We start from the raw sequence: 56,586 nt of genomic DNA on the forward strand, positions 1-56,586 counted from the left end.
CGTCCGTCGCTCGACCGGGTCAACGCCTGCGGAAAATCTATGAAAAAGTTTGCAGGATTACGCCTGCTTCTCAAGTAATCCTCCTGGCGACTTGCGGAAAACTTTTGCAACGACTTTCCTGGTTCGCTGACACCGCACCCACGGAAGGCAAGGACATGTCCCAGGACTGGTGGCGACACGCCGTCATCTACCAGGTCTACGTGCGCAGCTTCGCCGACTCGAACGGCGACGGCGTCGGTGACCTGCCCGGCATCCGCTCACGCCTGCCCTACCTCCGCGACCTGGGCGTCGACGCGGTGTGGATCACGCCGTTCTACGCCTCGCCGATGGCCGACGGCGGTTACGACGTGGCCGACTACCGCGCGGTGGACCCGTCGTTCGGCGGGCTCGACGACGTGCGGTCGCTGGTCGAGGACGCCCACGGGCTCGGCATCCGCGTGATCGTCGACATCGTGCCGAACCACAGCTCCGACCGGCACGAGTGGTTCCAGGAGGCGCTGGCCGGCCGCAACCGGGAGCGGTACGTCTTCCGCGAGGGCGTCGGCGACCAGCCGCCCAACGACTGGGAGTCGGTGTTCGGCGGCCCGGCGTGGACGCGCGTGGCCGACGGGTCCTGGTACCTGCACCTGTTCGCGCCCGAGCAGCCGGACCTCAACTGGGACCTGCCGGAGGTGCGCGAGGAGTTCCTGTCGGTGCTGCGGTTCTGGCTGGACCTCGGCGTCGACGGGTTCCGGGTCGACGTGGCGCACGGCATGGTCAAGGCGGCCGGGCTGCCCGACATCGGGCACACCGACCAGCTGAAGCTGCTGGGCACCGAGCCGCTGCCGTTCTTCGACCAGGACGGTGTGCACGACATCCACCGCGAGTGGCGCAAGGTGGTGGACTCCTACCCCGGCGACCGCGTGCTCGTGGCCGAGGCGTGGACGCCGTCCGCCGAGCGCACGGCGATGTACCTGCGTCCCGACGAGATGCACCAGGCGTTCAACTTCCACTACCTCACGGCCGAGTGGAGCTCCAGCGCGTTGCGCTCGGTGATCGACTCGTCGCTGGCGGCGGTGGCACCGGTGGGCGCGCCCACCACGTGGGTGCTGTCCAATCACGACGTTCAGCGGCACGTGACGCGGTACGGCGGCGGTGAGACCGGTGTGCGCCGTGCGCGCGCTGCGCTGGCATTGATGCTGGCGCTGCCCGGTTCCGCGTACATCTACCAGGGCGAGGAGCTTGGTCTGCCCGAGGTGCTCGACCTGCCCGACGAGGTGCTGCAGGACCCGATGTGGGAGCGGTCGGGCCACACCGAACGCGGCCGCGACGGCTGCCGGGTGCCGCTGCCGTGGTCGGCGTCGGGCCCGTCGCTCGGGTTCGGCACCGGCGGCTCGTGGCTGCCGCAGCCCGCGGACTGGGCGAAGCTGAGCGTCGAGGTCCAGGCCGCCGACCAGGACTCGATGTTGTCGTTCTACCGCACCGCTTTGCGCGTGCGGCGCGACCACCCGGCGCTGGGCGCGGGCGACGGCGTGACGTGGGTGGACGGACCCGCGGACGTCCTGTGGTTCACGCGCACGCGCGAGGACCGGCGGGTGTCGTGCGTGGTGAACCTGTCCGGTGAGGTCGTCGCCCTGCCCGACCCCGGCGCCGTGCTGCTGGCCTCGTCGTACTACGGGGTGCGCGACGGCTCGCTGCTGCTCCCGCCGGACACCGCGATCTGGTTCTGACCAGCCGGATTTCCCGGTTCACCGAAAATTGTCAGACCCCCTGAGTACGGTCCAGGACATCAACTCCGGATTGGACTCAGGGGGTACGGCGTGCGCAGGTGGGAGCTCGTCTCCGGTGGCTCGGCGAAGTTCTGGGAGGTGGAGCTGACCGGGTCGGCGGTGACCGTCCGCTTCGGACGCCTCGGCGCCGCCGGGCAGACCCAGACCAAGGAGCTCGCCTCGGCGGAGGCAGCCGCGGCGCACGTCGCGAAGCTGGTGGCGGAGAAGGAGAAGAAGGGCTACCGCTCCACGTCGGCTGCCTCTCCCGACGCCGTGCAGCCCGGTGCCGCACCGTCGACGTCCAGCCGGCCCGCAGCCACTACAGCGCACACCACCGGCCATTTGACGGCCACTGCGCCTCTCGGCCAACCTGCCGCACAGCCCGCGGCTGCCACCCCCGCTCCGTCCCAGCCGAGCACCGCCCCCACCTCCACGCCTCCTTCCCCACCGCCCGTGGTGGACGAGGACACCTGGAGGATGCCGAAGGCGTGGCTGCGCGAGGCCATCCGCCAGCGCGGCTTCGACCCGGCGCCCGAGTTCACCCTCGACCCCGAGCTCGCCGCCACCGCCCGCGCCCGCGCCGCGGACCAGGTCGCCACCTCCGACCGCCTCCTCGCCGCCGAGGACTCCCACCCCGACCTGGTCGAGGCCACCCGCGAGCACCTCGCCGGCCGGCACAACCCCGTCGGTGCCGCCTGCGTGGCCGCCATGACGGCCAAGGACGTGGCGACGGTGCACCACTGGATCGCCGACCACGGGCTCGCGTTCGCGGTGGAGGCCGTGGTCGAGAGCCTCGGCATCCAGGCCGGCAGCAAGTGGCTGCCCCAGCGGAGCGCACCCAGCGAGCCGCACCTGTACCGCTACGGCGCCGCTGTCCACCCGCGGGTGGACAGCACGACGGGCCGGATGCTGACGACGACCCGGTACGCGCTCGCCGTGGCCGACGACGCGGAGCGCGCGGAGGCCGAAGCCGTCCTGGAGCGGTTGAGCACCCCCGACACGGAGTTGGTGCGGGCCTACCTGGTGACGTGGCGGGCCGACTGGTTCGACCGGGCGTGCCGGGCGCAGTCCGGGGCGAGCTGGTGGATGACGATCTGCAGCGCCAGCACGCTCGACGAGGTCGACCGGTCGCACGCGTCGCTGAACACGGGGACGACGGTCCTGTACACGGCGGTGTACGTGCTCGGACCGGCGGTCGCGCCGCTGCTCGCCGCCGACCTCGACAGCACCTACCAGCGGTCGGACCGGCGCAAGCAGGCGTTGAGGGTGTTGCAGCAGCTGCCGTGCGACGAGGCGTTCACGGCCCTGCTCGACCGGCTGGACACCAAGTACGTGCGGCCGGCGCTGCTGGCGGCGATGGCGGCGTTCCCGCGACGGGCGGCCCGGCTGCTGGGTGAGCGGGCGGGCAGCGACGCGGCCGTGCGGCAGCTGCTGACCGCGCACCTCATGTCGCACCCGTACGTCGAGGCTCCCGAGGGGTTCACCCCCGTCGAGACCGACCAGGTGCCGGAGGCGCCGGCCGAGGCGTTGCCCGCGGTGCTGGCCGCACCGCCGTGGCTGCACCGCAAGCCGCCGGTGAAGCCGGTCGTCGTGGCGGCCCTGCCGGTGCCAGGGCCGTCGGTGGTGTGGGCGCCGGGTGAACGCCCGGAGTGGCTCCGCGAGGGCTACTGGACCACCTACCAGACCTGGCAGGAACTCCTGGTGGAGTTCCACGAGCGCAAGATCGCCTACCGCGCGCGGAACCTGTTCGCGCTGGCGCCCGAGGAGGTGGTGCGCCCGCTGCTGGCCGACTGGAACCCGAACACGGGCTGGGGTGCCGAGCTCACCGGCAAGATGCTGGCCGCCCGGTTCGAGCTGGACGCGCTGCCGCCGCTGCTGCGGATGGCCGAGGCGAACTCGAACAACGCCGTGGTCCTGCTGCCGTTCGCCACGCCCGAGGTCGCGGCGCTGATGGCGGACTGGTTCGTGCGGCTCAAGCAGGTCCGCAAGGTCGCCCTGGAGTGGCTGGCCCGGCACCGCGAGACGGCCGTGCGCCTGCTCGTCCCCGCAGCGCTCGGCAAGCCCGGAGCCGACCGCCGCGCCGCCGAGGCGGCGCTCCGCCAGCTGCAGAACACGGGCGTGGACGTCGTGGCCGCCGCGCCCAAGGCGGCGGCGGAGGGTCTGCGCGCCCTGCTGTCCGTCGACCCGGTCGACGTGCTGCCCGCGAAGCTGCCGGCCATCGGCGAGTGGGCCGACACCCGGCTGCTGCCGCAGGTGCTGCTGCGCGACCGCAAGCAGGCCCTGTCCGCGCAGGCGGCGAGCCACCTGCTGATGACGGCCGCGCTGTCCAAGCCCGGCGACGTCTACGCGGGTCTGCTGTTCGCCCGCGAACAGCTAGACCGCGACTCGCTGGCGGAGTTCGCGTGGACGGTCTTCCAGCGCTGGCTGGAGATCGGTGCCCCGTCGAAGGAGGGCTGGGCGCTGACCGCGCTCGGCTGGTTCGGCGACGACAGCACGGTGCGCGCGCTCGCGCCGTTGATCCGCGCCTGGCCCGGCGAGAGCCAGCACACCAGGGCCGTGACGGGTCTGGACGTCCTCGCCGACATCGGCACCGAGGTGGCGCTGTCGCACCTGAACAGCATCGCGGAGAAGGTCAAGTTCAAGGCCCTCAAGACCCGCGCGCAGGAGAAGGTCTCGCAGATCGCCGCCGAGCTGGGCCTGTCCCGCGACCAGCTGGCCGACCGCCTGGTGCCGCGTCTGGGCCTGGACGACGAGGCGTCGCTGGTGATCGACTACGGCCCGCGCCAGTTCCGCGTCGGCTTCGACGAACAGCTCAAGCCCTACGTGCTGGACCCGGACGGCAAGCGCCGCAAGGAGCTTCCCAAGCCCGGCGCGAAGGACGACCAGGACCTCGCCCCGCTGGAGCACAAGCGCTACGCGGGGTTGAAGAAGGACGTCCGCACGATCGCGGCCGACCAGATCCACCGCCTCGAACGCGCCATGGTCGACCAGCGCACCTGGACCGCCGCGGAGTTCCACGCGGTCCTCGCCGCGCACCCGCTGCTGTGGCACATCGTCCGCCGGCTGGTGTGGATCACCGACGAGGGCCTGTCGTTCCGCCTCGCAGAGGACCGCACCCTGGCCGACTCCGGCGACGACGAGGTCACCCTCCCCGAGACCGCGACCGTCCGCGTGGCGCACCCGGTGCAGCTGCGCGACTCGGCGGACGCGTGGGGCGAGGTGTTCGCCGACTACGAGATCCTCCAGCCGTTTCCCCAGCTCGGCCGCCCGCTGCACGTCCTGCCCGAGGGCGAGGACCTCCTGCCGCACCTGAAGAAGTACAGCGACGTGCCGTACCCGGTGGGCAAGATCCTCGGCCTGACGAAGAGGGGCTGGGTCCGCGGCGAACCCCAGGACGCCGGCGTCGAGTGCTGGATCACCCGCCCCCTCCCCGCAGGCGGCGCCCTGGTGGCGTCGCTCGACCCCGGCATCGCGGTCGGCGCGGTCGACGTCTTCCCCGAGGTCAAGTTCGACGACCTCTGGTACTCCCCCGACGGCCGGGGCTACTGGTCCGCCCAGCAGAATGCCTCGACCGCGGTCGAGGTCGACGCGATCACGACCTCCGAGCTGCTGTCCGAACTGGAGTCCCTGCAGTCGTGAACACGAACCAGAGGAGCACCGCGGTGCGCAGGTGGGAGCTGGTCTCCGGCAGCTCGGCGAAGTTCTGGGAGGTCGACCAGAACGGCACGGAGGTGACTGTCCGCTTCGGACGGATCGGCACGGCCGGCCAGACCCAGGTCAAGGACCTCGCCGACGAGGCGAAGGCCACGGCCCACGTCGCTAAGCTGGTGGCGGAGAAGGAGAAGAAGGGCTACGCCGCCGTCGGCACGATGGCAGCCACGGCGCCCACGGGCGGCACGGCACCTGCACTCGGCACGGCACCGACAGTCGGCACGGCACCGGCTTCCAGCGGCTCGGCCCAGTCCAGCGCTGCGCAGCCCGCAGGCGCACAGCCTGGCGCTGCCCAGCCCAACAATGCTCAGCCCGCTGCAGCCCAGCCCACCGCGACCCAACCCGGCGCCGCCCAACCCAGCGCTGCCCAGCCGACCGCTGCCCAGCCAGGCGCTGCCCAGCCCGCAACCACCCCGTCCTCCACCACTTCCACCCTGTCGGCCTCGCCCACCCCACAACCGGCCGTCTCCACCTCCTCCCTCTCCGATGCTCCGACCGGCGCCCCAACCAACGCCCCGACCGACACCTCGACCGACACCCCACCTCCCGCCGTCGACGAGGACGCCTGGGAGATGCCCAAGGCCTGGGCCCGCACCGTGATCCGCCAGCGCGGCCTGGACCCGGCCCCGGAGTTCACCCTCGACCCCGCCCTCGCAGCCAAGGTCCGCCGGCAGTTCGCCGACAACGCCGAGCTGATCGACCGCGCACTGGCCGGTGCGGCCCCCGACCTCGTCGAGGCGACCCGCCGGCACCTCGCCGGTCAGCCCAGTCCCCTGGGCGCGGCGGCGGTCGCGACCATCACGTCGTCCGGTCAGCCGGTGGTGCACGCGTGGATCGCCGACCACGGCACGGCGTTCGCCGCCGAGGCGGTCGTCGAGTTCATGGGGCTGACGTTCGCCGACGAGTGGAACGTCAGGAAGGCGACCTGGGGCAAGGCCTGCCTGCACCGGGTGACCGACGGTTTCCACGCGGCGGCCGACACCGCCGAGGCCAAGATGCTCATCGCCGTCCGGTACGCGCTCGCGGTCGCGGACGACGCGGAACGGGCCGCCGCCGAGACCGCCCTGGAGGAGATGGGCGCGACGGGCCGGGTGAAGGAGCTGCGATCGTTCCTGGTGCCGGAGCGGTCCGACTGGTTCGCCGAGGTCTGCGCGCTGCCGCACACGTCGAGCAAGTGGTGGATGCTGCCGTGCACGGCGCGCAGCTACGAGGACTTCGTGCGTGCCGAGGCGTCGCTGACCAACTCGGCGTTCGTGCTGTACACGGCGGCCTACGTGCTGGGGCCGGCCATCGCACCGTTGCTGGCGCAGGAGCTCGACGAGGAGTACGGCTGGGCGGACGGCCGCAAGCAGGCGGTGAAGGTGCTCGCGGTGCTGCCGACCGATGAGGCGTTCACGGTCCTGCTCGACCGGTTGACCGCGAAGTACGTGCGTCCCGCTGTGCTGTCGGCGATGGCGGCGTTCCCGCGGCGGGCGGCCCGGCTGCTGGGGGAACGGGCCGGGCGCGACGACGAGATGCGCCGGCTGCTGACCGCTCACCTGATGTCGCACCCCGAGCTGGAGGTGCCGGCCGAGGTCCGGGCGGTGATCGCGGAGCACGAGGTGGACGTGTGGCCGGAGGCCGAACCCGGTCAGCTGCCGCCGCTGCTGGCGGCGCCGCCGTGGCTGGACCGCAGGCCAGCGCCGAAGCCCGTGGTGCTGACCGGCCTGCCGCTGCCGGCGCCGTCGGTGCGGTGGGAGGACGGTGAACGCGACCAGTGGCTGGAGTCCGGCCGCGAGTGGATCACCGCCCACCACAGCTGGCGCAAGCTGCTCAAGGACTTCAAGAGCGGCAACATCGGCTACTACGACAACGACCTGTTCCTGGCGGCACCCGAGAACGAGGTGCGGCCGCTGCTGGCGCAGTGGACGCCGAAATACACCTACAGCGTCGAGGAGTGGGGCAAGCGGATCGCCGCGCGGTTCGAGCTGGACGCGGTGCCGCCGTTGACGCTGCTCGCGCAGTCCACTCCGGGTGCCGGTGGCGTGGTGCTGGTGCCGTTCGCCACGGCCGAGGTGGCCGTGGTGATGGCCGGGTGGTTCGCGCGGACCAAGCAGCCCCGGCGCTGGGGGCTCGCGTGGCTCGCCCGGCACCGTGAGCAGGCCGCCCGGCTGCTCATCCCGGTGGCCGCGGGCAAGGCCGGTACCGCCCGCCGTGACGCCGAGGCGGCCCTGCGGCACCTGCACGGACTCGGGGTCGACGTGGCGGGACTCGCCGCGGAGTGCGGTGCGCAGGCGGCGGTCGACGCCGTGCTGTCGGTCGACCCGGTGGACGTGCTGCCCGCGAAGCTGCCGGTGATCGGCGAGTGGGCGGACACCCGGCTGCTGCCGCAGGTGCTGCTGCGCGACCGCAAGCACGCGCTGTCCCCGCAGGCGGCGAGCCACCTGCTGATGACGGCCGCGCTGTCCAAGCCCGGTGAGGTCTACGCCGGGCTGCCGGTCGCGCGTGAGGCGCTCGATCCCGCGTCGCTGGCCACGTTCGCGTGGGCGGTGTTCGAGCAGTGGCACCGGTCGGGTTCGTCCAAGGAGAGCTGGGCGCTGCACGCGCTGGGCTGGTTCGGCGACGACACGACGGTGCGCGCGCTGTCGCCGTTGATCCGCGCCTGGCCGGGTGCCAGCCAGCACGCCAGGGCGGTCGCCGGTCTCGACGTGCTCGCCGACATCGGCACCGAGGTGGCGCTGTCGCACCTGAACAGCATCGCCGAGAAGGTGCCGTTCAAGGGCCTCAAGACGCGGGCGCAGGAGAAGGTCTCGCAGATCGCCGCAGAGCTGGGGCTCTCGCGGGAACAGCTCGCGGACCGGCTGGTGCCGCGCCTGGGCCTGGACGACGCGGCGTCGCTGGTGATCGACTACGGCCCGCGCCAGTTCCGCGTCGGCTTCGACGAACAGCTCAAGCCCTACGTGCTGGACCCGGACGGCAAGCGCCGCAAGGACCTGCCCAAACCGGGTGCCAAGGACGACCAGGACCTCGCCCCGGTGGAGCACAAGCGGTTCTCGGCGTTGAAGAAGGACGTCCGCACCGTCGCCTCCGACCAGATCCAGCGGCTGGAGCGGGCGATGGTCGACCAGCGCGCGTGGACGGCCGAGGAGTTCCAGACGGTGCTCGCCGCGCACCCGCTGCTGTGGCACATCGTCCGGCGGCTGGTGTGGCTCACCGACTCGGGGCTGTCGTTCCGCCTCGCCGAGGACCGCACGCTCGCGGACTCGAACGACGACGAGGTGGCGCTGCCCGCGGACGCGACCGTGCGGGTCGCGCACCCGGTCGCGCTCGGCGACTCGCTGGCGGCGTGGGGCGAGGTGTTCGCCGACTACGAGATCCTGCAGCCGTTCCCGCAGCTCGGCCGGCCGCGGCACGTCCTGCCGGCCGGTGAGGACCTGTTGCCCCGCTTGAAGAAGTACTGCAACACGCCACACCCGATCGGCAAGGTCCTCGGGCTGACGAAGAAGGGCTGGGTCCGCGGCGAGCCGCAGGACGCCGGCGTCGAGTGCTGGATCACCCGGCCGTTCCCCGGCGGCGGAGCGCTCGTCGCGTCGCTCGACCCCGGCATCGCGGTCGGTGCCGTCGACGTCTTCCCCGAGGTCGGTTTCAGCGACATGTGGTTCTCCCCCAGCGGCCGCGGCACGTGGTCCGCGCCCAAGGACGCACCTCGCTCGTACGAGGTCGACCCGATCACGACCTCCGAGCTCCTCTCCGAACTGGAGTCCCTTCAGCCATGACCAGCACCCAGACGATGCAGCGCCCACCGGCCGAGGTCCGCTACGCCGACGAGCTCGCCCGCCTGCGCGACTCCGACACCGCGCCGAAGCCGCCGGGCTGGGCGCTGAGCCTCGAAGCCGCGCGGCGGTTCGTCGTCGGCGACGAGAAGCGCGGTGTCAGCAAGAAGTTCGTCGGCGACCCGTCGCTCGTGGACCGGGCGCTGGTCACGCTCGCGACCAGCCGCGGGCTGATGCTCGTCGGTGAGCCGGGCACGGCGAAGTCGCTGCTGTCCGAGCTGATCGCGGCGGCGGTGTGCGGCGAGTCGACGCTCACGATCCAGGGCGGCGCGGCGACCACCGAGGACCAGATCAAGTACTCGTGGAACTACGCGCTGCTGGTGGCGGAGGGACCGTCGCCGCGGTCGCTGGTGCCGGCGCCGATGCTGCGGGGCATGGCCGAGGGCAAGGTCGTGCGGTTCGAGGAGATCACCCGCTGCCCGCTCGAGGTGCAGGACTGCATGCTGTCGATGCTGTCGGACCGGGTGATGGCGATCGGGGAGCTGAACGGGCCGGACGGCATGGTGTTCGCGCAGGACGGGTTCAACGTGATCGCCACGGCGAACACGCGCGACCGCGGTGTCAACGAGATGAGCGCGGCGCTCAAGCGGCGGTTCAACTTCGAGACGGTGTTCCCCATCGCGGACTTCGACACCGAGCTGGCGCTGGTCGAGCAGGAGGCCGCGAAGCTGCTCGACCGGTCCGGTGTGCAGCTCGCGCCGAAGCGGGACGTGCTGGAGGTCCTGGTCAGGACGTTCCGGGACCTGCGGGAGGGCAGCGACCGGCTCACCACCGTCATGAGCACCGCGGAGGCGGTGTCGGTGGCGCACGCGGTCGGGCTGCGCGGGTGGTTCCTGCGCGGTGAGCAGGGGTCGGCGGCGGACGTGGTCGAGTGCCTGGCGGGCACGGCGGCCAAGGACAACGCCGAGGACCTGGCCCGGCTGCGGCGGTACCTGGAGCAGCACGCGCCGCGCCGCAAGGGCAAGCAGTGGCAGGAGCTGCACCGCGCCCGGCACCTGCTGCCCGGCTGATGGGGGCCGTGTTCGTCGGCGTCCGGCACCACAGTCCCGCCTGTGCCCGGCTGGTCGCTGCCACCATCTCCGCGCAGCAGCCGGCGTACGTGCTGATCGAGGGCCCCGCGGACTTCAACGAGCGCATCGACGAGCTGCTGCTGGGCCACGAGCTGCCGATCGCGTTGTTCAGCTACTCCGACGAGCACGCGTCGTGGGCACCGTTCTGCGACTACTCGCCGGAGTGGGTGGCGATCGCGGAGGCACGCCGCTGCGGGGCGGAGGTCAGGTTCATCGACCTGCCCGCGTGGCACAGGGCGTTCCGCGGCGTCAGCAACCGGTACGCCGACGCGGAGCTGCGCTACACCGAGGTGGTCGAGCGGCTGTGCCGGGAGTTCGCGGTCGACAACGTCGACGTGCTGTGGGACCACCTCTTCGAGTCCGTGCAGGACCCGCGGGGGCTCGTCGAGTACTTCGACCTGCTGCGCGGCACGGCCACGGCGGACGAGGGCGACTCGGCGCGCGAGGAGTACATGGCGCGCTGGGTTCGGGCCGCGGTGGGTGAGGCCGGGGACCGGCCGGTCGTCGTGGTCACCGGTGGTTTCCACACGCCCGCGCTCAGGGCGATGCTCGCCGCCTCCCCCGGGGACGACACCGCCGAGTGGCCGGAGGTGCCCGAACGCGAACGGGGCGCCAGCTACCTCGTGCCGTACTCGCACGCGCGGCTGGACGCGTTCACCGGCTACCAGTCGGGCATGCCGTCGCCCGGCTACTACCAGCAGGTCTGGGAGCAGGGTGCGCAGCGGGCGGCGGACTGGCTCGTCGAGTCGGTGGCGACGCGGCTGCGGCGCAGGCAGCAGCCGGTGTCGACGGCCGACCTGATCGCCGCGCGCACGCAGGCCGGGGCGCTGGCGCGGTTGCGCGGGCACGAGCAGCTCGCGCGCACGGACGTGCTGGACGGCCTGACCAGTGCGTTGATCTCCGAGGACCTGACGCAGCCACCGCCGTGGTCGCGCCGGGGCACGCTGCAGCCGGGTGCGCACCCGGCGCTGGTCGAGATGCTCGGCGCGCTGCGCGGTGAGCAGGTCGGCCGGCTGCACCCGAGCACACCGGCGCCGCCGTTGGTCGGCGCCGTGCAGGAGCTGTTGCGCACGCACGGCCTCGACCACGAGGGCACGCTGTCGCTCGACCTCACCGAGCCGCGGTCGCTGGAGCGCAGCCGGGTCCTGCACCGCCTGCGGGTGCTGCGGATTCCCGGTTTCCACCGCACCAGCGGGCCGGACCGGGGCGCGGCACCGGTGCTGGAGGAGCAGTGGGTGCTGCGGCCGGCGGAGGAGCGGCTGGCGGCGTTGATCGAGGCCGCCGAGCACGGTGCCACGCTGCCGGAGGCGGCCGGGGCGGTGCTGGAGCGGCGGGCGAGGCACGCCCAGTTGCAGGAGCTGGCCGTGGTCCTGTTCGACGCGGTGCTGTGCGGCATCTCCACGTTGTCGGGCAAGGTCAAGGAGGCGCTGAACGAGGGCGTGCGGGAGACCGGTGACCTCGCGGCGCTGGGCCACGTGCTGAGCGGTGTGCTGGGGCTGTGGCGGCACGACCGGTTGTTCGGCACGGCGAAGGACCCGTTGCTGGGCGCGGTGGTCGACGCCGGCACGACCAGGGTGCTGTGGCTGGTCGAGGGCCTGCACGGCGGGCCGGCCCCGGCCGACCCGGACCGGTTGCGGGCGATGGCGGCGACCAGGGACGCGGTGCTGCACGCGAAGTCCGCGCTGTCGCTCGACATCGCGGACGTGACGGGCGTGGCGACCAGGGTGAGCGAGGACGTGCAGGCGCCACCGGACCTGCGCGGTGCCGCGCTCGGGCTGGCCTGGTCGCTGGGTGCGCAGCCGGACGTGCGCAAGGTCAGGACCGTCACGGCGCTGGGCGACTGGCTCGCCGGGCTGTTCGCGGTGGCGCGCGAGGAGGTGCTCGCGAGCCCTGAGCTGGTCGGTGTGCTGGACGAGCTGGTCAGCGCGATGACCGAGGAGGAGTTCCTGGTGGCGCTGCCCGCGTTGCGGCTTGCCTTCGGCTACTTCCCGCCCAGGGAACGGGAGACGATCGCGGCGACCGTGCTGGAGCACCGCGGGGCCGACGGCGACGCGCGCGCCGTGACCCGGCTCGACACCGACCCGGTGCTCGTGGCGGAGGCGCTGGCGGTGGAACGGCGGGTCGACGGGCTGCTGGTGAAGGGCGGGCTGGCATGACGGACATGGAACGCTGGCGGCTGATCCTCGGTGAGCCCTCCGCGCGCTGCGCCGGGGGTCTGCGGGGCGAGGCGGCACGAAGGGACGCGGCGCTGGAGTGGCTCTACGGGCGTGATCCCGAGCTGGCCCAGCGCGGTGTGCGCAAGGGCGGCAACCAGGACTCGGTCGTGCAGACCGTCGACTGGCTGGACGAGGTGCACGCGCTGTTCCCGAAGGAGACGGTGGAACGGCTGGAACGCGACGCGGTCGAGCGGTACGAGATCACCGACATCGTCACGGACCCCGAGGTGCTGCAACGGATCGAACCCAACGCGGCGTTGCTGCGCGCGGTGCTGCGGACCAAGCACCTGATGAACCCGGCCGTGCTCGCGATGGCCCGCAAGATCGTCGAGGCGGTCGTCCGGCAGCTGGTGGAGAAGCTGAAGACCGAGGTGCGGCAGGCGTTCAGCGGCACGCGGTCGCGGCGGCCGAGCATCCACCGCAACTCGCGCAACTTCGACTTCCGCGCCACGATCAGGGCGAACCTGCAGCGCTACCGGCCCGACGAGCGCAAGCTGTCGATCGAGCACGCGAAGTTCTTCTCCCGCAACCGCAAGCACATCGAGCAGTGGCAGGTGGTGCTGCTGGTGGACCAGTCCGGGTCGATGACCGGCTCGGTGATCCACTCGGCGGTCACCGCGGCCTGCCTGTGGGGTCTGCCGGGGCTGCGCACGCACCTGATCGCGTTCGACACGAACGTGGTGGACCTGACCTCGGACGTGACCGACCCGGTCGAGCTGCTGATGAAGGTGCAGCTCGGCGGTGGCACGGACATCGCCAAGGCCGCCGCGTACGGCGCCGGGCTCGTGGACAGCCCGCGCAGGGCGGTCGTCGCGATCATCAGCGACTTCTACGAGGGCGGCAACCCGGAACGCCTGGTCCGCGTCGTGAAGGACCTGTGCGAGCAGGGCACCCACGTGCTGTGCCTGGCGGCGCTCGACGAGCAGGCGAACCCGGACTACGACCGCGTGCTGGGCCAGCGCCTGGCGAACGCGGGCGCCCACGTCGGCGCGATGACCCCTGGCGAGCTCGCCGAATTCGTTGCGGAGAAACTCAGGTGACCAGACCCGACCTGCTCGCGCTGACCCCGGACGCGCTGGCCGCGCTCGCCAACCGCGGGCTGGTGAAACGCGCGGTCAAGGAGCTCGACGCGGGAGTCGTGCCCGCGCTCGACACCGACCCGGCGGGCACCGTCCAGGGGAAGTTCCCGGACGGCACGACCACGACGCTGCCGCCGAACACCGCGCTCGACGCGGCGCGGTGCAGCTGTGGCGCGGCCGGTGTGTGCCGCCACCGCATCGCGGTGGTGCTCGCCTACCAGCGGACCGGGCCGGCGAGCGCACCGGTCGAGCTGTGGTCGCCGGGCGCGGTGACCGACGAGGACCTGACGGCGTTGATGGGCGAGCGCACCCTGCGCCGCGCCCGCCGGGCGTTCCAGGCCGGGTACCGCGCGAAGCTGCGCCGCCCGACCGCGGAGGACCAGACGGCGCAGGCGGAGCTGCCGACCTGCACGGTGACGTTCCTGGTGCCCGGCGACCTGTCCTACGTCCACACCGACGCCGTCCACCGCGAGGAGGCCACGGCACTGGCGGTGTGGGCGTTCCGCGCGGCGGACGCCACCGGCGCGGACACCGTGGACGTCGGCGGATCTCCCACCACGGCAACGGATCTGACCGCGGTCACCGACCTGCTCGACCAGCTCCTGCTCGACGGTGCCACGAACGCGAGCGAGGTCCTCGACGCCGCCTGGCACCGCCTGCACCGGGACCTGACCGCCCAGCGCCTGCACTGGCCGGCCGCGGTGATCGCGGACCTGCTCGCCCAGCTCACCGCCTACCGCACCCGCAGCGCCGACTACGCGGCCGAGCAGTTCGCCGCCCTGCTCACCGAGCTGCACGCCCGCACCACCGCGACCGGTCCGCGCGCCGAGGTCCTCGGCTTCGACGAGCCAGCTGAAACCCCGCTGCGCCGCGTCCGCCTGACCGCGCTCGGCGCCCGCCGCCGCACCGAGACCACCGCCGACGTGTACCTCGCCTCGGGTGACGTGGTCCTGGTCCAGCGCGACACCCCGCTGCGCACCGCTGTGCGCCTGGCCGCCTCGAACGTCGTGTCCGAGTCGGCGACCCGCAGCGCCAGCCGCGTGGTGACCCTGAAGACCAGCCGTGTCGCCAAGACGTCCCTCACCCCGGTCGGCACCGCCTGGGACGACCTGCCGCTCCCCTTGGTCGTCACCGACTACCCCGCCACCGCCGCGGCCCTGGCCGACCTGCCACCCCGCCAGGTCCGCGCCCGCGTCGAGGCGGAGCTGGTCCGCGCCCTGCACATCACCGAGGTGTCGGACGTGGCGTACGACCCGGCCGCGCAACGCCTGACCGCGACCCTCCACAACCCGACCGGCACCTGCCGGCTGGAGGCCGCTCACCGTGCCGTGGCACCACACGCGCTCGACGCCCTGGCCACCGCCCTGCGCTCTTCACCGACCACGATCACCGGTTCCGTGCGCCGCCACCGCGGCACCCTGGTGATCGACCCGCTGGCCGTCCACACCGAGTCCGGTGTCGTGGTCCTGGACCTGGCCACCGGCACCGCACCCCAGCAGTTACCGCCGGGTGACACGACCGCGGACGCGCTGACCGCGGCCATCGACAGCGCGCTGACGGTCTCCTCCGAGGCAGCGCACCGCGGCCTCGACCACCTGTCCCCGAGCCTGCTCGCCCGCACCCGCGAGGTCGCCGCCCACCTGCACCGCCTCGGCCTGCGGACGGCGGCGGCACGCCTGACGGCCTTCGCTGACGGGCCGAGCTCGCAGACCTGGGTCGCCGCGCACCTCAGGCTGCTGGTGACGGCCGACGCCCGCTGACCGGCGCCAGGGGGCGGCTCGGGAGGGCAGGCGGGAGATTGAGCAGGGCGAGGCAGAGCTGACGGCAAGGCGCGGTGCGGGTCGAGCGGCCTGTCTACCCGCCAGACCCGCTGGACGCAGCGGACGTGGACGCTGTCGGCACGGCCTGAACCGCTGGCACGGCCTGAACCGTTGGCACGGCTTGGTCCGCTGGAACCGCCCACACGACCGGCACCGTCGCCGCGACGACAGCGGAAGGAGCACCAGCGCCGACACGCCCGGCCGTCGCCTTCGGCCCCGCCGCGACCCCCACTCCGCCCACCGACGCCGTCGGGTCGATCCGGTGTGCCAGCAGGAAGTCCGCCTCCGCCTCCACCGCCCGCCCGAGCCGTTGCAGCACGAACCCCCGCAGGTGTGCCGCCCGAGCCGCACCCCAGCCGCCCAGCGCCACGCCGCGCGTGTACGCCTCCACGGCTTCCTCCAGCCGCCCGCAGGCGACCAGTGCGTCGCCGCGCAACGCCCACGTGCGGTCGTCGCCGGGGCTCAGGGCGACCAGTTCGTCGGCGTGGCCGACCGCGCGTTGGCCCAGGCCGATCGCCAGGTGCGTCTGCACGAGGAGGGCGTGGAGGGCGTAGGCCTCGTCGGCCCACGCCAGGCGGTCGAACTCCGCCTCGCCCGGTGCGACGGAGGTCAGGCCTTCCACGGCCCGGCCGAGCAGGCGGTGGGTTTCCACGATGTCGCGCCGCACGAACGGGATCGTGGCGACGGCCCGGTGCAGGCGGACCCGTGCCAACGCGTCGGAGAAGCCCGCGTGCGGCAGTTCCGAGGCGGCCCTCATGGCCAGTGCGGCGGCCGCGTGCAGGGACGTCGAGTCCACTCCGGTGGCCGCGGCGCGGAACACCACGAACAGGGCCAGGTCCCGCCGGGTGGCGGCGGGCAGGCCGGAGCGGGCGCCGCGCAGTGCGAGCGCCTCCACGGCCGGGGCGGGCAGGTGGCAGCGCAGGACCGCGAGCTGTTCCGCGGCGAACTCGGCGGCGAACGTGTGGTTGCGCGCGTCGGCCACGGTCAGGCCGATCACGGACGCGGCGCGGTGCGGGTAGCCGAGGCGCAGGAACAGGTCGCAGGCCACCCGGCGTTCGGCGGGGCGCAGCGACGGCTCGCCCGCGTGGGCGTGCACCCGCCACCACAGTTCCGAGGCCAGGTCCACCGGGAACGTCGTCATGTCGGCGCCGGCGCCGTCCAGGCGGCCCCGGCTGGCCGCGGTCAGCAGCCGCAGCTGGGCCGAGGGTGGCGGGGAGAAGCGGGGTACGGCGGCGGACTCGCCGGCCACGAACGCGCGCGCCATCGCGTGTGTGATGCGGGCGTGCAGGGCGGACGTCGGCACGGGGTCGGTCAGGCCGGCGTAGACGCCGCACGCGACGGGGACGTCGGCGGTGAGCAGGGCGCGCAGGCGGGTGGCCAGCGCGCGTGGGCTCGGGTCGGTGCGGTACCGCGGCAGCACGGTCATGCGGGCCTCCCGGTGGCGGTCAGGTGAGCAGTTCCCAGCCGCGCCTGGTCAGGCGGTGGCGGACGGAACGGCCGTTGCGGTGGGTCGACACGAAACCGGCGGTGCGCAGTGCGGTCGCGTGCTGTGAGGCGGTGGGCAGGCTGATGCCCACGTGCCGGGCGAGCTCGGTGGTGGTGCGTTCGGACGTGAGGGCGCGCAGCACGAGGGTGCGGGTGCGGCCCAGGGCCAGCTCCAGGGAGGCGCCGCCGGGCTGGGGTGTGGCGACCGGGTAGAAGAGCAGCGGTTGTGGTTCCGCGAACATCGACACGGCCGGGCGGGTGAGGCCGTGCAGCACCGGGACGATGAGCATTCCGGTGCCGCGCAACGAGATCTCGGTGTCCCAGGCGAGCTCCACGTGCAGGGCGGGTGCGGTCCAGGAGATCGACGGGTGCAGGTTGCCGAGCAGGTCGCCCAGGCCGCCGGTCACGGCCTGGCTGGACCGCAGCCGCACCTCCGCGTCGAACGCCTGGCGGGTTTCCGGCCAGTCGTGCTCGATCAGGTCGCGGTAGCCGGCGTTCAGCGCCGCGCGCAGGTCCTGGCGCGAGGTGGGCGTGCCCGCGGCGAACGAGCGCAGCCACGGCGAGGTGGTGCCGAGCATGGTCGCGATCTGGTCGCGCACGCGGGTCGCGGGCACGTCGAGCACCTGGCGCACGGCCTCGTCGAAGTCGGCGCGCGCGGAGTTGAAGAAGTCCGGGATGAACCGCCCCGGTCGCACGAGCTCGGCGAGCGGGCGGATCTGCGGCAGCAGCAGGCGGTCCCAGTTGCCGCTGTGCACCGTGAACACCAGTTCGTACATCGGCAGCGGGGCCGGTGCGAAACGGGTGCGCGCGAGGTCTTCCAGCTCGAAGAGAATGGTCAGTCCACGTCCCTTGGGCGCGGATTCGGACAACACGATCGGCATTTGCGTTCCCCCCGGAGTGCAAGCACTTCCGACGGTACGCAGATTTCGTTGTCCGGTCTCAGAGTTGTTCCGGTGTACAACGATCGGTGGACAATGTCAGACCGGCGGACCGCCCTGCTCGACAAGCTCGAACAGCAGGTCACGGGTGTCGTCGCGGTTCAACGACCGCCCTGCGGAAGATCGGCGGGCGTCACCCTGTCGAGTGCATCGGAATGAGTCGGCGCAGCCCGTCTGAATCGATTTGCCGGTGCGCTGGCTGAACTTCGGGAACGGCCAGGAGCGCGACGCGGTCGTTCCCGCAGGCAAGTAACCCGTCAGTGGCGCGGCCACCGCTCGTGGTGGTCGTCGATGCGGAACGGGTGGGCGTGCCGCCACGCTCCCCCGGCCGGGACCGCGTCGCACAGGTGGTCGTGGCCGGGGTCGAGGTCGTCGTGGACGTGCTCGACGACCTCGGGGTCGGCCGTGGGCCACAGGTGCAGCGCGGCCAGGGCGGCGGTAGCGGCGAGCACGCCGAGCACGGCGAACGCCGCGGTGGTGCCGGCCGTGCTCGCGACCCAGCCGGCCAGCGGGTAGCAGACGAGCCAGCAGGCGTGCGAGAGCGCGAAGTCGGCGGCGAACAGCGCGGGGCGGTCGGGGTCGGCCGCGGACCGGCGCAGCAGCCGGGCTCCTGGCGTGAGCGCGAAGCAGCACCCCGCGCCGATCAACGCCCACAGCACGAGCACGCCCGTCCAGTGCGCCGAGACCGCGGTGACGCCGGCGAACAGCAGAGCGGTCAGTCCCGCGCAGGCGCGCAGCACGACCACGCGGTCGGGCAGCCGGTCGAGCAGGCGGGGCAGCACGAGCGCGGCGGCCAGCGAGCCGATCCCGTTGGCCGCCAGCGCGACCGCGACGTCCGGGGCGGCGCGGCCCAGCCCGTCGCGGACGTGGCCGACGGTGTTGACGAGCACCATGGACCCGGCGGCCGCGGCGGCGAGGTGGACGGCGAGCAGGCCGCGCAGCCGTGGTGTCGCCAGGTAGATGCGGAGGCCGCGGGTGGTGGCGCGGCAGCGGCCCGTGCGGGCCACCGGACGGGGCAGCAGCACCGACACCACGAGCACCGCCGACGCGGCGAAGCCGATGGACGTGCCGGTGAACAGGTGGCCGAAGCTGACGACGGTGAGCAGTGCGGCGGCGAGCGCGGGGCTGAGGAGGCCTTCGAGGTCGTAGGCCAGTCGCGACAACGTGAGCGCGCGGGTGTGGTCGCGTTCGTCGGGCAGCAGGTCGGGGATGGTCGCCTGGAACAACGGCGTGAACGCGGCGGATGCGGCCTGCAGCACGAACATCAGCGTGTAGACCTGCCAGATCTCGTCCACCCACGGCAGCGCCACCGCGACCGCCGCGCGCACGAGGTCCAGCGCCACGAGCACCTCCCGCCGCGGCAACGCGCCGAGCACGGCGGCCGCGACCGGTGCCACGCCGACGTAGGCCAGCATCTTGACCGCCAGCGCGGTGCCGAGCACCGCGCCCGCCTGTGCCCCGGCGAGGTCGTGGGCGAGCAGCCCGAGTGCGACGGTCGCGAGGCCGGTGCCGGTGAGCGCGACGACCTGCGCGCCGAACAGGTGGCGGTAGGTGCGGTTGCGCAGCACGACCAGCATGCGCGGCACTATATGTGCACATGTACGCACACGTCGACCGTGACATCATGCGGGCATGGGCTCACGCGACCACGTTGCAACAACGGAGTCTTGGCAACAGCTGCCGTCGGGCAAGCACGTCGAGACCGCCGTCGACGGGTTCCGGATGCTCGCCGACCCGACGCGGCTGCGCATGCTGTGGTTGTTGTGCGGCGACGAGTACGACGTGACGACGCTCGCCGGGAAGGTGCAGATCGCGCGGCCCGCGGTGTCACAGCACCTGGCGAAGCTCCGCCTCACCGGTCTGGTCACGGTGCGGCGCGACGGCCGCCGTTCGCTCTACCGCGCCCGCGGCGGGCACGTGCGCAGGCTGCTGTCCGAGGCCGTCAACGCCGCCGACCACCACCTGACCGGTGCGCCCGACCACGACTGACGGGCTCAGTCCTGAGCGCGGCCGGCTTCGGCGAGGCGCTCGTGCAAGCGCTCCCTGATCTGGTCGGGCGTGTAGGCGGCCCGGCGGCGCTGGTTGCGGGCCACGAGCGCGCCACTGGCCGCGACACCGGCGAACGCGGCGATGCCGAGCACCTTCCAGAGCTTCATGTTGCCTAGGCTACGTGCCCATGGCGACAACCCTGGACGAAGCCGTCGAACTGACCCGGACCGGCGACGTGTGGGTCTTCCGCGGCCGCAGCGCGGCGGACCGGGCGATCCAGGCGATGACCAACAGCCCGGTCAACCACGTGGGCATGGCGGTGGTCCTGGACGACCTGCCGCCGCTGATGTGGCACGCGGAGCTCGGCAAGTCGCTCAAGGACATGTGGTCGGGCACCCACCAGCGCGGTGCCCAGCTGCACGACCTGCGCGACGCCGTGGTGACGTGGCACGACAAGTACGGCCAGCGCGCGTGGGTGCGGCAGCTGCACCACCCCGTCACCAAGGAGGTGGAGGACGCGGTCCTGCAGACCATCGCCCGCCTGGACGGCACGCCGTTCCCGACCACCGCCCGGCTCGCGTCGCGCTGGCTGCGGGGACGGGTCCCGTTGCGGCCCAAGGCGGACGCGACGCTGGAGAGCGCGTTCTGCGCGGAGGTCGTGGCGGTCACCTACGAGGCCATGGGGCTGCTGCCCCAGCGCCGGCCGAACTGGTATGACCCCGGGCGGTTCTGGAGCGGGGACGACCTGGAGCTGCTGGACGGGGCGAAGCTGGGCGCGGAGATCGCGGTCACCGTCTGAGCACGGACCACGCCCGGCTGTCCACAAAACGACTTATATCGATCAGCACCTTGACCGCCGACCGGCCCGTCTCACACGATCGGGCCGGTCTCACCTCGAGGAGCTGACAACGATGTCATGGCAGATCGACCGCAGACGCTTCCTCCACGCCACGGGCCTGCTCGCCGCCGCGCCCGGGATCCTCGCCGCGGCGCCGGGCACCGCGCTCGCCCGCGAGGCGGCCCCGCAGCGGGCTGTGCGGGACATCTACCACGAGGTGCTGCTGCGGCACACGAGGTGGTCCGAGACCCAGTTCGACGCGACGGCCGGGCGGTACCGGCGCACGGACTTCGGGTTCGCCGTCGTGCTCGGCAACGCGGTGCTGCTGACCAGGGGCACCTACGACGCGGCGCTCGCGGGTGTGGAGAAGGAGGTGCTCCGGCAGCGCACGCTGGCCACGATCAGGCACTTCGCCGCGAGCAACGTGCTGACCGGCGGCACGGAGTGGGGCAAGACCCTGTTCTGGGACACCACGTTCCAGTCGTACTTCGTGCTGGCGGCGCGGTTGCTGTGGCACGAGCTGGACGCGGCGACGCGGGCGAACGTCGAGACGATCGCACGGGGGCAGGCCGACTACACGACGTCGCTCGGCACGGGCAACGACCCGCGGTCGGGCAGCTGGACGCCGAACGGGCTGACCGGCGGTCACCGCGGCGACACCAAGCTGGAGGAGATGGGCGTCTACGCGCAGGCGCTCGCGCCGGGGCTCGCGTGGCACGGTGACGGCAGCGGGTGGCGGGAGGCGTTCGGGCGGTGGAGCCGCAACGAGGCCGGGTTGCCGGCCGCGGACCTCGCCAACCCGGCGCTGGTGGACGGTGTGCCGATCACGGCGAACACCGCGCGGAACCTGCACGACACGTTCATCGTGGAGAACCACGGCTCGTTCGGCCCGCACTACCAGGAGGAGCTGTGGCGCACCTCGGGGCGCAACGCCGTGCACTTCCTGCTGGCGGGGCGGCCGCTGCCGGAGGTGCTGACCCGGCAGCCGAACGGGGAGCTGTTGTGGCGCACCATCCTCGCGACCATGAGCGACGCCGGTGAGCCGTTGATGCCGATGGTCGCCGACCGGGAGCACCTCTACGGGCGTGACGTCATCCCGCTCGCGTTCCGCGCGACCGTACTGGGCGACCGGATGGCGGCGTGGGCGGAGAGCGCGCTCGCGGCCCGGTTGCTCGCCTACCAGAACCACCCGCCGACCTACCGGCTCGCGAAGTTCTCCGGTGAGGCCAAGTACGAGCCGGAGGCACGGGCCGAGATCGCGATCAGCTACCTGCTGCACGAGCTGCGCCCGGCGCCGGCTCCGGTGTCGCAGCAGGAGTTCTTCGAGCGGGCCGCGTTCACGGTCGACCACGGCGCGGACCCCGGTCTGCTCACGCACCAGTCCGCGGCGGCCTGGGCGGGCACGGTCACGAAGCCGGGCTTCACGAAGCTCGCCTGGCAGCCCGCGCACGACGACTGGCTGTTCAAGATCAGCGGGGCGACCCCGATGCTGCTGCCGCCCGCTGCCGTGACCAAGCGCGCCACCGTCGTCTACCGGGAGGTCCGCGACGGGTTCGCCGCCACGGCGAGCCTGCTGGCGTTCGCGGACGGCTTCGCGGGCACGGCCACGCTGCCCACCGGCACGATCGTGTGCGCGCTCCCCCGGCCCGGCCGGGTGGACGTGCACAACCTGGACATGCCCGGCATCCTCAGCGGCTCCCGCACGTACCGGGGTTCCGCGGGCACGGCCGTGGTGCGGGCACGGGAGGCGTCCCGGGTCGACGAGCTGACGTTCCCGGAGACCACGGCCCGCCATGTCCGCGTGGTCGGGGTGCGGCCGCATCCCACCTACGGCTACTCGGTGTTCGACTTCGACGTGAACGGCGACCTCGCCCGCGGCAAGGCGACCACGGCGTCGTCGTACGACACCGGCCGTGAGCCGCGCATGGCCACGGACGGCAACCCGGACACGCGGTGGGCGGTCTCCCGTGCCGAGCGCGGGCGGGTGGACAGCTGGCTCGCGGTGGACCTGGGTGCCGCGCACGCGGTGCGGCAGGTGCGGCTGCGCTGGGAGTCCGCGGCGGCGGGCGCCTACCGGGTCGAGACGTCGGTGGACGGCGCCGCGTGGAAGACGGTCGTCGAGTACCCGCGGCCGGACCTGAGCACGCCGGGCTGGCTCGACGTCGACGGCCGCGCCGGGTTCGTCGCGCGCGGGGCAGAACCGATCAGGGTGGAGGGCGACACGATCACGCTGCCCGCGGGCGTGGTCGAGGGCTACGTGCGGGCCGATCTGCGGGCCATCGCCGCGCAGGCACCGCCGCAGTGCCCGCCGGGGGTGCGGGCGAGCGTCGCCGACGGGTACCTCAGCCTCTTCAACCTCTCCGGCGCCGCCGTCACCGGCACGGTCGCGCTGCGCGGGTCGCGGTTGTACCGGGGCACGCAGGTCACCACCGCCGGTGGGACGAACTACGCGCTCACCTTGCCCGCCGCCACCGCGCGGGTCGAGGCGCCGTGGTTCACCGCGCGCGACATCCCGGCCGGCATCACGGCCGTGGTGCACGACGGGCGGCGCGTGACGTTCCGCGGCGGTCCGGCCCGGTTCACGCTGGAGCACCGGGACGGCCGCACGCTGCCGGTGGTGCTGGGCCAAGCCGAGCACACGGTCACGATGCCGGGCGCGCAAGCGTTTCCGTTCGACGACCTGGCGCTCGGGCGGGTCACGTTCCCGAACTCGGTGCTGCCGCAGGGGATGACCGATCCGGCCGCCGCGGTCGACGGTGACCAGCGGACCGCGTGGACACCGGGGCAGGACGGGCGCATGGTCGTGGACCTCGGTGCGGTGCACCGGATCGAGGAGGTCCGGCTCATGTGGACGGACGGGCCGGTGCCGCCGCACACGACCGGGTACAGCGTCGACGGCCGGACGTACGGGACGGCGACGGAGGCGCGGTACGTGGCGGTCTCGACCGGGTGGCGTCCGGGGCACGCCTCGCTCAAGAGCATCACCGTGCGGTGACGCTGGTTTCAACGGCCGGGCCCGCGGCAAACCAGACGCATGTTCGACGGTCTGCGATCCGCGGCTCGGGAGAGCGCCTTCCGGGCTCTGGTCGACGTGCCGAGGCTGGTGCGCCACCCGGTGTGGCGCGCGGGCGACCCGTCAGCGGGCCGCGGTCTCGGCGTGGTGCTGGCGCCTGGTTTCGGTGCGGGTGACGTGAGCCTCGCACCGGCGGCGTCGTGGTTGCGCGCTCGCGGCTACCGGCCGGTCAGCGCGCGGATCGGGTTCACGCTCGGCTGCACGACCACGTTGTTCGGCCGGTTGCTGCGCAGCGTCGAGGCGCACGCCGAGCGCACCGGTGCGCCGGTGGTGCTGCTCGGCCAGAGCCGCGGCGGCGGTCTAGCGCGCCTGGCCGCCGCCAGAAGACCCGATCTGGTGCGCGGCCTGGTGATGATGGGCAGCCCGGTGCTCGACCCGCTGGGCGCGCATCCCGGTGTCATGCGCGTCGCGCGGTTCCTGACGCGGCTGTCGGCCGCCGGTCTGCCGGGCCTGCTCGACGCCGACTGCTTCGACGGGCCCTGCTACGCCGAGCACATCGAGTCGATGACCGAGCCGCTGCGGGTGCCGGCGATCTCGATCTTCTCGCGCGCGGACGGCGTCGTGCCGTGGGAGCTGTGCCAGGACCCGTACGCCGAGTGCGTCGAGGTGCAAAGCACGCACACCGGGATGGGGTTCGACCCGCACGTCTACGCACTGCTCGAACCCCGCCTCGCGCAGTGGGCGCGGTCTCAGGACAGGGTGGCGGCCACGTAGGCGGCGGCCTCCGCGAGCAGCGCCTGGTCGTAGGGCGCGTCCGCAGCGGGTTTGCTGGACATGAGCGCGATCAGCAGCGGCTCACCGGTGGGCGGCCAGGCGATGCCGATGTCGTTCATCGTCGCGTAGCTGCCGGTGCCGGTCTTGTCGGCGACCTTCCAGTCCTTCGGCACGCCGGCGCGGATGCGCTGGTCACCGGTGGTGTTGCGCTCCATCAGGTCGCGCAGGAACGCCCGGTGCCGCTCCGGCAGCGCGGTGCCCGTCACGAGCGCGCGGTAGGTGGTGCCGAGGGCGCGCGGGGTGCTGGTGTCGCGCGGGTCGCCCGGGACCGCGGAGGTGATGTCGGGCTCGACGCGGTCCATCCTGGTCACCTCGTCGCCGAGACCGCGCAGGTACGCGGTGAGCTCCGCGGGGCCGCCGGCGGTGCGCAGCAGGAGATTTCCGGCCGTGCCGTCGCTGTAGCGGACCGCCGCGTCGCACAGGTCGCGCAGGGACATGCCGGTGGTGACGTGCCGGCGGGTGATCTGCGAGCTCTTCATCAGCTCGGCCTCGGTGTAGGTGACGACGGTGTCCAGTGCGACGTCACGGCTGAGCACGGCCGCGGCGGCCAGTGCCTTGAACGTCGAGCAGAACGCGAACCGCTCGTCCGCGCGGTGCTCGACGGTGCGGTCACCACAACTGGCGAACACACCCAGGCGTGCGCCGAACTTCTGCTCCAGCGCGAACAGCGGTTCGTGCCGTGCCGCAGTCGTGGTGGTGGTCGTGGTCGTCAACGGCGCGGCAGTGGAGGTGGTCTGTTGTTGCGGGGGCGGTGAAGCCGTGCATCCGGCGAGCGGAACCGCGGCGGCGGTGAGGAAGACACGGCAAGACAGACCCATGGCCTACAACCTAGTCACGGCGTGACGGGCACGATCCGCGCGTCGAGCAGTTCGCCGTCCTCGACGTGCAGCAGGGCGAGCGTGCCGTGCGGCTGGCGGCGCTTGTCGGTGGGCGAGCCGGGGTTGAGGATCCGGAAGCCGTCGTCCTGCTCGTCCAGCGGGATGTGCGAGTGTCCGAACACGACCAGGCGCGCGGCCGGGAACCGGCGGCGCAGGCGGGCGAGCCTGCCGGTCTTCTGGCCGCTGTCGTGGACCATCGCGACGGGCAGGCCCGCGATGTCGAGCTCGACGGTCTCGGGTGCGCCCCACGCCACGACGTCCGCGCCGTCGTTGTTGCCGCACACAGCGACGACCGGCGCGTACTGCGCCAGCTCGTCCAGGACGGGCGCCACGCACGCGTCACCGGCGTGCAGGATCAGCTCGGCCGTGCGCAGGTGTTCGGCGACGGCCGGTGGGCACCGCTTCCAGAACCGCGGCGCGTGGGTGTCGGACAGGACTACGACTCGCACCCCACCGACCGTAGTGGTGCCGGGACGCGCCTGCCCGCGCGCCCCGGCGCCGAGGTCAGCCCACGCAGTCGTCCTCGTAGGGGATGTTCGCGCGGATGTCGCCCTTGAGGTAGATCGCCGGGGTCAGGTAGCGACCGCCGTCCATCATGCTGACCATGATCCAGACGTTGTTGCTGTAGCCCAGGTCCCGCACGTACTGGCCGTACTCCCAGCAGTAGGCCACGTGCGTCTCACCTGCCCTGATCACGCCGACGGGGGTGCAGGCGAGGTGCTCGCAGTCCCTGATCACGGCGTCGTGCCAGGCCTCCACCGTCCAGGTGTCGGGGGTGGAGGCCTGCGCGGCCCCGGTGGTGCCCAGCAGGGCGGCCACGGCGAAGCCGAGCCCCAGTAGTGCCTTCTTCAATTTTCCTCCCCAGGAAAGTGTCGATCACAGGGGAAAACGCCGCCGGGGGCCGAGGAGGTTGCATGATCACTTTTGACGCAGGTTCCACTCGCGCGCGAGCGGGTACCCGGCCCCCATGGCACGGGCGATCTGGAGCGGGTCCGTCTCCTTCGGACTGGTGAACATCCCGGTGGAGCTGTACAGCGCCACGCAGGACCACACGGTGCACTTCAACCAGTTCCAGCGCGGCACGTCGGACCGCATCCGCTACAAGCGCGTCAACGAGCGCACCGGCCGCGAGGTGCCCTACGACAAGATCGTGAAGGGCCACGAGGTCGACGACGGCGAGTACGTGGTGGTCGAGCAGGAGGAGCTCGACGACATCGCACCCGGCCGGTCGCGCACCCTCGACATCGAGGCGTTCGTGGACCTCGACGAGATCGACCCGGTGCACTTCCAGAAGACGTACTGGCTCGGGCCGGCCAAGGAGGAGTTCTCCCGGCCGTACCTGCTGCTCGCGCAGGCGATGAAGAAGACGAACAGGGCGGGCATCGCGGTGTTCGTCATGCGCGGCAAGCAGTACCTGACCGCGTTGAAGGAGGAGAACGGCTTCCTCGCGGTGCACACGCTGTACTTCGCCGACGAGATCCGCACGCCGCAGGACGTGCTGGACGTGGCACCGCAGGGCCGGGCACCGCGCGGCAAGGAGCTCGACATGGCGGTGTCGCTGGTCGAGTCGATGTCCGATGACTGGCGGCCGAAGGACTACCGCGACACGTACACCGAACGGGTGAACAAGCTCATCAAGGACAAGCAGAAGGGCCGCGAGGTCGTCGTCGAGGCGGAGCCCGAGGCCGCCACCGACGTCATGGACCTCATGGAGGCGTTGCAGCGCAGCGTCGAGGCCAGCAAGAAGAAGCGCAAGAAGGCCGGCTGACCCCGCGCCCTCAGCCGACGACGAGGGCCGTCGCGTTGTCCGTACCGCCCGTGTGCAGCGCCGCGCGCACGAGCCGTTCCGCCGGCCTATGGCCGGCCATGATGGCCGCGATGCCGTTGTGTCCCAGCGGCCCGTAGACGCCGTCGGAGACGAGCGCGAGCCGGGGCGCACGGGTGCTGGCACGGCCGATGGTGACCGGTGTCGCGTGCCGCACGGTGTTGGTGACGACGTGTTCCATCCGCCGTCCGGGCACGACGCCACGCCGGCGGAAGTACTCGGCGACGGTGTGGTCGGTCGTCAGCTGCACGAGGTCCGCGCCGTCCGAGGCGTACGCACGGGCGTCACCGGCCCACGCAATGTCGAACCCGCCCTCGACGCGGGCGACGGCGACCACGATCACGGCGTCACCGGTGTGCAGCTGCAGTGCGGCCTGAGCGGCGAGGATCGCGGCGACCGGGTCGGTGAGCAGCGCGGCGGCCTGGGCGGCGGCGTGCGCGGCCTCGGCGGCGGCCGGCGAGTCGCCGACGCCGTCCACGAGCACGAAGGTGCGGTGGTGCGAGGCGTACGCGTCGGCGTTGTGGGTGCGCGGGCCGCGTTCGGACGAGCCCGTGACTCTCAGCGCGGTCCCGAGGGGGACGGTGTGTTCGACCAGCATGGCGACCTCCCTGCCCTCCAGTTAGCCCCGGCCGGCTGGGAGTCTGCTGTCAGCAGCCTGAGAAAGCTCTGAGCACCTGGCCGGAAGCCTTCCCCGCCCCCTCGTTGCTTGCCCAAGGCGTCAGCAACGCCTGCACGGCCGTCTCGCCGAGGCCTGGGGCGTTCCTGGGCTGACACCACCGGCCTCGCCCCGCGGTGTGCAGGGCGAGGCCGGTCGCTGCTACAGCCCGAACGCCAGGAGCACGTGACCGTGCGGGTTCTCGAACTCGGGCCAGTAGCCGGAGTGCACGTAGACCATGCCGTCCGAGACCACCGCCCCGCTGCCGGGACCGGCCATGAACCCGCCCCGCCCGGTCACGCCGTTGACGCCGCGCACGTCCTGCACGGTGTCGTGCGTCCACAGGACCGCGCCCGTCTTCGCGTTGTAGGCGCGGAACTTCCCGTCACCCGCACCCAGGTAGACCACCCCGGGCGTGCTGGTCACCGGAACGCCGTGCGCCCGCGCGCAGGCCGCCTGGCCGACCGCACCGCCGGTGGAACAGCCGTCCGCCGGCGCCGGGGTCTCCCACAGCACCTTGCCCGTGGCCGGGTCGACCGCGAACAGCGTGCCGGGATCGGCGAAGAACGTGGAGATGTAGAGCCGCTTGCCGTCGTAGCTCGACCCCCACTGGATGCCCGAGATGCCACCGCTGGGCAGCGGCACGCCGAGCTGGCGGCGCCACACGACCTGACCGGTCCGCGCGTCGAACACGTGGTACACACCGGACTTCTGGCCGACACCGACGAGCAGGCGGCCGTCGACCTCGAACAGGTTCGGCGTCGCGCCGATGTCGTAGTCGAGGTTCGTGTTGTCCTTCAGGCCGGGGCAGTAGCCCTCGGCGTCGGGCTCGTTGCAGGCGCTGCGCCACGTGTCGGCGTCGGTGACCTGGTTGGTCCACCGCACTCGGCCGGTGCGCGCGTCCAGCGCGAGCAGCGAGTCGAACTCCCCGCCCTTGCCCGTGTAGTTCTGCCCCGTGCCCACGTACAGCGTGCCGGACCTGCGGTCGATCACCGGCGAGCTCCACACCCCGGCACCGGACGGTTCGAACCGCTTGGCGCCGTTGGGCCACGTACCGGCCTCGACCGGCTCCGGCACGGTGTAGTGGCGCCACACCAGCGCCCCGTTGGTGATGTCGTAGGCGTCGACGTGACCGCGGAACGTGCAGCACGGGTAGTCGCGCGGCAACGTGTTCTCCCCGCTGGACGTACCGACGTAGACGAGTCCGTTGTGGACGGTCGGTGAACTGGTGATCAGCGCGGCGGCGTTGTCGTCGGTCTGCGCCCGCCACACCTCGCGACCGGTGCGCTGGTCGAGCGCGAACAGCCGGCCCGCGCTGTCGCCGAAGAACACCTTGCCGTTCGCCACCGTCGGGCCGTCGGAGTTGAACGCGTACCGGGGTGCCGGCGGCAGCGCGAACTCCCACCGGGCGCGACCGGTGCGGGCGTCACGGGCGTAGAACTTCCCGTCGGGGCCACCGAAGTAGATGGTGTCGCCGACGACGGCGGGCTGGCTGCGCGGCGTGTTGTAGTCACCCCGCTCGTAGGCGAACGCCCACTTCACCTTGAGCCTGCCGACGGTGCCGGCGTTGATCCGCCACTCCGCGGCGTTGTGCCGGGAGCCGGCCAGGTCCTTCGTCCACCCCGCCCAGTCACCGGACCGGTGCGCGTCGGCGGGCACGGCGGTCAGCACGACGAGCGCTGTCGTCAGCAGCGCTGTTCTCCTCAACATGGAACCTCCCCCTTCCACCACCACCCTGGCAGCGGCGGAAAGGCGGCGCGATCGTCCGAAGGCATCGACCCGGCCGACGGAAGTCGGGCCCAGGACCAGCCGAACGGTTGATGCGGTCCGGCTTGCGAACGCGTTACCGGCGAGCCACGGCCGCCGCCACCCCGTCGAGCAGCACCTCCAGGCCGCCGCGGAAGTTCTCCACCGCGTCGTTCTCCAGGTACGGCAGCTCCGGGTCGACGGGCTCGCGGTCGCCTTCGAGCAGGTGCAGCACCGGGAACCGCCGCGCGAGGTCCGGTTCGACCTCCAGCAGCACCGCCGACCGCGCGTACCACCACTCCTCGTCGCCCTCACCGGTCGCGGTGCGGGCCGCCCGCGCCTCGGCCAGCGCCTGGGCGGCGCCGCGCACGAAGTAGTTGATCGCGCCGACGATGCCGCGCAGCCGCCGGGCGGGCAGCCCGGTCGTGACCACGACGGCGGCCAGCGACTCGATGACGGCGAACTCGTGCGGGCCGAGCACCGGCCGGGCCTGCGACACCTGCAGCACCCACGGGTGGCGGCCGTAGAACTCCCACATGGCGTTCGCCCACGCCGTGGCGGCCGCGCGCCACCCGTCACCGAGGTCGTAGGAGGTGGGCAGCTCGGCCATCGCGCGGTCGTACATGAGGTCGACCAGCTCGTTCTTGCCCGGCACGTAGGTGTAGAGCGCCATGGCCGTGCGCCCGAGCCGCTCCCCCACCGCGCGCATCGACAACGCCGCCATGCCGGCCTCGTCGGCGACCGCGATGCCCGCGTCCACGATCGCGTCGACGCTCAGCGCGGGCCGCGGGCCGGGGCGGCGTTCCGGCACGGCCCCGGCACGCCAGAGCAGCTCGATCGAACGGCGGGGATCGCCCTGCCCTGCGTAGACGACCACCTTGCGACTCCTTACAGCGTAAAGTAACCTCGTCAGTCCACACTTTACGGCATAAGCAATACACCGGGGGAAAGCACTCGCAATGACCGCTGCCGACAGCCACGACGTCATCGAGGTCCGCGGGGCCAGGGAGAACAACCTCGCGGACCTCTCGCTCGACATCCCCAAACGCCGCCTGACCGTCTTCACCGGCGTGTCCGGGTCCGGCAAGTCCTCGCTGGTCTTCGGCACCATCGCCGCCGAGTCCCAGCGCATGATCAACGAGACCTACACCGCGTTCCTGCAGTCGTTCATGCCCTCGATCGGCCGCCCGGACGTGGACGCGCTGCGCAACCTCAGCGCGGCGATCATCGTCGACCAGGAGCGGATGGGGGCGAACGCCCGCTCCACCGTCGGCACCGCCACCGACGCCCACACGATGCTGCGGATCGTGTTCAGCCGCCTCGGGCAGCCGCACGCCGGCACGTCCGGCGCGTTCAGCTTCAACCTGCCCGAGGGCATGTGCCCCACCTGCGAGGGCCTGGGCAAGGTCACCGCGATCGACGTCGACGCGTTCGTGGACCGCACGAAGTCGCTCAACGAGGGCGCGATCGACGCACCCAACTACGGCGTCGACACCTGGTACTGGCGGGTCCTCGCGCACTCGGGCCTCTACTCCCCCGACAAGCCGATCGCCGAGTTCACCGAGCAGGAGCTCCACGACCTCCTGCACAAACCGACGACGAAGATCGCCATCGGCGGCACCAACGTCACCTACGAGGGTCTCGTCGTGAAGCTGCAGCGCACGATCCTCGCCAAGGACCGCGAGTCCATGCAGCCGCACGTGCGGGCGTTCGTCGACCGCGCGGTCACGTTCACCACCTGCCCCGCCTGCCGCGGCGCTCGGCTCAACGAGGCCGCACTCGGCTCGCGGATCAACGGCGTGAACATCGCCGACTGCTGCGCCATGCAGATCAGCGACCTCGCGCAGTTCGTGCGCTCGCTCGACGACCCGTCCGTCGCACCACTGCTCGCGACACTGCGCGGCACGCTGGACTCGCTGGTCGAGATCGGCCTCGGCTACCTCTCGCTCGACCGCGAGTCCGCCACGCTGTCCGGCGGCGAGTCGCAACGCGTGAAGATGGTGCGGCACCTGGGTTCCTCGCTCACCGACATCACCTACGTCTTCGACGAACCGACCGTCGGCCTGCACCCGCACGACATCCGGCGCATGAACGACCTCCTGCTGCGCCTGCGGGACAAGGGCAACACCGTCCTCGTCGTCGAGCACAAGCCGGAGACCATCGCGATCGCCGACCACGTCGTCGACCTCGGCCCCGGCGCCGGCGTCAACGGCGGCCACCTCTGCTACTCCGGCGACGTCAGCGGCCTGCGCTCCTCCGGCACCCTCACCGGCCGGCACCTCGACCACCGTGCCAAGCTGCGCTCCGAGTTCCGCTCCCCCAAGGGCTTTCTGAGCATCACCGGCGCGTCGCACAACAACCTGCGCGACGTCTCCGTCGACCTCCCGCTCGGCGTGCTCACCGTCGTCACCGGCGTGGCCGGCTCCGGCAAGTCCTCGCTCGTCCACGGCTCGCTGCGGGGCCGCCCCGGCGTCGTCACCGTCGACCAGTCCCCGATCCGCGGGTCGCGCCGCTCCAACCCGGCCACCTACACCGGGCTGCTCGACTCCGTCCGCACCGCGTTCGCCAAGGCCAACGGCGTGAAGGCCGCGTTGTTCAGCGCCAACTCCGAAGGCGCCTGCACCCACTGCAAGGGCATCGGCCTCGTCTACACCGACCTCGCGATGATGGCCGGCGTCGCCACCGTGTGCGAGAAGTGCGAAGGCAAGCGGTTCACCCCCGAGGTGCTGCGCTACACGTTGCGGGGCAAGAACATCAGCGATGTCCTGGGCATGCCGGTCGCCGAGGCCCGCGAGTTCTTCCCCACCGGCCAGGCCCACGCCGTGCTCTCCCGGCTGCACGACGTCGGCCTGTCCTACCTGTCCCTCGGCCAGCCGCTCACCACCCTGTCCGGCGGCGAACGGCAACGCCTCAAGCTCGCCATCCACATGGCCGAGAAAGCCGCCACCTACGTGCTCGACGAACCCACCTCCGGCCTGCACCTCGCCGACGTCGACCAGCTCCTCGGCCTGCTCGACCAGCTCATCGACGCCGGCAACACGGTCGTCGTCATCGAGCACCACCTCGCCGTCATGGCGCACGCCGACTGGATCGTCGACATGGGACCGGGAGCAGGCCACGACGGCGGCCGCGTCGTCTTCACCGGCACCCCCGGCGACCTCGTCGCACACTCCGACACGCTCACCGCGCACCACCTGAAGGAGTACCTGGCATGAGCCTGCTGACGGTCACCGGGGTGCGGGCGCTGACCCCGCGGATGACCCGCGTGACGTTCACCGGCGACGGCCTCGCCGACCTCGGCACGTGGCCCGACCAGCAGCTGAAGCTGTTGTTCCCCAAGCAGGGCGGCTCCGCCCACGTCTCGGACGCCACCGACACCGGCACCTGGTACCAGGCCTACCTCGCCCTCCCAGAGGAGACGCGGCCGTGGATGCGCAGCTTCACCGTGCGCGCGCTGGCCGACGGCGTGCTGACGGTCGACTTCGTGCTGCACGGCGACCACGGCCCAGCCGCCCGATGGGCCGCCACCGCGAAACCCGGTGACGTGCTCGGGCGGTTCGGGCCGTCCCGCGACTACGCCCGGCCGCTCGGAACCGCCGAGCTGCTGGTGTTCGCGGGCGACGAGACCGCGTTGCCCGCGATCGGCTCGCTGCTGGAGGTCCTGCCCGCGCACCAGCGGTTCCTGGCCTTCGTCGAGGTCGCCGACCCCGCGGAGGAACAGGACCTGCCCGGCGTGCGGTGGGTGCACCGCAGCGCCGGGGAGGACCTGGTGTCCGCGGTCAGCGCCGTGGAGGTGCCCGCCTCGGTCTGGGTGTGGCTCGCCGGCGAGGCCTCCACCGTTCGCCTGCTGCGCAGGCACTTCGTGAGCCTCGGTGTGTCCAGGGAGGACATCGAGTTCGCCGGCTACTGGCGGCGCGCGCTCACCCAGGACGACGCCCCGACCGAGGACGACCTCGCCGAGGCCCGGGAACGGATCGCCGCGCTCACCGAGTGACCCCGCGGAACTCCAGCAGGTAGCGCTGCGGCGTCAGCTCCACGACCTGGTCGAGCACCAGACCGCTGTCCGCCGCCACCCGCTCCAGCTCGTCGACCCGGCGTTCCCGGCCACCGAAGTGCACCAGCATCACCAGGTCCATCTCGGTGCTCGCCCGCAGCCCGCCGACCGCCTCCACCACCAGCACCCGGCCGTCCCGCGGCGCCGCCTCCGCGCAGCGCCGCAGGATCCGCCGGGCGTGCTCGTCGTCCCAGTCGTGCAGGACGTCGAACAACAGGTAGGCGTCGGCCCCCGGCGGCAACGGGTCGAAGAAGCTGCCCGCCGTGGCCTTCGCGCGGTCGCCGAACGGCTCGAACGCCTTCTGCGCCTCGGTCACGTCCAGGTCGACCAGGTGCCCGGTGATCCCGGGGTGCGCGGCCAGGACCGCGGCGAGCTGCCGGCCGGGACCACCGCCGACGTCGACGACCGTGCCGAACCTGGCCCAGTCGAAGCCGGCCACGACCTGCGGGAGCTGCTCGCGGATGCGGAACGCCATCTGCGCGTCGAACGCCCTGCGCAGGTGCGGGTGGTCGGCCAGGTCGGACCAGAAGTCCTGGCCGTAGCGCAGTGGGTAGGCCGCCTCGCCGGTCGTGACGCTGTGCCGCAGGTCGACGAACGCCAGGTCGGCGCGGCCCGCGGCGGTGCTCGCGTCCAGCAGGTTCGCCAGGCCGTTGTCCGCGTCCCACCGCAGATGGGCGCCGAACGGCGTGGTGCGGTAGCCCTCACCCGCGCGTTCCAGCACGCCGAGCGTGACCAGGTGCCCCAGCAGCAGGTCCAGACCCAGCGGCGAGACGTCGAGGTCGGCGGCGAGCTGGTGCGCGGTGCCCGGTTCGGCCAGCAGCTCCGGCAGGCCGAGGGTCACCGCGACCCGCAGTGCCATCGGCGTGACGAGGCCGGCCATCTTTCGCAGCGTCTGCACTTCGTTCTCGTGGTCCACGACGGTCCACCGTCCCACCGGCGTCAACTTGTTTTCATTCAACACTGAAGAGATAGTGTGGAACAAGTCGACGTTCGGCGCCTACCGTGTGCATATGAGGACCAACTGGGCCGGCAACGTCACCTTCTCCGCGGCCTCGGTCGTCACGCCCGAGTCGGCCGACGACCTGCGAGCCGTGGTGCGCGGCGCCTCGGCCGTGCACGTCGTCGGGAGCGGGCACTCGTTCAGCACGGTCGCCGACACGACCGGGACGCTGGTGTCGCTGGCGGCGATGCCGGAGGAGTTCGAGGTCTCCGGGACCACGGCACGGGTGAGCGCGGGCATGACGCTCGCACAGCTGGCACCGCGGCTGGAGGCCGAGGGGCTGGCCCTGCACACCCTGCCGTCGTTGCCGCACATCACGGTCGCGGGCGCGGTCACTACGGCCACCCACGGCTCGGGTTCCCGGTCGCTGGCCGGTGCCGTGCGCGCGGTGGAGGTGATGCGCGGCGACGGGTCCGTGGTGTCGCTGACCTCACCGGGCGCGGTCGTGTCGCTGGGCGGGCTGGGCGTGGTCACGGCGGTCGAGCTGGACGTGGTGCCGTCGTTCCAGGTGGAGCAGACGGTGTACGACGACGTGGCGTGGACCGCGCTGCTCGGGTCGCTGGAGCAGGTCTTCGACGGCGCGTACAGCGTGAGCGCGTTCATCGACTGGCAGGGCAGCGCGACGCTGTGGGTGAAGCACCGGGTGGGCGACCACCCGCACGCCTTCCCCGGCCGGCCGGCGGACGGCCCGCGGCACCCGGTGCCCGGCCAGCCACCGTCGCGGTGCACCGTGCAGGGCGGGGTGGCGGGACCGTGGCACGAGCGGCTGCCGCACTTCCGCGCCGAGTTCACCCCGTCGGTCGGAGCCGAGCTGCAGACCGAGTACTTCGTGCCGCGCACCCGCGCGGTGACGGCGTTGCGCGCGCTGGCGGAGATGTCGACGGTGATCTCACCGCTGGTGCAGACCTGCGAGATCCGCACGATCTCCGCCGAGCCGCAGTGGCTGAGCCCCGCGCACGACCGGGACAGCGTCGCGATCCACTTCACCTGGGTGCCCGACACCCGCCGGGTGCTGGAGGTGCTGCCGCGCATGGAGGAGGCCATCGCGCCGCGGCCGCACTGGGGCAAGCTCTTCACGGTGCCGGCGCCGTTGCTGGCCGCCCGCTACCCGCAGTGGGACGCCTTCCGGGCGTTGCTGCGCGAGCACGACCCGAAGGGCGTGTTCCGCAACGACTTCCTGACCCGCTACCTCGGGTCGACGGCGTCCGGCTGACGCCGCGGCAGGTCCGCCTCCGACCCCCGCACCCGCGTCAGCGGCCACCGCAGGGTCGACGTCACCGCTGTCGAGCCGCAGGATGCCCTGCGGGCCGGTCATCCACCCTCGACCACCGCGTCCCCTTCCCGGCGCAGCTCCTCCAACTGCCCGTCCGAGAACCCGTACGTCGTCACCACCGTCATCTTCGCGCTCGTCACCAGCAGCCCCGGCCCCCACGCGTCCACCACCACCCCGCGCTGGTGCTCGGCGGTGAAGAACGGCCTCCCGTCGACCGCGAACGCCACCTCGGCCGGCCAGAACAGGGTTCGCCGCGCCTGGCCGGGGTGGAACTCGTGCGCGAACTTCAGCTGGTGCAGGAACGTGACCCAGCCCTCGGTGATGTCGTCGTAGTAGTCGTCCCACTCCGGCGACGTGCCCTTGGGTGCGCGGGTGCACACGACCCGCGTGCCCTCGGGGACCGGGGACAGCGCGAACGTGTCGTGGCCGTGGACGACCAGGGTGGTGCCGTCCTCCCGCGCGTTCTCGAAGTAGATCTGGTCGATCTCCGCGTCGAGCCCGGGGAGGTCCCAGCCGTGCCAGTGGCGGATCTTCTCCCTGTCGCGGAACGACCGCCACACCTGCTCGACGGGTGCGGCCACGGTGATCTCGATCCGGACGCCGTCATCGCTCATCGGGAACTCCAGGGTGCCCCAGTGCGACCACCCGGTACGGGCGGCCGGATTCGGTGTCGTAGCGCAACGCGAGCTGCCGCACCGCTTCGGCCAGGTCGCTGGTGAACTCGTGGACGGCGCCGGGCTCGCCGAAGCGGACCGTGGTCTCCACCGTGAACGTGAGCAAGCGCTTTCCGGCGTCGGCGGCCGAACCGGCCATCCGCCCGACCTCGCGTGCGGTGTCCGCAGCGACCGACACGAGGTGGGTGGCGGCGAACTGGTCCTGCACGCCGGCTGCCACCGACCGGCCGGGGCGGGCGCGCAGCACGCGCTCGACGCAGCCGCGGCGCCGGCGTTCCTCGACGAGCTCGACGAGGCCGGCCTGCTCCAGGGCGCGCACGTGGTAGTTGACCCGCTGCCGGGGCAGGTCGAGCGCCGCCGCCAGCTGGGTCGCCGACGCGGGCGAGGCCAGCAGCTCCAGCAGCGAGCGGCGCAACGGGGAGAGCTCCACGGCTGTCACGGTGCCATTTGACAAAATCATTTGTCAATACCGGAACGCGACCGGAAACAGGTAAGTTCGTTGACGGTTGCAACAAACCGCCTCCACCCTGGGACCGTGAGAACCCCCCTGCTGGTGGCAGCGTTAGCAGCAGCAGCGATCGTTCCCGTGTGGACGGTCGCCGCGCAGGCCGACGTCGTGCCAGGAACCGCTTATCAAGTGACGAACGTCGGTAGCGGGAAATGCGTGGAGTCGCTGGGATCGGCGAACGGCGCGCAGCTCCGGCAACAGGCCTGCTCTGGGCAGACGTGGAAGTTCACGCCCACGAGCGACGGCTACCACACGGTCGGCGAAGGTGCCGTCTGGGACGTCTCGAACGTGTCCACCGCGGACAACGCGGCGATCCACATGTGGCAGTCCTTCACCGCGAACAACCAGCAGTGGCGCGCCGAGCAGGTGGGCACGGACACCTACCGGTTCGTGAGCCGCCACAGCGGGAAGTGCCTCGACGTGCCCGGCGCCACCACGGGCGATGTCCAGCTGGTCCAGTACACCTGCAACGGGACCAACGCGCAGCTCTTCCGCCTCACCTCCGGCACCCCGAACCCCGGCCAGCCCGACTTCGGGCCGAACGTGCTGGTCTTCGACCCGTCGATGCCCGCGAGCACCATCCAGGCGCGCCTGAACGACGTGTTCCGTCAGCAGGAGACCGGGCAGTACGACGCCCGCCGGTTCGCGATCATGTTCAAGCCCGGCAACTACAACGTCGACGTCAACATCGGCTTCTTCACCCAGGTCCTCGGCCTGGGCCTGCTGCCCGACGGCGTGACGATCAACGGTCAGGTGCACGTCGAGGCCGACTGGTTCCAGGGCAACGCGACGCACAACTTCTGGCGCAGCGCGGAGAACCTCGCGATCCGGCCGCCGAGCGGCACCAACACGTGGGCCGTCTCGCAGGCCTCCGCGATGCGCCGCACCAAGACCTACGGCAACATGCAGCTCGACGACAACGGTTGGTCCAGCGGCGGCTTCCTCGCCGACTCCGTGGTCACCGGCCAGGTCCGTTCCGGTTCGCAGCAGCAGTGGCTGTCGCGCAACACCGAGTGGGGCTCGTGGACCGGGGAGAACTGGAACATGGTGTTCGTCGGTGCGCGCAACGCGCCGCAGACCTCGTTCCCGGAGCCGCCGTACACCACGGTCGCGCAGACGCCGGTCGTGCGGGAGAAGCCGTTCCTGAACGTCGACGCCGGCGGCGGCTACAACGTGTTCGTCCCGGCGCTGCGCAGCAACTCCAGCGGCACCACGTGGGCGAGCGGGCAGCAGCAGGGCACCAACATCCCGCTGTCGCAGTTCTTCATCGCCAAGCCCGGCACGAGCGCGGCGACGATCAACCAGCAGCTGGCGGCCGGCAAGCACCTGCTGCTGACGCCGGGCGTCCACCAGGTCTCCGAGCCCATCCGCGTCACGCGGCCGGACACGGTGGTCATGGGCCTCGGTCTCGCGACCGTCATGCCCACCAACGGGAACATGGCCCTGGACGTGGCCGATGTGGACGGTGTGAAGATCGCCGGTCTGCTGCTCGACGCGGCTCCGACCAACTCGCCGCTGCTGGCGCAGATCGGCGCGCCGGGCAGCAGCGCGCGGCACCAGGCCAACCCGACCTCGGTGCACGACCTGTACGTGCGCATCGGCGGTTCGGCGGTCGGGCGGGCCACGACCTCGTTGGTGGTCAACAGCCACGACGTGATCGGCGACCACCTGTGGCTGTGGCGCGGCGACCACTCCTACGGCGTCGGCTGGGACCTCAACACCGCGGACACCGGGCTGGTCGTCAACGGCAACAACGTGACGATGTACGGCTTGTTCGTCGAGCACTACCAGAAGTACCAGACCATCTGGAACGGCCAGGGCGGCCGGACGTACTTCTACCAGAACGAGATGCCGTACGAGGTGCCCAATCAGGCAGCGTGGATGAACGGGTCCACCCGCGGCTACGCGGCCTACAAGGTCTCGAACAACGTCACGACGCACGAGGCGTGGGGCCTGGGCAGCTACGCCTTCATGAACGCGAACCCGTCCGTGGTCGCCGACCGGGCGTTCGAGGCGCCGAACACCCCTGGCGTGAAGTTCCACAGCATGGTGACGGTGTCGTTGGGCGGCAAGGGAACCATCCAGCGGATCATCAACAGCTCGGGTGGCACGGCGACCGCGGGGTCGACCGAGGCCTACCTGGCGAACTACCCGTGATGACGCGCTGAACCCGGAGGAACCGGTCCCGTGCTCCGCCCTGGATCACGGGACCGGTCCGTCCCGGTCAGCCCAGCCGCTTCGGGCGGTTGATCTTCATCTCGTCCATGTCGGTGACCTTGGCCTTGAGGCCGCGGAAGTCGACGCCCAGCTCGTCGAGGGCGGCGCTCGCACGCCGCAGGCCCGCGTCGTCCGGCTTCTCCGCCGCCGTGAGGATCACCCGGTAGCTGAAGAAGTCGAGCTTCTCGTCGAACGTCAGCGCGCCCTCCTCGCTGAACCCGGCGTCGCGCAGGAAGTCGAAGCCCTCCAGGCGTTCCCGCAGCGCGGTGCGCTGGTCGTCGGTGAGGTCGGCGAAGCGACCGCGGACGAGTACTCGGTAGGTGTGTTCAGCCACGAGAAAACATCGTGCAGGAACGCCCCGCACTCTGGCGAACGATTTCCGCGGTGCGCAAGAATCATGATCCATGAACGCAAAGGACCTGGTCACGCGCATCCGGACGGAGCTGCACCCCGGTGAACACGACAACCTCGTGGTCAAACTGATCGAAACCGGACAAGCCCCGCGCGCCGTGATCGCCACGTTCGCCGCCGAGGAGCACCACATCGTCTCCTCCGACTGGCGAACATTCCTCACCCTCGCCGCGAAGGCAGAGGAGCCGAACGCACGGGCGTTCTTCACCCTGCTCGCCGGTGGCGAGGAGCTGGTGCTGCCGATGCTGGAACCGCTGGCCCGCGCGGCCGGCATGACCGCGAAGGACTTCCACGCCCACGAGCCGTTCCCCGGCTGCCAGGCCTACCCGGCCTACCAGTCGTGGATGGCGCTGAACGGCGAGCCCACGGACGTCGTCCTGGCGATCCTGGCGAACTTCACGGCGTGGGGCGGCTACTGCGCCCGGATGGCCAAGGGCCTGCGCGAGCACTACGACTTCGGCGACGAGGCGTGCGGGTTCGTCGACTTCTTCGCCCAGCCGGCCCCGCAGGTGGAGGAGCGGGCGCTGGCGGCGATCCAGGCGGCGCTCGACGCCGGGTGGCAGCCGAAGCACGCGTGGCGCTACGGACGCCTGCTGCAGGCCTACGAGCTCCAGTTCTGGTCGACGCTGGCCTGAGGCCAGAGCGTGGTTCCCGTCGTCCGGCCGGGAGGGCGGGAGCCGCGCTTCACACCTCGTCGGGGACGTGCACCCACCCCTTGCACTCCTCGCCCGCCACCTCGACCCTGGGCAGCGGCACGAACACCCAGTCGTCGACGCCGTCGTAGCCGTGCCGGATCACCGAGCGGTGGATCGGCTCGGACACCACCAGCACGAGCGGGGCGGTGGCCTGCTCGTGCGTCGACGCGGTGAGCAGCCTGGTCGCGATGTCGATGTCCTCGCCGAACCAGCCGAAGTCGTCGCACGCCACGTCACCGGGGTGGATGACGAGCCGCAGCCGCAACGGGTGGTCCTGCCCGGCGTTGCGCTCGTCGAGCAGCGCCTTCAACCGCGGTACGAGCCTGGTGAGCAGCCAGGTCTTCGGAATCCGGTCCGTCGGGTGGACCAGCACGATCAGCCAGTCGCCGCGGTCGACGAACCGGTCCCGCAGGTCGGGGGTCACGCCGCTGTCCACGAGCGCGTGCTCGACGAGGTCGATCACGGCCCTGCGCAGCAAGGCCATCACGAGGTTGCTGCAGGCCGTCGGTGGTGTCATGGCCACAGCGAGGATCGTGCGCTGACACGGTTGTATCGAGGGGGTACTCATGGCTCCCCGCCTCCTGACCTTCGAACGTGCGGAGGTACGGGCACTGGCGGTGGTTCACCCGTTTGGGCAGTGAACTTCAGTTAACTTCAGTTGATCTACTTTTTATGTCTATAGTTAAGAGTAAGGCTCAACTGAAGTCCGAGCAATAGCCGAAAAAATTGCCCCATGCACTCCACCAGGTGACTGAACCCGGGTGTAATGACCGGTTGACCTCCGACGATGAGCGAGTACTGCCGATCCTTTCACTGAAGTTCAGCTGAAGGAAGTGATGGCGTGACCTCCGCAGTGGACCCGGCGCTCCGGCTCGCGCAGCGGCTCCGCGAGCTGCGCAGGAAGGGCTGGCCCGGCAAGCGCATCACCCAGGACCAGCTGGCCCGGGCGTTCGACGTCAGCGTTCCGCTGATCTCGTCCTGGGAGCGCAGGCAGAAACCGGTGCTGCCGCCGGAACAGCGCCTGCGGGCCTACGCCACCTTCTTCGCCACGAGCCGCTCGGCCGACCGCGAGCCGTACCGGGTGCTGTCCCAGCTGACCGCCGAGGAACAGGTGGCCGAGGACGCCCTGCTCGGTGAGCTCATCGCGCTGCGCGACCGCGCGCTGGGCGAGTCGCCCGCCGAGGACACGCCCGTCCTCGTCGACAACCTGTGGCGGCTTCCGCCCAACGAGGACATCACGATCGTGTGCTCCAAGCTGCCGGAACGCCTCCGCAGGCAGCTCCCGGGAGCGGGACCGGACGATCCCGACTACGTCGAGCTGTACCAGTACTCGGACCTGGACTCGCTGTTCGAGCTGCACGGCCACATCCGCGCGATGAACCCGACGAACACCGTGCGCGTACGCCCTGGAGCGGGGGTCCTCACGGCCGACGAGAGCTCCAGCCACCTCGTGCTGCTGGGGGGCGTCGACTGGAACGAGATCACCGCCGAGCTCCTGCACCGCATCGACCTGCCGATCCGCCAGCAGGAACGGCCGGACGACACCGACACGAGCGGGTTCGAGGTCGTCGCGGACGGGGAGGTGGTCGAGACGTTCCTCCCGAAGTTGCGCAGGATCGGCGACAGGCAGGTGCTCGTGGAGGACGTCGCGCACTTCTACCGGTCGCGCAACCCCTTCAACCAGAAGCGCACCGTCACCATCTGCAACGGCGCCTACTCCCGTGGCGTGCTCGGCGCGGTCCGCACCCTGACCGACGCCCGGTTCCGCGACCGCAACACCGCCCACGCCCGGACCCGGTTCGCGGGCCTGGACTCGTTCAGCATCCTCAGCCGCGTGCCGGTCCTGCAGGGAACCGTCATCACGCCGGACTGGACCAGCGACGACCACCTCCTGCACGAATGGCAAGCGTGATCCCGTGAAGAACGCCACCCAGGTCCGCTCCGAGCACCACCACGGCAACCACCGCGGGCTGCTCGACGAAGCGCCGAGAACCACGTCCACCGCCGCGCTGCGGGCGATCGTCGTGCCGACCATCCGCTCGTCGCACGCGATGCAGCACGCGATCGACCTGGCGGTGCGGCTCGGCTGCGTCCTGGTGGCGCTGTGCAGCCGGAACGACACGTCGGCGTTCCGAGTGGCCTTGCGCGCCTCCCGGGCCGGGGTCGAGGTCGTCGCGATCGACGTGGAAGACCTCCCCCCGCGGCTCCTGCCCGCGTTCAGGACGTCGACCCTGCTGCGCGACACCGAGTTCACCCACCGCAGCGACCTCGCCCTGAAGCGCAACCTGGGCCTCCTGCTGGCGCGGGTGGCGAAGTGGGACCGGATCGTCTTCCTGGACGACGACATCGAGGTGCCGGACCACCTCGACCTCGGCCGGGCGGCGGCGCTCACCGACGACTACGCCGGAGTCGGCCTGAAGATCACGGGCTACCCCGACAACTCCGTCGTGTGCCACGCCTACCGGGAGGCGGGCGGCGCCCAGGAGACGTTCGTCGGCGGGGGCGCGATGGCGGTGCACGCCGGCACGACGTCGTCCTTCTTCCCCGACATCTACAACGAGGACTGGTTCTTCCTGCTCGGTGACGAGAAGCTGCGCCGGACCACGGTCACCGGGATCGCCGTGCAGGAGGAGTACGACCCGTTCAGCGTCCACGAGCGGGCCGAGGCGGAGGAGTTCGGCGACGTCCTCGCGGAGGGGCTCTTCTGGCTGCTGGACGAAGGCCTGCCGCTGACCGGCGCGAACACCGGCCATTGGGCCGGCTACCTGTCGAAGCGGCAGAAGTTCATCGCGCAGACGATGGACATGACGAGGGACACCGAGGTGGATCCCGGCCGGAAGGCGAAGAAGCTCAGGTCGCTGGACGCCGCCTTGCGCCGCTGCCGGTCCATCTCGCCGAAGTCGTGCGAGGAGTACGTCGAGGCCTGGCGCAGGGACCGGGCGGTCTGGCAGCGGCACCTCGACCACCACGAGCAGCACGCGCCGCGTGACAGCGACCTGGGCAAGGTCATCGCCCACCTGGGTCTGGCGCACGTGACCACGTACCTCTGAGCAGGTTGCCAGATGTTGTGCCTGTGACGCCCCGAGTCCCCGCCCCTGGCTTCGCCGGCGTCTGCAAGGAGGGGAAGGGAGCGGGCAAGACTTCTGGCCAGGTGCTCAGCGGACCAGGTCCTTCACCAGCACGTCGCAGACCTCCACCTCGCGGTGCCCGTTCTCGTCGGGCGGCGCGTAGCACTCGACGGCCGAATGGCCCCAGCCGCGGTAGCCCAGCCCGTCGTAGAGCTTCGCCGCTGCCGTGTTGGTCACCTCGACGGCCAGGGCCACCACGCCGTGCCCGCGTTCGGCCAGCAGCCGCTCGGCCCTGCCGATCAGCTTCGTCCCGGTGCCCTGCCTGCGGTGGTCGCGGTGCACCTCCAGGTGTGTGACCAGCGGCGTTCTCGGCAGGTACCGGCGGATCTCCGGTTCCTCCGCCGGTTCCAGCCAGAGGTAGACGTCGCCGATCAGCACGTCGTCGAGCCACGCCGTGAGCAGCACTCCCCTGCGGTCCGACTGCCGGCGCAGGCGGTCGGCGAAGTAGCGCTCCTGCCCGAGTCGTTCGGCCAGCGACCCGAGGTCTTCGGGTCGCGCCGGCCTGATGGTCACGTCGCCCATGCCACCCCGTGTACCACATTCCGAACCGAACCAGTTCGTTCCAGCACACCGACTCGTCTGTCCACAGTGGACGCGGGACGCGGCGACCGGACGTGTGAAGTCGACGGTTCATTGACAAAAACCGGACAGCACGGGGAGGAACCGCATCGCGGCAGGTAGCTTGCCCGCAGGAGTGCGCTGCCAGGACAGGATCACCGTGACGAGCGAAGCGTCCGACATCGTTGTCGTGCTGACGGCCTTGGAGAGCGAGTACACCGCGGTCAGGGACCTCGTCGAGGAGCCGGCGGTACTCCGCCACGCCGCCGGCACGCGGTTCGAGGTCGGCCGGATCCGGGGCGGCACCGGGCGGGTGGCGCTGGCGTCGGCGGGTGCGGGCAACCAGCCGGCCGCGGTACTGGCCGAACGGGCGATCGCGGAGTTCCGGCCGCGGGCCGTGTTCTTCGCCGGGATCGCGGGGGCGCTGCACGACGACCTCGACCTGGGCGCCGTCGTCGTCGCGACCAAGGTCTACGGCCACCACGGCGGTGTCGAGGGCGAGAACGGGTTCGGCGCGCGGCCGCAGGCGTGGGACGCCGACCACGAGCTGGAGCAGATCGCGCGTGCGGTCAGCCGGGACGGGCGGTGGCGGCTGCCCACCGCGCCCAGGGTGGTGTTCCGGCCGATCGCCGCCGGTGAGGTCGTGCTCGACTCCCGGCTCACGCCGTCGGCGGAGCACCTGCGACGGCACTACTCGGACGCGGCCGCCGTCGAGCTGGAGAGCGCGGGCACGGCGAAGGCGGCGCACCTGAACCGGGCGCCGTTCCTGACGGTGCGCGGCATCAGCGACAAGGCCGACGGGCGCAAGCTGGACACCGACCGCGCCGGGTGGCAGTCGATCGCGGCGGGCAACGCCGCCGCCTTCACCCTCGCGGTCGCCGCCGAGCTGTTCGCCTCGGCGCCCCGCCTGCCCGCGCCGGTCCCGGGCCACAGCGCCGCCGCGATCACGTGGCAGCGGCCGGTGGAGCTGAGCTGGCGCACCGACCTCATCGGCACCGGTTCGGTGGTCGAGCGGTGTGCCGTCGAGGTCCACCTCGTGCCGATGGACGAGTACGGACGGCTGGAGGTGCCCGCGCTGGAGCGCCTGCCGGAGCTCCTGGCCGCGCACGGGCGCGGGCACGGCCTGTTCACCGGCTCCGAGCGGCTGACCTCCGACGTCACGGCGGACGCGGTGTGGGTGCGGTCGGCGCCGAGCCCGGACGGTCACCGCGGGCTCGCCGTCCGCCGCTCCGGCCAGCGGTGCGCGTGGTCTCCCCTGCGGTACGACGCGCACGGCTCGGTGGTCGACCGCACCGCGCTGGGGCAGCAGGTCGAACGGTCGCTGCGGCTGCTCACCGAGCTGTCCGGGCTCTCCGGTGTGCCCGCGCCGGCCGCGGTCGCCGTCACCGCGGGGCTGGAACCGGCCGCGGGGCTGACCGAGCACGGTGCGGGCCACCTGCCGGGTGCCGGCGGGTTCTGCACGGCCGCGCGGATCAGGGTGCAGTCCGGTGCCGCGGTGCCGTTCCACGCCCTGCTGGCGCGCCCGCAGGAGGCGGCGCAGGAGATCACGGCCCGGCTGCACCTGGCGTTCCGGCAGGCGTGCTGAGCGGTTCCGCCGCCGGGGGACGACAGCGGAACCGCCCGCGGTGGCGCTACCTCGGCAGGTAGGCCCGGTGCTGCTTGGAGAACTCGGAGCCGTTGAACTTGTCCCAGTTGATCGACCACGTCATGAGGCCGCGCAGGTTCGGGTACACGCCCTTCGGCTTGTAGCTGCCGCAGTTCGTGCCCTTGGTGAGGCAGTTCAGCGCGGTGTGGACGTCCGCGACCGACGTGAAGCCGTTGCCGGCGTTGACGGACGCGGGCAGGCCGATCGCCACCTGCTCCTGGCGCAGCGGCGCGAAGAACTTCGTCGCGTCGCCGCGCACCGGGAACCCGGCGAGCACCATGTCGGCCATGGACACGTGGAAGTCCGCGCCGCCCATCGAGTGGTACTGGTTGTCCAGGCCCATGATCGGGCCGGAGTTGTAGTGCTGGACGTGCAGCAGCGTCAGGTCGTTGCGCATCGCCTCGATCACCGGCAGGTACGCGCCGGTGCGGCTGTCCGCGCCGCCCGTGCCGCCGTAGAACTGGTAGCCGACCTGCACGAAGAACGTCTCCGGCGCCATCGTGAGCACGAAGTCGGCGCCGTAGCGGGACTTCAGCGACTTCAGCGCGGAGATCAGGTTCACGATGACCGGCGTGGTCGGGTTCTTGAAGTCGACGTCGCCGGCGTTGAGCGACAGCGAGTGGCCCTCGAAGTCGACGTCGAGGCCGTTCAGCCCGTACCTGTCGATGATCGCCGACGCCGAGCGCACGAACGCGTCGCGCGCGGCGGTGGTCTCCAGGCGCACCTGGCCGTTCTGACCGCCGATGGAGATCAGGACCTTCTTGCCCTTCTGCTGCTGGGCGCGGATGCCGGCGATGAAGTCGGCCTCGGACTCGACGTTCGGGCACTCCGCGACCGGGCACTGCGCGAACCGCAGCTCACCGCTGGTGGCGCTGGTGGGTTCCGCGAACGACAGGTTGATCACGTCCCACTCGTCCGGCACGTCGCGCATCCGGAGGTAGCCGGAGCCGTTGGCGAAGCTCGCGTGCAGGTAGCCGACGAGGACCTTGCGCGGCAACGAACCCGTGGGCGGCGGTCCGCTCGTGGTCGTCGTCGTCGTCGTGGTGGTGGTTGTGGTCGTTGTGGTGGTGCTGGTCGTGGTCGTGGAGGTCGGCGGGGTGCCGCCGCCCGCGCACGCCGCGCCGTTGACGGTGCAGTTCTGCGGGTCGGCGGTGCCGGTGGCGTTGAACCCGAAGGAGACGCTGGCGCCGGGCGCGACCGAGCCGTTGTACTCGCGGTTGGTGAACACGTGGTGGTTGCCGCTCTTGGTGAGCAGCGCGTCCCAGTAGGCACCGGTGCTCGTGCCCGCGGGGAGGTCGAACTCGACCTTCCAGGAGCCGATGGCCGCGCTGGTCTCGTTCTTGACCGTGACCGTGGCGGTGTACCCGGTGGCCCAGGACTGCTTGGTGACCGTCGCCGTGACTCCGGCGGCGCTGGCGGGGGCGAGGCTCACGAGCACGGTGCCGAGCACCAGTGCGGCCACCGCGGCTATTCGAGCGAACAACGTCATGGCTGATCCATCCCTCACGCGTGGCGGCCGGCAGGGGGTCCACCGTGAATTGGACTAGACCATCTACCACCGCGTCAAGGTCGTAGACTGCGCACCCGTGCCCCACGCTCGTGCGACGGACGGAACCGCGCTCTTCTACTCGGTCGAGGGCTCTGGCCCTCCGCTGCTGCTCATCGCGGGCCAGGCGAACTCGTCGCGGTGGTGGCGGCAGGTCCTGCCGGACTTCACGCCGCACTTCACGACGATCGTGATGGACAACCGCGGCACCGGTTCCAGCGACAAGCCGGAGTCCCCGTACAGCACACGGCTGTTCGCCTCGGACTGCGTCGCGGTGCTCGACGACCTCGGCCTGGACCAGGCCCTGGTGTACGGCACGTCGATGGGCGGGCGGATCGCGCAGTGGATCGCGGCGGCCCACCCGGAGCGGGTCTCCCAACTAGTGCTGGGCTGCACCTCCCCCGGCGGCCCGCACGCCGTGGAGCGCAGTGCCGAGGTCAGGAGGTCGCTGGCCCAGGTCGACCAGATGAAGGCGCGCAAGGCGCTCGTCGACCTGATGTACACACCGGCGTACCGCGGCCCGTTCAACACGCTCGGCGATCCCGCGATGCCGCCCTACGCGCGCAAGCTGCACCTCATGGCCAGCGCGGAACACGACGCGTGGGACGCCCTGCCGTCGATCTCCTGCCCGACCCTGGTCGTGCACGGCACCGACGACATCTTCAACCCCACCGCGAACGCACCGCTGATCGCCGAACGGATTCCGGGCGCGCGCGTGGAGCTGATCGAGGGCGCACGGCACGGCTACTTCGAGGAGTTCCGCGCGGTCGCGTCACCGCTGGTGGTGGACTTCCTCAGCTCGTGACCCACCGCAGCCCGCGCATCAGCGCGTGGCCGGCGAGCTTGACCCCGGTGGCCTCGGAGACCGGCAGGTAGGGCAGCCGCAGCGGCATCCGCGCCCACACCGGCAACGTGGCCACGGCCGTGGCGCCCAGCACCGCGTACGGCCCCTTCGCGACCAGCGGAAGCGGTGCCTTGAGGAGCAGGAACCGCGCCGCCTCCCGGGCCTCCGGCGTGCCCTTGAGCTCGGGCCGGTAGGCGTCGAGCCGGTCCGCGAGCTCCCGCGTGGTCTCCGGCGGGTCCGCGATGCCCATGGCCCGCGCGATCACCGCCATGTCCCGCACGTACCCGTCGTAGTCGTCGAGCGGCTGCTCGCCGTAGCGCTGGTGGCAGCGCAGGAAGCTGTCCACCTCGGCCACGTGCACCCACTCCAGCAGGTGCGGGTCATCGGCGCGGTAGTGGCGCCCGTCGGACGCCGTGCCGTGGATGTACGTGTGGATGCGCGCCAGCTTGTCGATCGCCTTGTGCGCGTCCTCCTTCGTGCCGTACGTGGTCACGCCCACGAAGAGGCTCGTGCGCTGAAGACGCCCCCACGGGTCCGTGCGGTAGTCGGAGTGCTCGGCCACCGCCGCCATCGCCAGCGGGTGCAGCGACTGCAGCAGCAGTGCCCGCAACCCGCCGATGAACATGGCGTGGTCGGCGTGCACCTGCCGGATCGGGCGGTCGTCGGCGAACATGCGGGGGCCGGGTGCCTCGTGGATGGTGCGGACCTGGTCTTCGCGGTCCGGGCCCACGACCCTCTCGAACAGGCCGTTGCTCAGCTGCCGCCGCAGTGCTTCCAGCATGACCCCATGATGCGCGGCGGTAGCTGAGAACGGGACCTCCTCCGCTCAGGAAGGCGGGTAGGACGTCTTGCGCCGCGAAAGCAGCAGCCGCCTCTCGGCTGTCCGGGTGAACACCCCGGTTCGTCCGCGGTACCTCCTCCGCGCTGGAGCGGGACGTGATACGACAACGTTCGGAGGCAGACGATCAGCGTTGGCGGAGAGGGACCACATGACCGACGCGGACTTGCCCGGCTTTTTCCACGACGCGGACGAGGCGTCCCGCCAAGGGCAGCGGAAGACGTTGCTGCTCAGCCGCGTGCGGCTGGTGAGCGCCGTGGTCGCCGCGATCGGCGGCGCGTTCAAGTGGAAGATCGGCGGCACCTACGACCTGTGGGCGTTCGTAGCCCTGGCCGGTTTCTTCGTCGCGCTGTTCACGGAGATCCTGCTGTGGGCGCAGCACCCCGAGCAGAAGTGGAACGCCGGCCGCGCCGTCGCCGAGCAGATCAAGTCGCTGGTGTGGCGCTACGCCGTGGGCGCCGACCCGTTCACCGGAGCCGGCGCCAAGCAGCTGCTGCAGCTCAGGATCGCCGAGGTCGTGGCCGAACACGGCAAGAAGCTCCGCCTGGCCAGCACGAACCCCTCCGGCGCCGAGCGCCGCGAGGAACTGCGCCGCAAGCCCTTCGCCGACCGCCGCACCGCCTACCGCGAGGGCCGGGTGAAGGACCAGCTGGAGTGGTACCAAGCCCGCGCCGCGACCAACGAGTTCCGCGCGAACCTGTGGCGCATGCTGCTGATCGCCGGTGAGTTCGTCGCGATCCTGTTCGCCGGCGCCCGCGTCATGGGCGCCTGGGACGTCGACATGTCCGGCGTCATGGCGGCGGCGGTCGCCGGCGGCGCGGCGTGGCTGGGGCTCAAGCAGCACGAGAACCTGTCCCTCGGCTACTCCGCGGCCGCGAGCGACCTGGCGCTGATCTACGAACGGCTCGCCGACGTGGAGGAGGCCGACTGGCCCGCCGCGGTGGCGGAGGCCGAGGGGGCGATCAGCAAGGAGCACAGCGCGTGGCTGGCGTCGCGGCCGAGCACGACGTGACGGAACGGCTGAGGATCTTCGTCGCCTCTCCCGGCCGGATCCTCGACGGTCCGGGGAAGTGGACCGATCTCGACGCGATCAAGGCACACCTGTACCGCCCTGTCGGCGCCGCCGTCGGCGAGCGGCTCGGGTGCGAGGTCGACGTGCTGGTGGAACGGGACCGGCAGGCCGCGGGACCGATCCATCACACGATGTTCGCCGAGGCGGTCAGCGCGACGATCTACATCGCCGACCTGACCGACGCGAACCCCAACGTGTACCTCGAGCTCGGGGCGCGGTGGGCGCTGCGGGACAACGTGACCATCCCGGTGTGCCAGAACCCCGAGCGGGACCTGATGTTCAACGTGGCGGCTACGCGCGCGGTGCTCTACAGCAGCGACCCGGCCGAGCTGGAGCGTGCGCGGACCACCATCACCAACATGATCGTCAACGGTCTGGACCTGGGCCACGTCGACAGCATGGTGCGGCACGGAGCCGACCAGATCACCGTGTCCAGAGCGGAGTACGACCAGCTCACCGCCGAGGTGAGCAAGCTGCGGCGGGAACGCACCGGCGAGCTGCGCAGCGCCGCCCTGCTCGCCTCCGGCCACGACCGGATCGACCTGCTCCGGCGTGCTGTCGAGATCAACCCCGCCGACGCGGACGCTCACGGCGAGCTCGGCAGGGCCTATCGCGCGGCAGGAGATCCCCGCCGCGCCGTCGGTTCCCTCACCACCGCCGTGCAGCGCCGGCCGAGCTCCGCTCTCTGGACCCGTGAGCTGGGCCTCGCGCTCGCGGCGGCGGGTGATCTGGACGGAGCCGTCGCCTCGTTGCACGCCGCCACCGCGCTCGACGAGTCGGACGCCGAGTCCCGCCGAGCGCTCGGTGACGTCTGCTGGCAACGAGCCAGGGTCCGGCACGACCGGGCGGCGTTGACGGAGGCGCGCGACGCCTACCGGGCGGCGGGGAGGATCACCGCGGACGACACGGGCTCGCTCCTGAACGAGGCGCGCCTCGACGTGCTGCTGGCGGAGCACGTCGAGGCGCGGGCCAAGGCCCTGGCCGGCTTCCGCGACCTGTGCGGCTACCTGAAGTACCTGGCCGCAAGAAGACGTGACCAGACGGTGCGGCTGCACCACGCGGAAGCACTGGCGTTCTGCGGGAACCGCAACGCGGCGGTCAAGACCGCACGCGGCGCACTCGGCCCGATGCCGCCGATGTGGAACGAACTGCTCGCAGTCAGCTGGCTGCCGGACGACGTGACGGAGGCGTTGCGCGGGCTCGTGCGGGAGAGCGAGCAGGCCGGTTAGGCGCCCAGCGCCGCCACCACCCGCTCCACCACCGCCTTCTCGGCCACCGCCACCGCCCCGTCGGCCCCGGCCACCGACCGGCACATCTCCGCCACCGCCGCGCGGAAGATCGGCACGTCGCGCGGCTCGTGCGCGGCGATGATGTCCACGGCGGAGCGCAGCGCGGTCAGGACGCCCTCCTCCACGTCGGCCGACGAGCCGCGGGGCAGGGACGGTGGGGCCGCGGCGATCACTTCGCGCAGGTCGTCGGAGAGCAGGGTCATGGCGCGGATGCCGGCGTGGCTCTCCTCGTCCACGGCGCCGGGGTCCGCGGTGGAGACCAGGACCATGGCACCGAAGACGGCGGTGCGGAGCGTCTGGCCCTCCGCCTCCGTGTAGGCAGTCATGCGGTCAGCCTATGCAACGATCTCGCGGTATGAGTGCGGGTCGGGTGCTCGGCGCCAACATCAGGGCGTTTCGCGAGCAGCGCGGGTTGTCGTTGTCGGAGCTCGCGCGGCGGTCGTCGATCGCGAAGGGCACGCTGTCGCAGCTGGAGAGCGGGTCGGGGAACCCGACCATCGAGACAGTGTTCAGTTTGTCGAACGCTTTGAACGTGCCGGTGTCGGAGCTGCTGTCGGAGCGGACGGCGCCGGAGGTCATCCTGGTGCGGGCCAGGGACGTGGAGCAGCTCAGCAGCAACGCGGTCGACCTGCGGCTGATGCGCCGGATGGACGTCGCGGACACCGTCATCGAGATCTACGACCAGCGTGTGCGGCCGGGCGCGACGCAGACCAGCGAAGGTCATCCCGGCAAGGAGCACGTGCTGGTCACCGGCGGGACGCTGCGGGTGGGGCCGACGGACTCGCCGTTCGAGCTCGGGCCCGGCGACTACGTGTGCTTCCCCGGCTCGGTGCCGCACCTGTACGAGACCGTCGGCGGTGAGGTCAGCTCGGTACTGGTGCTGGAGTACCCGAAGCACTAACGTTCATTCTATTGAACGGAGGTGGAGTGATGCACCCGGACGTCGTGGTGGTGGGAGCGGGGATCGTCGGGGCCGCGTGCGCGCAGGCGCTGACGGCGCGCGGGCTCGACGTCCTGGTCGTCGACCGCCACGGGCCGGCGGCGGGCACCAGCGCGGCCGGCGAGGGGAACGTGCTGGTCAGCGACAAGGGACCGGGACCGGAGCTGGAGCTCGCCCGAGCCAGCCGGGAGCTGTGGCCGGAGCTGGCGCAGGACGCGGAGTGGGAGGAGAAGGGCGGGCTCGTCGTCGCCACGACGGAGCAGGCCGTCGAACCGCTCAGGGCCTTCGCCGCCGGGCAGCGCGCCGCGGGCATCGACGCGTGCGAGCTCACCGCGCAGGAAGCCCTCTCGTGCGAACCGCACCTCAACCCCGGTGTCACCGCCGCGGTCCACTACCTCCAGGACGCCCAGCTCAACCCGGTCAAGGCGACGCGGACCCTGCTGCGCGGCATCCGGGTCCTCCAGGCGGAGACGTCCGCGGTGGACGGCAGGTCCGTCACCACCGACCGGGGCGTCCTGCACTGCGGTGCCGTCGTCAACGCGACCGGGCCGTGGGCGCGCCGGTTCGGCGTGAACGTCCTGCCCCGGCGCGGCGTCGTCCTCGTCACCACGCCGATCCCCGGCACGATCCGGCACAAGGTCTACGACGCGGACTACGTCGGCGCGGTCGCGAGCGGCGAGGCCGACCTGCAGACCTCCGGCGTGGTCGAGTCGACGCAGGCCGGCACGGTCCTGATCGGGTCGAGCCGGCAGCGCAAGGGGTTCGACGACACGATCGAGTCGAAGGTCCTGAAGGCGTTGGCGCAGAGAGCGATCGCGATGTTCCCCATGCTCGCCGGAGTGCCGGTCATGCGCGCGTACGGCGGCTTCCGCCCGTACGCGCCGGACCACCTGCCGATCATCGGCGAGGACCCGCGCACACCGGGCCTGTGGCACGCCACGGGGCACGAGGGCGCCGGTGTCGGGCTCGCCCCGGCAACCGGGCGGCTGCTCGCCGAGCTGCTCACCGGTGCCGCGCCGCACGTCGATCCCCACCCGTTCCGCGTCGACCGGCCGGAGGTGCTGGTGTGAAGGTCACGTTCAACGGCCTCCCCCGCGAGGCCGACCACGTCGCGGAGCTGCTGCCCGGCCGCTTCTTCTGCGGCATCGGCGTCTGCTTCGGCTGCGTCGCCGAGATCAACGGGACCCCGGAGGTCCGCGCCTGCCGGCACCGGCTCGCGGACGGCGACACCATCAGGACCACGTCGTGAGGGTCGTGGTGGTGGGGGCCGGACCGGCCGGCATGGCCGCCGCCAGGACCGCCGCCGACGCGGGCGCGGACGTCGTCATGGTCGACTCCGAACCCGAGGCGGGCGGCCAGTTCCTGCGCGGCAGGACCACGTTCGCGCACCCCGGCGTCACCCACCTCCGCGACACCGAGGCGTGGCTCGTCGAGGACGGCGTCCTGCACCTGCGCGGCCCGCGGCAGCTCCCCTTCGACGCGCTGGTCGTCGCCACCGGCGCCTACGACCGCCCGCTGCCCTTCCCCGGCTGGGACGGGCCCGGCGTGATCACCGCCGGTGCCGCCCAGGCGCTGGCCAAGCAGGGCGTCACCCTCGCCGAACGCGTGGTGGTCGCGGGCACCGGCCCGTTCCTGCTGCCGGTCGCGACCGCGTTGCAGGACCTCGGCGCCACCCTCGTCGGCGTCTACGAGGCGAACTCGCCGCTGGCGTGGGCGAAGGAGGCCAGGGCGGTCGCCGCGAACCGGCACAAGGTCGCCGAGCTCGCGCGGTACCGGAAGGTGTTGCCGCGCCTGGAGACCCGCACCGCCGTCGTCGCCAAGCACGGCGACCGCGTCACCGTCGCGAAGCTCGACAGCGCCTGGCGCCCGGTCGGCCACCGCACCGTGCGGGCAGACCTCGTGTGCATCGGCTACGGCTTCCTGCCGCGCGCCGACCTCGTCCCGCACGCCGCCAGGACCGGCGGGTTCTACGACGTGGACGACCACCAGCGGACCTCGGTGCCCGGCGTGTACGCGGCCGGTGAGGTCACCGGCATCGGCGGCGCCGACCTGTCCGAGGCCGAGGGCGTCGTCGCCGGGGCCGCAGCCACCGGGCGGCAACCACCGGAATCCGCGCTCAGGGCCGTGCGCGACGGCCGCCTGTTCGCCGCGGCACTGGCGCGGGTGCACGCCGTCCGGCCCGGCTGGCGGACCTGGCTCACACCGGAAACCACGGTCTGCCGCTGCGAGAAGGTGACCCGCGCGGCGCTCGACACCGCCGCCGCCACGACCATGCGCGAGCTCAAGCTGACCAGCCGGGTCGCGCTGGGCCGCTGCCAGGGCCGCATCTGCGCCCGCAACGCCGCCGAGCTCACCGGAATCCCGTTCGACGACCAGCGCCGCGTGATCGCGGTCCCGATCCCGCTCGGCGAACTCGCCGCGCTCCCCGAGGAGGACTCATGACCGAACGTCTCGACGGCGTCATCGTCGCCACCGCGTTGCCGTACAAGGAGGACGCCAGTGCTCCCGCCGGGCTGCGGCCCGACCTGGACCGGTTCGCCGAGCACTGCCGCTGGGTGGTCGAGTCCGGCTGCCGCGGCGTCGGCCCGAACGGCTCGCTCGGCGAGTACTCGTCGCTGACCGACGCCGAACGCCGGGAGGTCGCGCAGACCGCCATCGCCGCGGTCAAGGGCAAGGGCATCGCGGTGGTCGGCGTGCACGGCGTCGGCGCGCACCAGGCCCGCCACTGGGCCGAACTGGCCGCCGAGGACGGTGCGGACGGCGTGCTCTGCCTGCCGCCCACGATGTACCGGGCCAACCGCGGCGAGGTCGTGCACCACTTCCGCGAGGTCGCCAAGGCCGGTCTGCCGATCATGGTCTACAACAACCCGATCGACACCAAGGTCGACCTCACCCCGGACCTGATCGCGGAGCTCGGCCAGATCGAGCACGTCGTGGCCGTGAAGGAGTTCTCCGGCGACGTGCGCAGGGTGCTGGAGATCCGGGCCGCCGCACCGCACCTGACCGTCGTGGCCGGTGCCGACGACGTGGTGCTGGAGAGCCTGCTGATGGGCGCCACCGGCTGGTTCGCGGGCTACCCCAACGTGTTCCCGGCCGAGTCGGCCGAGCTGTTCGACCTCGCGCGGGCCGGCAAGCTCGACGAGGCCCGGTCGCTGTACGAACGCCTGGTGCCCGCCTTCCGCTGGGACTCGCGCACCGAGTTCGTGCAGGCCATCAAGTACTGCATGGACCTCGTCGGCCGCTTCGGCGGACCGTGCCGTCCCCCGCGCGGCCCGCTGTCCGACGCGCAGCGCACCCGGATCGAGGCCGACATGGAGCTGGCCACCTCATGAGGTTCGCCCGGTACTTCAGCGCGGTCGACTCGCACACCGAGGGCATGCCCACGCGCGTCATCACCGGCGGCGTCGGCGTCATCCCCGGCGAGACGATGGCCGACAAGCGGCTCAACTTCATCAAGGACCACGACCACGTCCGCAAGCTGCTCGTCAACGAACCGCGCGGGCACGCGGCGATGAGCGGTGCGATCCTCCAGCCGCCCACCCGTCAGGACGCCGACTGGGGCGTGCTCTACATCGAGGTGTCCGGCTGCCTGCCGATGTGCGGCCACGGCACCATCGGCGTGGCCACGGTCCTGGTCGAGACGGGCATGGTCGCGGTGACCGAGCCGGTGACGACGGTCCGGCTGGACACCCCGGCCGGTCTGGTGCTCGCCGACTACGACACCCGCACGAGGCTCGTGACGATCCGCAACGTCCCGGCCTACGCCCACGAGCTCGACGCGGCGGTCACCGTGCCGGGTCTCGGCGAGATCCGCTACGACATGGCCTACGGCGGCAACTTCTACGCCATCCTGCCGCTCGCGGACCTCGGCATCCCGTTCGACCGCGCGGAGAAGGACCGCATCCTCGCCGCCGGACTGTCCATCATGGACGAGATCAACCGCACCAACCGGCCGGTCCACCCGACCGACCCGGCGATCGGCGGCTGCAAGCACGTCCAGTTCACCGCGCCCGGTCACGACGGCGCCCACTCGCGCAACGCGATGGCCATCCACCCCGGCTGGTTCGACCGCTCCCCCTGCGGCACCGGCACCTGCGCCCGGATGGCGCAGCTGCACGCCCGCGGCGAGCTCGCGCTGGGCGCGGAGTTCGTGAACGAGTCGTTCATCGGCACCCGCTTCATCGGAACGCTGCTGGAGGAGGTCGCGCTCGGCGACCGCACCGCCGTGCTGCCGACG

48 protein-coding genes (1 of these 48 only partly in view) are annotated in these 56,586 nt (G+C 71.9%); 29 read left to right on the top strand and 19 right to left on the bottom strand.

The window, feature by feature from the left end; genetic code table 11:
• Window positions 1-155: 155 nt before the first annotated feature.
• The 7 genes from ACZ7CF_RS30090 (at window position 156) to ACZ7CF_RS30120 (ending at window position 15,396) form a co-directional block, all read left to right on the top strand.
• Window positions 156-1,709: a glycoside hydrolase family 13 protein gene (locus ACZ7CF_RS30090; RefSeq protein ID WP_470371149.1), complete on the top strand. Its 1,554-nt coding sequence runs from the start codon at window positions 156-158 to the stop codon at window positions 1,707-1,709.
• A gap of 90 nt (window positions 1,710-1,799) precedes the next feature.
• Entirely contained in the window at window positions 1,800-5,387 is a 3,588-nt protein-coding gene (locus ACZ7CF_RS30095) for a DUF4132 domain-containing protein (RefSeq protein ID WP_470371150.1), read from the top strand.
• Window positions 5,384-9,214, top strand: a complete 3,831-nt coding sequence (locus tag ACZ7CF_RS30100; RefSeq protein WP_470371151.1) for a WGR and DUF4132 domain-containing protein — start codon at window positions 5,384-5,386, stop codon at window positions 9,212-9,214. The genes ACZ7CF_RS30095 and ACZ7CF_RS30100 overlap by 4 nt, the downstream gene beginning before the upstream one ends.
• Window positions 9,211-10,281: an ATP-binding protein gene (locus ACZ7CF_RS30105; RefSeq protein WP_360392849.1), complete on the top strand. Its 1,071-nt coding sequence runs from the start codon at window positions 9,211-9,213 to the stop codon at window positions 10,279-10,281. Before ACZ7CF_RS30100 ends, ACZ7CF_RS30105 begins: the two co-directional genes overlap by 4 nt.
• Window positions 10,281-12,497: a DUF5682 family protein gene (locus tag ACZ7CF_RS30110; protein WP_470371152.1), complete on the top strand. Its 2,217-nt coding sequence runs from the start codon at window positions 10,281-10,283 to the stop codon at window positions 12,495-12,497. The genes ACZ7CF_RS30105 and ACZ7CF_RS30110 overlap by 1 nt, the downstream gene beginning before the upstream one ends.
• Entirely contained in the window at window positions 12,494-13,597 is a 1,104-nt protein-coding gene (locus ACZ7CF_RS30115) for a VWA domain-containing protein (RefSeq protein ID WP_360392843.1), read from the top strand. Before ACZ7CF_RS30110 ends, ACZ7CF_RS30115 begins: the two co-directional genes overlap by 4 nt.
• Window positions 13,594-15,396 carry an SWIM zinc finger family protein gene (locus ACZ7CF_RS30120; protein ID WP_470371153.1) on the top strand — a complete coding sequence of 601 codons (1,803 nt, stop codon included), beginning with the start codon at window positions 13,594-13,596 and terminating at the stop codon, window positions 15,394-15,396. The genes ACZ7CF_RS30115 and ACZ7CF_RS30120 overlap by 4 nt, the downstream gene beginning before the upstream one ends.
• Window positions 15,397-15,490: 94 nt before the next feature.
• On the opposite strand, the gene ACZ7CF_RS30125 is transcribed toward ACZ7CF_RS30120, so the two are convergent.
• The 3 genes from ACZ7CF_RS30125 to ACZ7CF_RS30135 form a co-directional block, all read right to left on the bottom strand.
• Window positions 15,491-16,882 carry a BTAD domain-containing putative transcriptional regulator gene (locus ACZ7CF_RS30125; RefSeq protein ID WP_470371154.1) on the bottom strand — a complete coding sequence of 464 codons (1,392 nt, stop codon included), beginning with the start codon at window positions 16,880-16,882 and terminating at the stop codon, window positions 15,491-15,493.
• A gap of 19 nt (window positions 16,883-16,901) precedes the next feature.
• On the bottom strand, window positions 16,902-17,822 hold the full coding sequence (locus ACZ7CF_RS30130) for an ArsR/SmtB family transcription factor (RefSeq protein ID WP_470371155.1): 921 nt from the start codon (window positions 17,820-17,822) through the stop codon (window positions 16,902-16,904).
• 314 nt (window positions 17,823-18,136) lie between these two features.
• Window positions 18,137-19,456 carry an MFS transporter gene (locus ACZ7CF_RS30135; protein WP_470371156.1) on the bottom strand — a complete coding sequence of 440 codons (1,320 nt, stop codon included), beginning with the start codon at window positions 19,454-19,456 and terminating at the stop codon, window positions 18,137-18,139.
• A gap of 55 nt (window positions 19,457-19,511) precedes the next feature.
• Here ACZ7CF_RS30135 and ACZ7CF_RS30140 point away from each other — a divergent pair, with 55 nt between their 5' ends.
• Window positions 19,512-19,868 (top strand): ArsR/SmtB family transcription factor, encoded by a 357-nt coding sequence (locus ACZ7CF_RS30140; protein WP_360392829.1) that lies wholly within the window; start codon window positions 19,512-19,514, stop codon window positions 19,866-19,868.
• Between the two features lie 5 nt (window positions 19,869-19,873).
• Here ACZ7CF_RS30140 and ACZ7CF_RS30145 read toward each other — a convergent pair whose 3' ends face one another.
• Complete coding sequence (locus ACZ7CF_RS30145; protein ID WP_360392826.1) at window positions 19,874-20,035, bottom strand: hypothetical protein; 162 nt, start codon at window positions 20,033-20,035, stop codon at window positions 19,874-19,876.
• Window positions 20,036-20,055: 20 nt separating this feature from the next.
• Between ACZ7CF_RS30145 and ACZ7CF_RS30150 the strand changes: the two genes are divergently transcribed.
• From ACZ7CF_RS30150 to ACZ7CF_RS30160, 3 genes are all read left to right on the top strand, one after another.
• Complete coding sequence (locus ACZ7CF_RS30150; RefSeq protein WP_360392823.1) at window positions 20,056-20,667, top strand: hypothetical protein; 612 nt, start codon at window positions 20,056-20,058, stop codon at window positions 20,665-20,667.
• A gap of 112 nt (window positions 20,668-20,779) precedes the next feature.
• Window positions 20,780-23,701: a discoidin domain-containing protein gene (locus tag ACZ7CF_RS30155; RefSeq protein WP_470371157.1), complete on the top strand. Its 2,922-nt coding sequence runs from the start codon at window positions 20,780-20,782 to the stop codon at window positions 23,699-23,701.
• Window positions 23,702-23,740: 39 nt separating this feature from the next.
• Window positions 23,741-24,493: an alpha/beta fold hydrolase gene (locus tag ACZ7CF_RS30160; protein ID WP_360392817.1), complete on the top strand. Its 753-nt coding sequence runs from the start codon at window positions 23,741-23,743 to the stop codon at window positions 24,491-24,493.
• Here ACZ7CF_RS30160 and bla read toward each other — a convergent pair.
• Genes bla through ACZ7CF_RS30175 form a run of 3 tightly spaced genes read right to left on the bottom strand, consistent with a single transcriptional unit; the run spans window position 24,469 to window position 26,283 of the window.
• The gene (gene bla / locus ACZ7CF_RS30165) at window positions 24,469-25,371 is read right to left on the bottom strand and encodes a class A beta-lactamase (protein WP_470371158.1); all 903 of its coding nucleotides are present in this window, start codon (window positions 25,369-25,371) and stop codon (window positions 24,469-24,471) included. The genes ACZ7CF_RS30160 and bla overlap by 25 nt on opposite strands.
• Window positions 25,372-25,385: 14 nt before the next feature.
• Complete coding sequence (locus ACZ7CF_RS30170; protein ID WP_470371159.1) at window positions 25,386-25,880, bottom strand: metallophosphoesterase family protein; 495 nt, start codon at window positions 25,878-25,880, stop codon at window positions 25,386-25,388.
• A 55-nt stretch (window positions 25,881-25,935) separates the two neighbouring features.
• Window positions 25,936-26,283 (bottom strand): hypothetical protein, encoded by a 348-nt coding sequence (locus ACZ7CF_RS30175; protein WP_360392808.1) that lies wholly within the window; start codon window positions 26,281-26,283, stop codon window positions 25,936-25,938.
• A 115-nt stretch (window positions 26,284-26,398) separates the two neighbouring features.
• Here ACZ7CF_RS30175 and ku point away from each other — a divergent pair, with 115 nt between their 5' ends.
• Complete coding sequence (ku, locus tag ACZ7CF_RS30180) at window positions 26,399-27,199, top strand: non-homologous end joining protein Ku (protein WP_458431399.1); 801 nt, start codon at window positions 26,399-26,401, stop codon at window positions 27,197-27,199.
• A 10-nt stretch (window positions 27,200-27,209) separates the two neighbouring features.
• On the opposite strand, the gene ACZ7CF_RS30185 is transcribed toward ku, so the two are convergent.
• The 3 genes from ACZ7CF_RS30185 to ACZ7CF_RS30195 all read right to left on the bottom strand — a co-directional run bounded on the left by ACZ7CF_RS30185 (window position 27,210) and on the right by ACZ7CF_RS30195 (window position 30,534).
• Window positions 27,210-27,854, bottom strand: coding sequence for a PP2C family protein-serine/threonine phosphatase (locus ACZ7CF_RS30185; RefSeq protein WP_470371160.1), 645 nt, complete (start codon window positions 27,852-27,854; stop codon window positions 27,210-27,212).
• Between the two features lie 219 nt (window positions 27,855-28,073).
• The gene (locus ACZ7CF_RS30190; protein ID WP_360392805.1) at window positions 28,074-29,621 is read right to left on the bottom strand and encodes an outer membrane protein assembly factor BamB family protein; all 1,548 of its coding nucleotides are present in this window, start codon (window positions 29,619-29,621) and stop codon (window positions 28,074-28,076) included.
• Between the two features lie 133 nt (window positions 29,622-29,754).
• Entirely contained in the window at window positions 29,755-30,534 is a 780-nt protein-coding gene (locus ACZ7CF_RS30195; RefSeq protein WP_360392802.1) for a TetR/AcrR family transcriptional regulator, read from the bottom strand.
• 82 nt (window positions 30,535-30,616) lie between these two features.
• Between ACZ7CF_RS30195 and ACZ7CF_RS30200 the strand changes: the two genes are divergently transcribed.
• Window positions 30,617-32,872 (top strand): ATP-binding cassette domain-containing protein, encoded by a 2,256-nt coding sequence (locus ACZ7CF_RS30200; protein WP_470371161.1) that lies wholly within the window; start codon window positions 30,617-30,619, stop codon window positions 32,870-32,872.
• Window positions 32,869-33,651, top strand: a complete 783-nt coding sequence (locus tag ACZ7CF_RS30205; protein WP_470371162.1) for a siderophore-interacting protein — start codon at window positions 32,869-32,871, stop codon at window positions 33,649-33,651. Before ACZ7CF_RS30200 ends, ACZ7CF_RS30205 begins: the two co-directional genes overlap by 4 nt.
• Here ACZ7CF_RS30205 and ACZ7CF_RS30210 read toward each other — a convergent pair.
• A complete protein-coding gene (locus ACZ7CF_RS30210) occupies window positions 33,641-34,645 on the bottom strand; it encodes a methyltransferase (protein WP_470371163.1) in 1,005 nt (334 codons plus the stop codon). The two genes, ACZ7CF_RS30205 and ACZ7CF_RS30210, sit on opposite strands and share 11 nt — an antisense overlap.
• A gap of 76 nt (window positions 34,646-34,721) precedes the next feature.
• Here ACZ7CF_RS30210 and ACZ7CF_RS30215 point away from each other — a divergent pair, with 76 nt between their 5' ends.
• Complete coding sequence (locus ACZ7CF_RS30215) at window positions 34,722-35,924, top strand: FAD-binding protein (RefSeq protein WP_360392790.1); 1,203 nt, start codon at window positions 34,722-34,724, stop codon at window positions 35,922-35,924.
• 98 nt (window positions 35,925-36,022) lie between these two features.
• On the opposite strand, the gene ACZ7CF_RS30220 is transcribed toward ACZ7CF_RS30215, so the two are convergent.
• Entirely contained in the window at window positions 36,023-36,598 is a 576-nt protein-coding gene (locus ACZ7CF_RS30220; RefSeq protein WP_470371164.1) for an SRPBCC family protein, read from the bottom strand.
• Entirely contained in the window at window positions 36,588-37,097 is a 510-nt protein-coding gene (locus tag ACZ7CF_RS30225; RefSeq protein WP_470371165.1) for an ArsR/SmtB family transcription factor, read from the bottom strand. Before ACZ7CF_RS30225 ends, ACZ7CF_RS30220 begins: the two co-directional genes overlap by 11 nt.
• A 96-nt stretch (window positions 37,098-37,193) precedes the next feature.
• On the opposite strand from ACZ7CF_RS30225, the gene ACZ7CF_RS30230 reads away from it, so the two are divergent.
• Window positions 37,194-39,323 carry an RICIN domain-containing protein gene (locus tag ACZ7CF_RS30230; protein WP_470371166.1) on the top strand — a complete coding sequence of 710 codons (2,130 nt, stop codon included), beginning with the start codon at window positions 37,194-37,196 and terminating at the stop codon, window positions 39,321-39,323.
• Between the two features lie 67 nt (window positions 39,324-39,390).
• On the opposite strand, the gene ACZ7CF_RS30235 is transcribed toward ACZ7CF_RS30230, so the two are convergent.
• Window positions 39,391-39,717 (bottom strand): DUF6204 family protein, encoded by a 327-nt coding sequence (locus ACZ7CF_RS30235; protein WP_360392780.1) that lies wholly within the window; start codon window positions 39,715-39,717, stop codon window positions 39,391-39,393.
• 70 nt (window positions 39,718-39,787) lie between these two features.
• Here ACZ7CF_RS30235 and ACZ7CF_RS30240 point away from each other — a divergent pair, with 70 nt between their 5' ends.
• Window positions 39,788-40,429 (top strand): thiaminase II/PqqC family protein, encoded by a 642-nt coding sequence (locus ACZ7CF_RS30240; protein WP_360392777.1) that lies wholly within the window; start codon window positions 39,788-39,790, stop codon window positions 40,427-40,429.
• A gap of 49 nt (window positions 40,430-40,478) precedes the next feature.
• Here the strand turns inward: ACZ7CF_RS30240 and ACZ7CF_RS30245 are convergent, their stop codons facing one another.
• Window positions 40,479-41,006: a hypothetical protein gene (locus ACZ7CF_RS30245; RefSeq protein WP_360392774.1), complete on the bottom strand. Its 528-nt coding sequence runs from the start codon at window positions 41,004-41,006 to the stop codon at window positions 40,479-40,481.
• 324 nt (window positions 41,007-41,330) lie between these two features.
• On the opposite strand from ACZ7CF_RS30245, the gene ACZ7CF_RS30250 reads away from it, so the two are divergent.
• Together ACZ7CF_RS30250 and ACZ7CF_RS30255 are read left to right on the top strand one after the other, a co-directional pair.
• Window positions 41,331-42,401, top strand: coding sequence for a helix-turn-helix domain-containing protein (locus ACZ7CF_RS30250; RefSeq protein WP_458431391.1), 1,071 nt, complete (start codon window positions 41,331-41,333; stop codon window positions 42,399-42,401).
• A 4-nt stretch (window positions 42,402-42,405) separates the two neighbouring features.
• Window positions 42,406-43,539 (top strand): hypothetical protein, encoded by a 1,134-nt coding sequence (locus ACZ7CF_RS30255; RefSeq protein WP_458431390.1) that lies wholly within the window; start codon window positions 42,406-42,408, stop codon window positions 43,537-43,539.
• Window positions 43,540-43,644: 105 nt separating this feature from the next.
• On the opposite strand, the gene ACZ7CF_RS30260 is transcribed toward ACZ7CF_RS30255, so the two are convergent.
• Entirely contained in the window at window positions 43,645-44,130 is a 486-nt protein-coding gene (locus ACZ7CF_RS30260; RefSeq protein ID WP_470371167.1) for a GNAT family N-acetyltransferase, read from the bottom strand.
• A 205-nt stretch (window positions 44,131-44,335) separates the two neighbouring features.
• Between ACZ7CF_RS30260 and ACZ7CF_RS30265 the strand changes: the two genes are divergently transcribed.
• Window positions 44,336-45,760 carry a 5'-methylthioadenosine/S-adenosylhomocysteine nucleosidase family protein gene (locus tag ACZ7CF_RS30265; protein ID WP_470371168.1) on the top strand — a complete coding sequence of 475 codons (1,425 nt, stop codon included), beginning with the start codon at window positions 44,336-44,338 and terminating at the stop codon, window positions 45,758-45,760.
• Window positions 45,761-45,806: 46 nt separating this feature from the next.
• On the opposite strand, the gene ACZ7CF_RS30270 is transcribed toward ACZ7CF_RS30265, so the two are convergent.
• Window positions 45,807-47,309: a chitinase gene (locus tag ACZ7CF_RS30270; protein ID WP_470371169.1), complete on the bottom strand. Its 1,503-nt coding sequence runs from the start codon at window positions 47,307-47,309 to the stop codon at window positions 45,807-45,809.
• Between the two features lie 97 nt (window positions 47,310-47,406).
• On the opposite strand from ACZ7CF_RS30270, the gene ACZ7CF_RS30275 reads away from it, so the two are divergent.
• Entirely contained in the window at window positions 47,407-48,171 is a 765-nt protein-coding gene (locus tag ACZ7CF_RS30275) for an alpha/beta fold hydrolase (protein WP_470371170.1), read from the top strand.
• On the opposite strand, the gene ACZ7CF_RS30280 is transcribed toward ACZ7CF_RS30275, so the two are convergent.
• Window positions 48,161-48,991, bottom strand: a complete 831-nt coding sequence (locus ACZ7CF_RS30280) for an oxygenase MpaB family protein (protein WP_360392753.1) — start codon at window positions 48,989-48,991, stop codon at window positions 48,161-48,163. The genes ACZ7CF_RS30275 and ACZ7CF_RS30280 overlap by 11 nt on opposite strands.
• 208 nt (window positions 48,992-49,199) lie before the next feature.
• Here ACZ7CF_RS30280 and ACZ7CF_RS30285 point away from each other — a divergent pair, with 208 nt between their 5' ends.
• Window positions 49,200-50,060, top strand: coding sequence for a DUF4231 domain-containing protein (locus ACZ7CF_RS30285; protein WP_360392750.1), 861 nt, complete (start codon window positions 49,200-49,202; stop codon window positions 50,058-50,060).
• On the top strand, window positions 50,030-51,349 hold the full coding sequence (locus tag ACZ7CF_RS30290; protein ID WP_470371171.1) for a tetratricopeptide repeat protein: 1,320 nt from the start codon (window positions 50,030-50,032) through the stop codon (window positions 51,347-51,349). Before ACZ7CF_RS30285 ends, ACZ7CF_RS30290 begins: the two co-directional genes overlap by 31 nt.
• Here ACZ7CF_RS30290 and ACZ7CF_RS30295 read toward each other — a convergent pair.
• Complete coding sequence (locus tag ACZ7CF_RS30295; RefSeq protein ID WP_470371172.1) at window positions 51,346-51,735, bottom strand: hypothetical protein; 390 nt, start codon at window positions 51,733-51,735, stop codon at window positions 51,346-51,348. The genes ACZ7CF_RS30290 and ACZ7CF_RS30295 overlap by 4 nt on opposite strands.
• Window positions 51,736-51,764: 29 nt before the next feature.
• Between ACZ7CF_RS30295 and ACZ7CF_RS30300 the strand changes: the two genes are divergently transcribed.
• The 6 genes in view from ACZ7CF_RS30300 to ACZ7CF_RS30325 are tightly spaced (at most 29 nt apart) and all read left to right on the top strand, a layout consistent with a single transcriptional unit that may run on beyond the window.
• Window positions 51,765-52,310 (top strand): helix-turn-helix domain-containing protein, encoded by a 546-nt coding sequence (locus ACZ7CF_RS30300; protein WP_360392744.1) that lies wholly within the window; start codon window positions 51,765-51,767, stop codon window positions 52,308-52,310.
• 29 nt (window positions 52,311-52,339) lie between these two features.
• On the top strand, window positions 52,340-53,419 hold the full coding sequence (locus ACZ7CF_RS30305) for an NAD(P)/FAD-dependent oxidoreductase (RefSeq protein WP_470371173.1): 1,080 nt from the start codon (window positions 52,340-52,342) through the stop codon (window positions 53,417-53,419).
• Window positions 53,416-53,598, top strand: a complete 183-nt coding sequence (locus ACZ7CF_RS30310) for a 2Fe-2S iron-sulfur cluster-binding protein (RefSeq protein WP_458431381.1) — start codon at window positions 53,416-53,418, stop codon at window positions 53,596-53,598. The genes ACZ7CF_RS30305 and ACZ7CF_RS30310 overlap by 4 nt, the downstream gene beginning before the upstream one ends.
• Window positions 53,595-54,791, top strand: coding sequence for an FAD-dependent oxidoreductase (locus ACZ7CF_RS30315; protein WP_470371174.1), 1,197 nt, complete (start codon window positions 53,595-53,597; stop codon window positions 54,789-54,791). The genes ACZ7CF_RS30310 and ACZ7CF_RS30315 overlap by 4 nt, the downstream gene beginning before the upstream one ends.
• Window positions 54,788-55,681 (top strand): dihydrodipicolinate synthase family protein, encoded by an 894-nt coding sequence (locus ACZ7CF_RS30320; protein WP_458431379.1) that lies wholly within the window; start codon window positions 54,788-54,790, stop codon window positions 55,679-55,681. Before ACZ7CF_RS30315 ends, ACZ7CF_RS30320 begins: the two co-directional genes overlap by 4 nt.
• Window positions 55,678-56,586, top strand: the 5' portion of a protein-coding gene (locus ACZ7CF_RS30325; protein ID WP_470371175.1) for a proline racemase family protein. 84 nt of this gene lie beyond the right edge of the window; 909 of the gene's 993 nt are visible here — the first part of the coding sequence; its start codon is at window positions 55,678-55,680; its stop codon lies off the right edge, out of view. Before ACZ7CF_RS30320 ends, ACZ7CF_RS30325 begins: the two co-directional genes overlap by 4 nt.

The organism is Lentzea sp. NPDC036955, from assembly GCF_055608005.1.

Excerpts from the sequence above, each read along its gene's own strand:
- ACZ7CF_RS30160 (WP_360392817.1), top strand. The coding sequence starts at position 23,741 with ATGTTCGACGGTCTGCGATCCGCGGCTCGGGAGAGCGCCTTCCGGGCT.
- ACZ7CF_RS30240 (WP_360392777.1), top strand. The coding sequence starts at position 39,788 with ATGAACGCAAAGGACCTGGTCACGCGCATCCGGACGGAGCTGCACCCC.
- ACZ7CF_RS30105 (WP_360392849.1), top strand. The coding sequence starts at position 9,211 with ATGACCAGCACCCAGACGATGCAGCGCCCACCGGCCGAGGTCCGCTAC.
- ACZ7CF_RS30130 (WP_470371155.1), bottom strand. The coding sequence starts at position 17,822 with ATGCCGATCGTGTTGTCCGAATCCGCGCCCAAGGGACGTGGACTGACC.
- ACZ7CF_RS30190 (WP_360392805.1), bottom strand. The coding sequence starts at position 29,621 with ATGTTGAGGAGAACAGCGCTGCTGACGACAGCGCTCGTCGTGCTGACC.
- ACZ7CF_RS30110 (WP_470371152.1), top strand. The coding sequence starts at position 10,281 with ATGGGGGCCGTGTTCGTCGGCGTCCGGCACCACAGTCCCGCCTGTGCC.
- bla (WP_470371158.1), bottom strand. The coding sequence starts at position 25,371 with ATGGGTCTGTCTTGCCGTGTCTTCCTCACCGCCGCCGCGGTTCCGCTC.
- ACZ7CF_RS30205 (WP_470371162.1), top strand. The coding sequence starts at position 32,869 with ATGAGCCTGCTGACGGTCACCGGGGTGCGGGCGCTGACCCCGCGGATG.
- ACZ7CF_RS30135 (WP_470371156.1), bottom strand. The coding sequence starts at position 19,456 with ATGCTGGTCGTGCTGCGCAACCGCACCTACCGCCACCTGTTCGGCGCG.
- ACZ7CF_RS30295 (WP_470371172.1), bottom strand. The coding sequence starts at position 51,735 with ATGACTGCCTACACGGAGGCGGAGGGCCAGACGCTCCGCACCGCCGTC.
- ACZ7CF_RS30150 (WP_360392823.1), top strand. The coding sequence starts at position 20,056 with ATGGCGACAACCCTGGACGAAGCCGTCGAACTGACCCGGACCGGCGAC.
- ACZ7CF_RS30115 (WP_360392843.1), top strand. The coding sequence starts at position 12,494 with ATGACGGACATGGAACGCTGGCGGCTGATCCTCGGTGAGCCCTCCGCG.
- ACZ7CF_RS30285 (WP_360392750.1), top strand. The coding sequence starts at position 49,200 with ATGACCGACGCGGACTTGCCCGGCTTTTTCCACGACGCGGACGAGGCG.
- ACZ7CF_RS30145 (WP_360392826.1), bottom strand. The coding sequence starts at position 20,035 with ATGAAGCTCTGGAAGGTGCTCGGCATCGCCGCGTTCGCCGGTGTCGCG.
- ACZ7CF_RS30090 (WP_470371149.1), top strand. The coding sequence starts at position 156 with ATGTCCCAGGACTGGTGGCGACACGCCGTCATCTACCAGGTCTACGTG.
- ACZ7CF_RS30215 (WP_360392790.1), top strand. The coding sequence starts at position 34,722 with ATGAGGACCAACTGGGCCGGCAACGTCACCTTCTCCGCGGCCTCGGTC.
- ACZ7CF_RS30320 (WP_458431379.1), top strand. The coding sequence starts at position 54,788 with ATGACCGAACGTCTCGACGGCGTCATCGTCGCCACCGCGTTGCCGTAC.
- ACZ7CF_RS30305 (WP_470371173.1), top strand. The coding sequence starts at position 52,340 with ATGCACCCGGACGTCGTGGTGGTGGGAGCGGGGATCGTCGGGGCCGCG.
- ACZ7CF_RS30245 (WP_360392774.1), bottom strand. The coding sequence starts at position 41,006 with ATGACACCACCGACGGCCTGCAGCAACCTCGTGATGGCCTTGCTGCGC.
- ACZ7CF_RS30155 (WP_470371157.1), top strand. The coding sequence starts at position 20,780 with ATGTCATGGCAGATCGACCGCAGACGCTTCCTCCACGCCACGGGCCTG.
- ACZ7CF_RS30140 (WP_360392829.1), top strand. The coding sequence starts at position 19,512 with ATGGGCTCACGCGACCACGTTGCAACAACGGAGTCTTGGCAACAGCTG.
- ACZ7CF_RS30185 (WP_470371160.1), bottom strand. The coding sequence starts at position 27,854 with ATGCTGGTCGAACACACCGTCCCCCTCGGGACCGCGCTGAGAGTCACG.
- ACZ7CF_RS30280 (WP_360392753.1), bottom strand. The coding sequence starts at position 48,991 with ATGCTGGAAGCACTGCGGCGGCAGCTGAGCAACGGCCTGTTCGAGAGG.
- ACZ7CF_RS30125 (WP_470371154.1), bottom strand. The coding sequence starts at position 16,882 with ATGACCGTGCTGCCGCGGTACCGCACCGACCCGAGCCCACGCGCGCTG.
- ACZ7CF_RS30220 (WP_470371164.1), bottom strand. The coding sequence starts at position 36,598 with ATGAGCGATGACGGCGTCCGGATCGAGATCACCGTGGCCGCACCCGTC.
- ACZ7CF_RS30300 (WP_360392744.1), top strand. The coding sequence starts at position 51,765 with ATGAGTGCGGGTCGGGTGCTCGGCGCCAACATCAGGGCGTTTCGCGAG.
- ACZ7CF_RS30200 (WP_470371161.1), top strand. The coding sequence starts at position 30,617 with ATGACCGCTGCCGACAGCCACGACGTCATCGAGGTCCGCGGGGCCAGG.
- ku (WP_458431399.1), top strand. The coding sequence starts at position 26,399 with ATGGCACGGGCGATCTGGAGCGGGTCCGTCTCCTTCGGACTGGTGAAC.
- ACZ7CF_RS30270 (WP_470371169.1), bottom strand. The coding sequence starts at position 47,309 with ATGACGTTGTTCGCTCGAATAGCCGCGGTGGCCGCACTGGTGCTCGGC.